This window comes from Pseudarthrobacter sp. AL07, assembly GCF_029960665.1.
GTDB lineage: Bacteria > Actinomycetota > Actinomycetes > Actinomycetales > Micrococcaceae > Arthrobacter.
Map to the genome: position 1 here is coordinate 1 of NZ_JASBRB010000007.1, position 55,959 is coordinate 55,959.

A 55,959-nucleotide genomic window follows, 5' to 3' on the forward strand; every position below is an offset into this window, starting at 1 on the left:
GACGGATTCACAGGCACAGCCCCCGTGATCGCCAACCCGCCCGCGAAGACCTTCAAGAACTAGTGCCCTAGCGGCCAGCTGGCCGTGACATCCGACGGCGGCACCCGGGTTCTGTAGACACGGAACCCAGGTGCCGCCGTCGTCACTTCCGCCGTCCTCTTGACGCCTGACCGGCGCAGGTCTAACGTCGGCAACATCCTGCTGTATCAATGGCGAACCCAGTTTAAGGAGCATCAGTTTCATGCCGGAATTCATGGATGTTCATCGCAATATGACCGGAATCACCCAGGAAGCACTTCGCGAGGCCCATAACGCCGATCTTGCCATCCAGAGCGAAGAGAAGGTTGACTTCAAATCTGCCTGGGCCGATCCCGAGTCGGGCCTGGTTTACTGCCTGTCCGAGGCTCCCTCAGCGGACGCTGTACGGCGAATCCATGAGCGCGCAGGCCACCCCGCCGACGAGGTACACCCCGTTCCGATCAAGGTCTGATCAGGCAGCAGACTCCGGCGGCGGCACCCGGGTTCTGTGGACACGGAACCCGCTGTTCCGCCGTCGTCGGTTTCCACTCTCCAAGGAGGACCCTGATGGACACTTCGGAAGCCAAAATTGTTGTCGGGGTGGACGGCTCCGATTCCTCGGTGCAGGCGCTGCGTTTCGCGGCACGGCTGGCGCCCGCTCTCGACGCCCGGATCCACGCGGTGGCTTGCTGGGACTTTCCGCAGATGTACGCCGGCTACGTTCCGCCGGACTTTGATGCCTTCGAAGCGGCCGCTGCCAAGACCCTGGCCGAGGCGCTTGGCAAAGCATTCGGGCCGGACCTTCCTGTGAACGCCAGCCAGGAGCTGGTCCGCGGCTCTGCGCCTGCCAAGCTGGTCGAAGCCGGCGCGGACGCCGCGATGCTGGTGGTCGGCCGCCGCGGGCACGGCGGAGTCATGGGTATGCATCTGGGATCTGTGAGCTCAGCATGCGTTTCTCACGCTGCCTGCCCGGTCCTCGTAGTGCATACGGACCCAAGCCACCGTCCCCACCGTCTCTGGAAAGGCTCCAAAGGCGAAAAAACGTCGAGGCTGTAGCCCCGGATCCGCCCGGGCGTAATGCAACGCTCCCGCAACCCCCTACACGAGGCGATCGCCTATGCTCAGCAGAGCGCTTCACACGCGACCTCTGTGAAAGTTCAACGACGAACCCCCGGGAGACACAGCATGACCAACTGGCGCATCAGGGATTTCCATTCAGCAGACCTGGACGGGATCCTGCACCTCTGGGAGTCGCTCAAAGACTCAGATGTGGAACCCGTCTACGCCCTCTCCGAAGTGTTGGCATCCTGCGAGAAGGACCACGCGGTAGTAGCCGTGCAGGGTGATCAGGTGGTGGGCGCCGCCGTCGGACGCGCCGCGCATGACCAGGGCTGGATCGTCTTCCTGGCCACGCTGCCGGAATACCGCGGGCGCGGGATCGGCACCTCGCTGCTCGCCGCCGTCGAAAACCGGATGGCCCCCCACGGCCTCAACAAGCTCTCCGCGCTGATGCCGGAAGCGGAAACCCGTGTGGAGGCCTTCCTCAGCCGCGGCTTCGCGCTCAAGAAGAACCTGCGCTATTTCGAGCGGACCATCCCCGTCCAGCGGCAGGAACTGGGGGCGCTGGGCCAGCTGGGCGGCCGGATCCTGGCCCGCGACCTGTGGGAGAACGTGGCCGGCATGCGCAAAGAAAAGGAACTCCTGGAGCGCCGGCTCGTCCTGCCCCTCGCGGAGGCCGACCTCGCGGATGAATACGGTGTGGTGCCGCCACGCGCCGTGGTGCTGTTCGGCCCTCCCGGGACCGGCAAGACCACGTTTGCGAAGGCCATCGCGTCCCGGCTCGAGTGGCCGTTCGTGGAGGTCTTCCCCTCCCGCCTCGCCTCGGACCCCAAGGGGCTCGCCGGGGCCCTGCGCGAAACGTTCCTCGAGATCGCGGAGCTGGAGCACTGCGTGGTGTTCATCGATGAGGTGGAGGAAATCGCCTCCCAGCGTTCGGGTGAACCGCCGTCGCCCCTGCAGGGCGTCACCAACGAGCTCCTGAAGATCATCCCGGCGTTCCGCGAACAACCCGGCCGCCTGCTCGTGTGCGCCACCAACTTCATCCGCGCCCTGGACACCGCCTTCCTGCGCCACGGCCGGTTCGACTACGTCATCCCCATCGGCCTCCCGGACCGCCAGGCCCGCGAAGCCATGTGGCAGCGCTTCATCCCGGCCACCGTGGTGGACGATGTGGACGTGGAGCTCCTGGTGGAACGGACCGAGGGCTTCTCCCCCGCGGACATCGAGTACGCCGCGCGCAGTGCCTCCCAGCGGGCGCTGGAAAAGGCCGTGTACGACGACGGCGGTGCGGCTTCGGCCGGTAACGTTTCAGTCCGCGAGGCGGTCCGGAAGGGGCCCTGCACGCAGGACTACCTCGACGCGATCGGCGATACCCGGACCACCGTGACCCAGGAAGTCCACGAGCTGTTCCTAGAGGACATCGACTCGCTGGGTCGGGTCTAAGCTAGGCAACGCGGGGTCAGGTACGGCCCATGTTGGGCCCTGGCATGGGCGCAAAGTGACCCCGCGTTGCCTAGGGAGCGTCGTCGTACGTCAGGTTCTCGTAATCCGTGTCGTCTTCGTCGTCGAGCCTGTCGTCCAACTCCTTCAGCAGCCAGGGATTAACCCGGGCAAGGATCTTCCGGACTTCCTCGACGTCGACGGCGGCATACAGCACGGGACGGGCGTCCCGGTACTTGGTGACGGGCGGCTTGTCCGGCCATTTCGCGGCGAGGGCCCTGACGCGTTCGGGCAGGGAATTGTGGGCGTTGTCCGCGATCTTCACCAGGGCCGCGTCGTGGTCCTCGGCAATGAAATGCATCCCGGCCTGATAGTCATCGGGATTATCATGCAGCCGGTTGGTGACCCGCTCGATGATGTCCGCTGCCCGCTCGGAAACGCCCATGTCCAGCAGCGCTTGCCGTGTGATGGGAGTGTCCTCGGCAATGTCATGAAGGTAACCGGCAATCCGGATATCGTCGTCGAAGTCAGCCAGCGCATCACCTACCGCAATCACATGGTCACGGTAAGGGCGCTTGAGCTTGTCCTTCTGCCGGTTGTGGGCCACCTCGGCCAGGACCTTCGCGGTCTCGACAGTGAATCCCGGTTGAGGGAGTTTGGCTTCAGTGAATTCGGGTTCCGACATGGCTTAAGCCTACGCGCCGGGCTGCAGGTGTCTGGTCGCGGGCCTAGTGGGGCCGCTCCACACCCACGGTTCCCGCGGCAGCCCTGACGGCCTGAACGTTGCGAGGGCCTGCTCCAGCGTCCCGGAAGGAAGCCCCAGGGACTGCAGGATGAGGTTCCGCACGTCAGCGGCCGAAACGCCCGCGCGGGAGAGGTCGCCCAGCGTCACGGCGCCATCGCGCTTGGCCAGCCGGGCGCCGTCGGAATTCACCACCATCGGCACGTGCGCATATTCCGGAATAGGAATATTCAACCGCAGTGCTAGATACGCCTGCCTGGGCGTGGAAGGCAGCAGGTCATCGCCCCGCACCACTTGGTCGATGCCCTGCGCGGCGTCGTCCACCACGACAGCCAGGTTGTAGGCGGTAACACCGTCGTTGCGGCGGAGGACAAAATCATCCACCACGCCGGTGAACTCCCCATGCAGCAGATCCTGCACGGGGTAGTCCGTTGTGCCGGCGCGAAGCCGGATGGCGGCCGGGCGTGTGGAGCGTTTGAACTCCAGCTCAGCAGGATCGAGGTCACGGCAGGTGCCCGGATAGGCGCCCTCCGGCGCGTGCGGCGCTGACGGCGCTTCCTGGATTTCACGGCGCGTGCAGAAGCATTCATAGGTGAGCCCTGCAGCAGTCAGCCGCCCGATCGCCTCGGCGTAGATGGCAGCCCGGTCCGCCTGGCGCACGACGGCGCCGTCCCACGTCACGCCCACGGCCTCCAGATCGCGGAGCTGCACTGCCTCCGCACCCGCCCGCGCCCGGTCAAGGTCCTCGACGCGAAGCAGGAAGTCGCGGCCAGTGGACCGGGCAAACAACCAGGCGAGCATCGCGGTGCGGAGGTTCCCAACATGGAGTTCACCGGACGGGCTGGGGGCAAAACGGCCGGCTGGGGTCATGGATCAACCCTAGTCCGGACAGCACAAGAGCCCCTCAGCTACCGATGACTTCGCAGGATCCGACGTCGGTGGCTCAGGGGCTCTTGCCGTGTGTGCAGAATGACCGTGGTGTGAACAAGTGTCAATCAGCGGCGTCCTCCTTGCGGGAGGCGGTGTCCAGTTGCCGGGTGGTGTGCCGGTGTTCCTGTAGCCTGCGGGATTCGGCGGTAGCCTTAGCCCTTGTTGCCACAATTTGAGCAGACGCCATACAGTTGGCACAACCGGCATGAATTTTGTTGGTCAGTCTGACCAATAGCAGCCACACGCCCCGACAGGAATTGATCAGATTGCAGCAACTGGACGCCACGGACAAACGGATCCTCCACGCCCTCGACGATGACCCCCGCGTCCCCATCATGGTCTTGGCCCAGCGGCTGGGCCTGGCCCGCGGGACCGTCCAGTCGCGCCTGGAGAGGATGTCGGCGTCGGGCGCCCTTCGTCCCAACAGCAGCCGCGTACTCCCCTCCGCCCTGGGCCGGGGTGTGGCGGCGGCCGTCAGCGCCGAACTGGACCAGAGCCACCTCAACGAAGCGATCGCTGCGCTCCGTATGATCCCCGAGGTCCTGGAATGCCATGCCCCCGCCGGCGACACCGACCTGCTGATCCGGGTGGTGGCCACCAGCCCGGACGACCTCTACCGCGTGTCCGAGGAGATCCGGCTCTGCCCCGGCATTGTCCGCACCTCCACCAGCATGTTCCTGCGCGAAGTCATCCCGTACCGGACCACCGGGCTGCTGCAGGACTGAATTCCGTCATTCCAGGCCCGCACTCAACTCCGCACGGGGAGCTCTCCCCATCGCCCGCGAGGACGCATCGCAGCTAGGCTGGCACGGGAATCCATTCAGGGAGAGACATGGCGGGGAACTTTTATGGCGGCGACGTGGCCCAGTTGCGGCAGCTCGCCAAAGAACTTGCAGGCGGCGCCAACAGGCTAAGCCTGCTCGGCCAGCAGCTCAGCAGGGCCGTCAGCACCGGCGCCTGGAAAGGGCAGGACGGCGAACGTTTCCGGAGTGACTGGACGTCGTCGCACTCATTGCTGCTGAAGTCCACAGCGGCAGGGCTGGAATCGGCCGCCAAGTCGGTGCTTGCCAACGCCGACGAGCAGGAAAAGGCCAGCAGCGGGGCGGGCTCCGGAAGCAGCGGAGCCGGGAGCAGCGGCAGCGGTTCGGGGGAAGATGCCGCCCGGGACTTGACTGACCGATTGAACGGCATGACTCCTGAAGAACGCCAGGAGTATCTCGGCAGCGACGAATTCAAGCAATGGTCCTTGGACAACCCTGAGGCCGCCAAAGCCGCCATGGATGCTGCCGCCGGCTCCGGCCTGATCGACAAGAACTCCGAAGAATACGCGGCTTTCCTCAACTCCTATTGGAACAACCAGGCCATGCTGGACATGGGGATCGACCCTTCCAGCTGGGACACGTCCAAGGGCACGGAACACAACTGGGAGACCATCAAAAAGGTCTACGACTTCTATGGCCAGGCCTATCTGTCCAACCCGGACCTGCAGTGGGCAGGCATGGCCAACATGATCGGCCCGTCCTTCGCGGGCGGCTTCAAGGACATGGCCATGTTGCGGGACCTCGGGCAGCAGATCGCGGAAAATCCGGCCTCGGACATCCCGCTCCCCATGCTCGACCAGATCGAACAGCTCGCCGGGATGACGGACGAGGAGATCCGCTATTACGAAACCAGCATGCTGGACATGAACAAGGAGATCTTCCTCGACCAGGCCCGCCAGCATGAGGCCTACATGAACGGCGGAATCGAAGAGATCAACCGACTGCAGGACTCCGGCGCCATTGATTCCAAAACTGCGGAGGCCTGGGCCAACATCGATTCCGGCGACCCCGGCCTCATCCAGGAAGGAAACACCTCCCTGCTGTACCGCGAACAGAACGAGATCATCGCGGACGACTACGACACCATGCGCAACCACCCTGGCGGGGAAGCTGTGACGTACTTGGTCACCCTTGCCGGCGAGCCGTCAATTCCCGGGGCTAAGAGCTACCCGGAGGTTTTCCCCTACAGCTTCAGCGTGGAGAGCCCCGGGCCGGAAAACGTGCCGTTCACCAACTGGGACAACCCCACCCAGTTCCGGACGGACTTCACTACCGGCTTCCCGGACGGGAACATCGCCAACGCCGACCAGCGCTGGGAACTCATCCGGCAGGACACGCTTCCGGCCTACCAGGGCCTCCTTGCGACCGATCCCGCACGGGCTGAGCAGATCATCGCCTCCGACTTCAACGACCGCGTGGACCAGTACAGGCCAACCAACAACATCCCCGGCATCATGGACCGCTTTGTGGATGGCTTCGGCGCGGAGGTGCACCAGTGATGTCCGCCTGTTCAACCGCGTCCTCGCGCCTGACGCGGCAGGCCGCCGCCGTACTTCTTGCACTGTCCGCTTGCCTCACGCTGGCCGGCTGCCAGATTGGCGGCACCACCACCGACCCGACCCCTCAAGGGAGCACCATGAGCACCTCGGAATTCTCCACACTCGACGCCGCCGGAGTGGCCGCTATCCGGGAGTCCAGGACCGCACGGCTGGATATGAGCTCTGGACGGCTGCAAAAGGCGGCCGTCCGGGTCACTGCAGACAGCTACGGGCCCGAAATCAATACCCGGGACTCGGGAAAAATCAAATTCACCATCGTTGCCCCAAGCGGCGAGATCAGTGGGGAAACGGACCGGATCCGATTCAACACCACCGACAAACGGCCGGACTTCAGCGAGGTCACGTATTTCCTCACGGCTGACTCGCCGAACGAGTATTTTAAGCTCATCCGGGACGGCGTGGAACGGTACGGTGTCGACGCCGACTCCGCGGAACGCTGGATCGCCGGTGCTGAGCGGGACCCGGAACGAAAGAGCGACTTTTCCATAACCTCCGGCACCTCCACGGGACTGGAGGTGAACTACGACCTCCGCTACGACGGCACCAAGGACACCCAAGTGATCATCGTCCATGTCAGTCCGGCGGCGTAGGCAGGACGGCGTGGGGCGGCCGGCGCGATGAGCGTGCGCTACACCGGCGGCCCTGCATTGGACTTCAGGTTCTTCATCACCAGCGTGGAGGTCAGTCGCTCAACCCCGGGCAGTGACGTGAGCTCGGCGTCGTAGAAGCGCTGGTAGCCGGGCAGGTCCTCAGCGATGACCTTCAGTAGGTAGTCCGGGGAGCCGAAGAGCCGCTGCGCCTCCACGATGTTCGGATTGTCCGCCACCCGGTTCTCAAAGATCTCCATGGTGGAACGGTCCACCTGGCGCAAAGTGACAAACACAATGGCCTCGAAACCCAGCCCGACGGCGGCGGGGTCGATGTCCGCTTTGTACCCGCGGATCACCCCCGACGTCTCGAGGTCCCGTAGCCTCCGGTGGCACGGCGCCACCGTGAGCCCGACCTTCGCGGCCAGGGCCGTGGCAGTTATCCGGCCATCCTCCTTGAGGTGGCGCAATATATTTCTATCGATATGGTCAATCACGCATATATCTTACCAATTTCGGCTCGAATCGAGCGAAAAGGGTAAGCACTTATGGACGGAAACTTCATAAGGTTTGTCCTGTACCTAATCGGACAGGAGCCCACCATGAATCCCCAGTTGTTTTTCGCCTTCGTACTGGTGGCGATCGCCCTCGCCTGTACCCCCGGCGTGGACTGGGCGTACTCCATCACGGCCGGTCTGCGGCAGCGCAGCTTTGTCCCGGCCGTGGCCGGACTTTGCGGTGGCTACGTCCTGCATACGCTGCTGATGGTGGCAGGTCTCGCCGCCCTGCTGTCCGGCCTGCCGGGCGTTCTGGGCTGGCTTACGGTGGCCGGGGCGTGCTACCTGCTGTGGTTGGGCATCAGCACCCTTCGCTCCTGGCGAGGCGCCTCCTTCAGTGCAGCAGACGCCGCCGGGAAGCCCGCCAACCAGCTGCGCACTTTCCTTCAGGGCATGGGCACCAGCGGCATCAACCCCAAGGGGCTGCTGTTCTATGTGGCGCTGGTGCCGCAGTTCGTCAGCCAGGAGGCCTCTCTCCCGGTCCCTGTCCAGTCCGGCCTGCTGGGCCTGACCTTTGTCCTGCTGGCCGGAACCGTCTACACCTTTGTGGCGCTGTTGGCCCGCAAACTCCTGCAGTCCCGGCCCGGCGCCGCGCGGACAGTCACTCTTGCCAGCGGTATCATCATGGTTGCTCTGGGGGTCGGGCTCCTCTCAGAGCAGCTGGTTCCCCTGGTTGCCGGTCTCACCGCTCAGGCGTAACGCCTATTTCCCGTCCAGGTTGTCCCATTCCTGCTCCCACAGCCGACGCTCGTCAACGTCCTTGCGGATGACTTCGAACGTCTCCAGCTCTGCTGGCCGGCCGCGGAGCCAGTCCCGCGGGTTGAGGGATTTGCGGCCGTTGTCCAGCACCAGCAGGGCGCGGTCGGTGAGGGCGTCGTTGCGGAGCACCGCGTCCGTTTTCCGGCGGCGGAGGACCTCTTTCAGGGCGTCGTGCGCTTGTGCGTGGGCGCCGAGCCGCCGCAACGCGCGCCCGCGGAGCAACAGGAGGGCCGCCGAAAGGTCGTCGGAGTTCAGTAGGCCCTCGGTCCAGATCACCACTTCCTTGTCGCGTCCCAGCGCGAATGCCAGCGCGCAGCGCGCCAGCGCTGTAGGCAACGACGGCGGCAGCCCGGCCACCGTCTGCAGCGCGGCTTCCAGCTGCCCCGTCTCCCGCAGGGAGTGCGACAGGGCCAGGAAGACCGATTCCTGGCTGAACAGCACGGGGACCTCGATGCGCTCGGCAACCTCCACCCGGGTGACCACCCGCGTGAGGTACGTGGCCGCGTACTGGTTGGCGTCGTCGTCGTTCCTGATCGACAGGCCCCGCTGGAGGAGTTCGGACCCGCGCAGGTAGCCGCCTTGCTGGTACGCCAGGAGGCCGGCCATCACGGAACATAGTCCGGACCAGCCCGGATATGCACGGCCCACGGCGATGAGCCGCTCCGGTTCCTTACTGCTGAAGATGGCATCGTGCACGGCCTTGGCCGCTTTTCCGGGCATCAGCTTGAGCCTGGGGACCTCGCCGTCCACGGCGATCAGCGCGGCGTCCCGGCCGCCCAGCACACCGTGGATCAGCCCGCCCACGCTGCCGGCGAGCTCCCGGACGGGGGTCTGCATGCGGGCACTCCCGAACGGCGTCAGGTCACGGGCGTCCCGGTAGATCGGTCCTCTGGAATCCCCCGCGGTCATCTCTCCATGCTACGTGGCAGACCTAGGTGCCCGAGCTATGTGGCAGCGGCGACCCAGATCCCGATCACCCAGGTGCTGGCCGCCAGGCACGCCAGCCCGAACTCCACCAGCATGCCCAGCCCGGTCGCTCTGAGGGCGGCCCAGCTGGTGGACGTTGCCGTGCCGAGGTTCCGGGTGCGGAGGACTTCACTGAGCAGCAGGCCGGCGGCGAAGCCCACGAAGAGCCCCACCACAGGGATGATGAACATGCCTGCCACACCCGCGGCCAGGCCGACTACCACGCTGCGGTTTGGGATGCTGTGCTGCCTGAGCTTCCGTCCGGTCAGTACGGCGCTGGCTGCCATGCCAGCAAGCACAAACACCATTCCCACCGCGAAGACCACCCAGCCCGTAGTCCCGGCGCCGCCCCAGATAGCCCACGCCAGCAGGCTGAGCCCGATCAGGAAGCTGCCGGGCAGGATGGGGATGATGGTGCCCGCCACCCCGACCAGGATCGCCAGGCCGCACAGGATGCTGACCGCGGTTTCGGAGTTCATGAGCCCCAGTGTAGGGCGGCGGGGCGGTCGGCCTCGCCGCTTAACGCCCGACGGCGGCGCGTCCCCCTTGCGCGGGGAGGCACCGCCGTCCGGCGTTGCGGCAGTGTGTGGCTGCGGTGGTTACTCGGCTTCCACGGCAGCGGCGACGGCCGCCGTCACTGCCGGGGCAACGCGCGGATCCAGCGGGCTGGGCACGATGTAGTCCACCGAGAGGTCAGCTTCCGCGAGCTCGGCAATGGCGCGGGCCGCGGCAAGCTTCATGGCGGGCGTGATCCGGCGGGCACCGGCGTCCAGCGCACCGCGGAAGATTCCGGGGAAGGCCAGGACGTTGTTGATCTGGTTGGGGAAGTCGCTGCGGCCGGTGGCAACGACGGCGGCGTACTTGACGGCCACCTCGGGCAGGACTTCGGGGTCCGGGTTGGAGAGGGCGAACACGATGGAAGCGGCGTTCATCAGCTTGAGGTGCGCCTCGTCCAGCTTCGAGGAGGAAACCCCGATGAACACGTCAGCACCGAGCAGCGCTTCGCCGGGGCCGCCCGTGACACTGCGGGGGTTGCTGCGCTCGGCCATCTGGGACTTCTTGCTCTGCGGGTCGGCGGCGATGTCGGCCCGCTCCCGGTTGATGACGCCCTTGGAGTCAAGCAGGACAACGTCCGTGACGCCGGCGGCGAGCAGGATTTCGGCGACGGCGATGCCGGCGGCTCCGGCGCCGGAAACCACTACGCGGAGGTCTGCGAGTTCGCGGCCGGTGACCTTGGCGGCGTTGGTCAGGGCGGCGAGGGCCACTACGGCGGTGCCGTGCTGGTCATCGTGCATGACCGGGCAGTCCAGGGCTTCGATGAGCTTTTCTTCCAGCTCGAAGCAACGCGGCGCCGAGATGTCCTCAAGATTGACCGCGCCGAAGCTCGGGCGGAGACGGACCAAGGTTTCCACGATCTCGTCAACGTCCGTGGTGTTCAGGACCAGGGGAATGGAATCGAGCTCACCGAAGGTCTTGAACAGGGCGGACTTGCCTTCCATCACGGGCAGTGAGGCGGCGGCCCCGATGTTGCCCAGGCCCAGCACCGCGGTGCCGTCGCTGACCACTACCACCAGGCGCTGCGCCCAGGTGAGGGTCTTGGCAAGTTCCGGGTTGTTATGGATGGCTCGGCTGACCTCGGCCACACCGGGGGTGTAGGCGATGGAAAGGTCGCGCTTGTTGGACAGCGGGACCGTGCTGGTCACCGAGAGCTTGCCGCCCTGGTGGGCCTCGAAGATCTCGGCCTCAGTCAGGGCAGTTGCAGCTGAATTGTCTGTAGGTGCGATTACGTCAATGGACACGTCGTTGTCTCCTGGTGCTAGCCGTGGGCGCACGGCGCGTAAGGGCTCAAGCGCAGGGAGGCTCAAGGTGGTCATGTTGGGCGCTTCGTGGACCCAATGATGGCGGGCCCGGTGTGAAGCCCTTGCAGATGCGCGGGTTGCCAGCCACTCCGGTCCTGCAATACTAAACAGTGCTCACGCCCCCGAAAGCGCATTGGGTGGTCCCAAGGCGTGCCAAATCGTTTAATCAGACGCTTTTGTGAGCCACGTCACCGAATAAAGACGTATTTATTGGTTCCGTGGTCTAGACCAGTTACGCGGATCGGTGGGCGGCGCGCGCCCCGGCAGCCACCGGAGCAAGCAGCGTGCAGGCCTTTTTGAGGTCCTCTTCGGCCTCAAAAAGCGAAAGCCGACGGTTGCGGACGGACTGGACCAGACCAGTGACAGTCAGCAGGAGCACCCGGGCCGCTACGGCGTCGTCGGAGGCGATGGCCACCGCCGTTTCGCTCAGCGCATCGATTTCATGCAGGAGTTCCGTGGTGTCCTTGTCCTTGAGGTAGACGCAGCGGCTCAGGCACTGCTCGACGGCCGGCTGCATCACCCGCATATGGAAGATTTCCATGACCACACCGGTGAGGGCCTTGCCGCCGAAGCTGGCCGCCGACGTACGGGCGCGGCCCTGGAGCTCGTCCAGCTGCTGGCGGTAGAGGGACAGCATCAAATGGTTGGCGGTGGGGAAATACCGGTAGACGGTTCCCAGCGGTACGCCGGACTTTTCCGAAATTTCCGCGAGGTCCACGGACTCCAGCCCCTTGCGGGCAAACCCTGCGGCGGCTTCAAGGACGCGCGTGTAGCGCAGCCGCTGGCGCGGCGTGGCGGGCCGGGCGGCCATGGACGGATGGGCTGAAAGTGTCTCGGGCATCAGAATTCCGGGGTTGTGTTCTTATGGTGCAGCGGCAGGGAGAGTCCTCATCCCCCGGGCGTGCAGTCCGCCTCAACTATACGGCACGGGCAAATGCCGAAATCAGTCGACCCCCTTGATTTTGACCACGAATACGGCTCCCAGCAGGCCGATGACGGCCGCCGTGATGAACAGCGTGAGGTACCCTCCGAAGTACGTCACGGCAAGGAATGCGAGGACGGGCGCGAACACCTGGGGCAGCGAGTTGGCGACGTTGATGACGCCCATATCCTTGCCACGATCGGCAGCCTGCGGCAGCACCTGCGTCAGCAGCGCGAAGTCGACAGCAAGGTAGGCGCCGAACCCCACGCCCAGGATGCCGGCTCCAATAAGGGCGCCGGTCCACACCGGGAAGAAGGCCATTGTCAGGCCCGCGACGGCAATGATGGCGGAGGACCCGATCACAAACGGCTTCCGCCGGCCCAGCCGGTCGCTCCACGGCCCCGCTATCACCGCGGTAATCATCACCATCACCGCGTAAATGCCGGTTAATGTCAGGACGCCCAGGGCCGGGTCCTCGTGCTTGAGGACGTCCCGGAGGAAAAAGAGCAGGTAGACGATGGTCATCTGGTTGCAGACGTTGACCAGGAAGCGGGTGAGCCAGGCCCAGGCGAAGTCCGGGTAGCGGGCCGGGCTGATCCAGAAGCCGCGCAGGAAGCTGCCCCACGAGAACGGCGGCCGGAGCTCCTTGGGCAGCGGCGGGTCATTCCGGTGGAACAGGTACGGCACCACGGAGAACAGCAGGGCGGCAGCGCACATGGTGTAGCCCACCATGAAATTTCCCGAGACCACGGCGCCGAAGACCGCGCCGAGGAGGATGCCCACGGTCTGGCCCATCGCCGCCAGGCCTCCCACGCCACCGCGCTGCGCCACCGGCACCCGGTCCGGGACGGCGGCGGTGATGGCAGCGTACGCAGCGTTGGCGCCCAACTGGACCAGGCACCAGAACAGGACCATCAGGGCTACAGCAGTGGCGCCGGACATCGCCAGCAGGGCGGCGGTGGCAAGGATGGCGCCCGCCAGGACCCAGGGCGCACGCCGGCCGAAGCCTGAGACCGTCCGGTCGGACAGTGCACCGAAAAGCGGATTGGCCACCAGCGACACCGCAGCGCCGCACCCTGTCACGAGGGACAGAATGGCTTCCTTGTTGGCTTCGTCGATGCCGATGGCCTGCTGGCCGATAAAGACGTTGATGGGGCCGAAGAAGGCGGCGTTAATACCCACGTTGACCAGCACCAGCCCGGTGACCCAGCGCGCGGTGACCTTCGTCGTCGGCTCGGCGAGCGCCGCCGTCGAGCTTTCCGGGCCCGCTCCGGGAACCGACGCAGCGCTGGGATCCGGCGCTGCGGGTGTGTCGGACAGGCTCATGCTGGTTCCCCCTGGAACGGTTGGTGATTCTGAAAATCAGACTATCGTGGGCTGCATCGCCCCGCTTGTCATACGGAGCGCGTCTTTTATCGCGCAGGACAGCGCGGAGCGCACCACAACACCAAACACCTGGAGATCCAATGACCGCATCTGCTGCAGGCAACACCACCAGCCCCGTCAACACCGCCGATCTGTACGACGAGCGCGGCGAGGAGCTGGCGTCCGTCTCACTCCAGTTCCAGTCCTTCGGCGGCCGTTCACACTTCAGCGGCCCGGTGCGGACCATCCGCTGCTTCCAGGACAACGCCCTGGTCAAGTCCACGCTGGCCACCCCCGGCAATGGCGCGGTGCTGGTGGTGGACGGCGGCGGTTCGCTGGGCACGGCCCTGATGGGGGACATGATCGCCGAGAGCGCCGTGGCGAACGGCTGGGCCGGCGTCGTCATTAACGGCGCCATCCGCGACCGCGAGGCGATCGCCCAACTGGATCTTGGCGTCAAGGCGCTGGGCAGCAACCCGCGCAAGAGCGCCAAGGCCGGCGCCGGAGAGGTTGACGTGGATCTAGTGCTCGACGGCGTGACGTTCCGTCCCGGCGTCACCGTCTGGTGCGATCCGGACGGCATCCTCGTGGAGCGCTGATTGGGTCCCCCGGCTGCGGGGGTGGGGCGGGCTTGAAAAGAAATATCTGGCAGCGGGAATGAAGCGGTGACTTATATAGTTACTGAAAGCAACTATCAAGCGTGATCCCTTTCTTTCCTGGAGAAGCCATGTCCAAAACAACCGCTGTGCGTGCCGCCGGCGAAACCCTGACACAGCGTCAGATCGTCACCGTGATGGTGGGGCTCATGCTGGGCATGTTCCTGGCATCGCTGGACCAGACCATTGTGTCCACTTCCATCTACACCATCGCCAACGACCTCGACGGGCTGTCCCTGCAGGCGTGGGCCACCACTGCCTACCTCATCACCTCTACCGTCAGCACGCCGCTGTACGGCAAGCTGAGCGATATTTTCGGCCGCCGTCCGCTGTACCTGATCGCCATCGTCATTTTCCTGGCCGGCTCGCTCTACGCCGGTTCAGTGCATTCCATGACGGAACTGGCCATCGCCCGCGGCGTCCAGGGTCTGGGCGCCGGCGGCCTGCTGGCCCTCGCGCTGACCATCATCGGGGACATCGTGTCCCTCAAGGACCGGGCCAAGTACCAGGGCTACTTTATGTCGGTGTTCGGCATCTCATCCGTGCTCGGCCCCGTAGTGGGCGGCGCGTTTGCAGGGTCCGCCAACATCCTCGGCTTTGACGGCTGGCGCTGGGTGTTCTTCATCAACCTGCCCATCGGCCTGGCAGCTCTGACCGTGGTGTTTATGTTCCTGCACCTGCCGGCCAAGCACGTGAAGCAGAAGATCGACTACTTCGGTGCAGCCGCCATCACGCTCGCCATCGTCCCGCTGCTGCTGGTGGCGGAACAGGGCCGCAGCTGGGGCTTTACGTCGCTGAACTCCTTCCTCTGCTATGGCCTCGGCGCTGTGGGCATCATCTGGTTCCTGCTGGCTGAAAAGCGCGCCGGGGACTACGCCCTGATCCCTCTCCGGCTCTTCAGGAACGCTACCTTCGGCCTGTCCTCGCTGCTGAACTTCATCATCGGCATCGGCATGTTCGGCGCCATCGCCATGCTGCCCATGTACCTGCAGCTGGTCAAGGGCCTCACACCCACCGAAGCCGGCCTGATGATGATCACCTTCACCCTGGGCATCCTGACCGGTTCCATCACGGCAGGCCGTACCATTTCGGCGTCGGGCACGTACCGGATCTTCCCGATCGTGGGTACGGGGATCCTCACCGCCGCCGCCCTGACCATGGGCCTGTCCCTGGGCGTGGACACGGGCTTGTGGGTTCCCGGCGTGATCGCCGTGTTCTTCGGCATGGGCCTGGGGTTCTGCATGCAGCCGCTCACCCTGGCCATGCAGGTCTCCGTCCCCCCAAAGGACATGGGCGTGGGCACGTCCTCCGCCGCGTTCTTCCGCTCCATGGGCGGTGCGGTGGGCACGGCCGTGTTCATCTCCATGCTGTTCAGCCTGGCCGCAAGCCGGATCGCCGACACCATGAAGTCAGCCGTGGCCAGCTCCGACTACCAGGCCGTGCTGCGCGACCCGGCCGTCGCGGCGGACCCGGCCAACGCCAAGCTCTACGAGTTCTTCCAGAACGGGGCATCGAACGAATCACTCAATGACACCAGCTGGCTGCACTCCGCCAACAGCGTGCTCACGCGGCCCATTACGGAAGGCTTCGCGTACGCGATCGACACCGTGATGATCACCGCGGCCGTTCTCACCGGGATCGCGTTCCTGATCAGCTTCGCCCTGCCGAACAAGAAGCTGACGGACCCGAAGGTGGCCAAGGAGTCCGTCCCGGCGCACTGACTGCCCTGTTCCGGAACACCCGACCCCCACACCCAGGGAGCAGCATGCCCACCGCCAAGGAGCAGACAACCGCCAAGATCCCGCAGCGGGTGATCTGGCTGGCCCTCGCAGGCGCGGTAGGCGGCTTCCTATTCGGCTTCGACTCCTCCGTGGTGAACGGTGCAGTGGATGCCATCAAGGATGAGTTCGCGCTCTCCGAGGCTGTCACCGGCTTCGCCGTGGCCATCGCCCTGCTGGGCTGCGCGGCGGGCGCGTTCCTGGCCGGAAAAGTTGCCGACCGCTACGGCCGCATCCCCGCCATGAAGCTCGGCGCGCTGCTGTTCCTGGTCAGCGCCATCGGAACCGGCGCTCCTGTCCGACGCACTCTTCGCCACCACCGCCGGCGGCGCGGACCAGCCGTTCTGGCTGGGCCTGGAGGCCTGGCGCTGGATGTTCCTCGCCGCAGCGGTTCCTGCCGTGGTCTACGGCTGGATCGCCTACACGCTCCCGGAATCCCCGCGGTTCCTGGTGTTCCAGGGCAAGGAAGACGAAGCCCGCAAGGTCTTCGACTCCATTGCCCCGTCCGGGGACACCGACCGGCACATCCGCGAGATCCAGGACGCCATCGAAGAAGACAAGCTGTCCGGCCAGAAAGGCTCGCTCCGCGGCAAGACTTTCGGCTTGCAGGCAGTGGTCTGGGTGGGCATCATCCTCTCCGTCCTGCAGCAGTTCGTCGGCATCAACGTGATCTTCTACTACTCCACCACGCTGTGGAAGGCCGTCGGTTTCGAGGAGAAGGACTCGCTCACCATCTCGGTGGCAACCTCCATCACCAACATCCTGGTCACGCTTGTGGCCATCGCCCTGGTGGACCGGATCGGCCGCCGCCCCATTCTCCTGGCCGGTTCCATCGGCATGGCGGTTTCACTGGGCACCATGGCGCTGGCGTTCTCCGCCGCCGTTGGCTCAGGCTCAGAGATCTCACTGCCGGGCGCCTGGGGTCCGGTGGCCCTCGTAGCGGCCAACATCTTTGTGGTCAGCTTCGGCGCGTCCTGGGGCCCGCTGGTCTGGGTCCTCCTTGGCGAGATCTTCCCGTCCCGGATCCGTGCCCGTGCCCTGGGCCTGGCCGCGGCCGCGCAGTGGGTGGCCAACTTTGCCATCACACTCAGCTTCCCGGTGATGGCCGCTGCGTCCCTGCCCTTGACCTACGCCATGTACGCACTGTTCGCGGCGGCGTCGTTCTTCTTTGTCATGTTCAAGGTGCCGGAGACCAACGGCATGTCCCTGGAACAGGCCGAGACGCTGTTTGTGCCCAAGGGTTCAAAGAGGGCATAACGCCCGGGGGTCAGAGAGTGAGCTTCATGCCCTCATGGCTGGCATCAAAGCCAAGCCGCTCGTAGAAGCGGTGGGCGGCCGTCCGCGTCTTGTGGGTGGTCAGCTGCATCAGCGTGCAGCCGCGGCGCCTGGATTCGTCAATCGCCCACCCCACCATCAGGTTTCCCAGGCCATGGCCACGAAGGCTGCCCGCCACGCGGACCGCCTCTATCTGCGAGCGCCAGGAGCCCTGCCGCGAGATGCCAGGCAGGAAACTCAGCTGGAAGGTGGCTGCCACGGGGCCGTTCGCTGCCCCAACCGGTACGTACTCACCCACCACGAGCAAGTGGCACGGGTCGGCGTCGATCGCTTCAAAAGCCCGCTCGTAGGGCGCCATGTCGAGGGCCAGTTCGCGGGCGGCGCCCAGGGAATCGTCCGCCAGCAGTGCCACGATGGCGGGCAGATCCGCGGACACGGCGCGCCTGAGGCGGAAGGTCTCGCCGTCGACGTCGGCAGTCAGCAAGGGGGTCAGAGCGCCGGGGTTTGTGGTCATCTCCCCAGCATTCCACAGCCACGTTTCTTGTGATCCACGCGGGCCCGTGCTTGGCTGGCCAACACGGAACAACAGTCATATGGGGGAAGGCCTGGAATGGATCAGCACACGGTCTCACGCTTACCGGCAACAACTCTGCGGACAGGAATTATTGTGGGCGCCGTCGGCGCCGTCTCGATCATCCTTGCACCGCAGATCATGCAGACCCTGCTGTTCGGGCCGGCCTACTCACAGGCGCTAAGCATGGTCCTGCAAATAGTCTTCCAGCTGGTCACGCTGTTTTTCCTGCCGTTTTCCGCCGCGTTGATAGCCGCCTCACTGGTCATGCGCTATATGGACGGTGTGCTTGCCCTGGCGACGAAGACGGACTCCTGATGCGCGCGGGTCACCAAAACAGGTAATGCACGACGCCGGCACTCAGGTGAGTGCCGGCGTCGTGATTGCGAGAGGGTTTCCGAAAAACCCGCCGGAAGTGAGAGAGCGTTTAGGCGGGCGCCTTGGCCCCTTCAGCCTGTCGTTCTTCCACCAGCGTGGACACGGCTGCGAACAGCGGGTGCTCCGGAGCAAGTCCAGTGATCCGGGCTGTGGCGTCTGCCGGCGTTGAGGACGCCAGGATCTGGGCGAGCTCGGTGGCCTCGGCGTCCGCGGGGTCGCTGAAGCGCAGGGCCGCGGCGATGGCACCCAGGAGCGCCTCGGGCACGATCCCGCGTTCGGCCAGTTCAGCCGCGGGGCCGATGAACCGTTCATGCCGGCTGAGCTTGCGCATCGGGGCGCGGCCCACCCGGTTCACGGTGTCCGGCAGGTGCGGGTTGGAGAACCGGACCAGGATCTTCTGGACGTAGGCTTCCTGCTCGTCATTGTTGAAGCCGTGCTTGGCCACGAGGAGCTGCTTGGTCTCCTCCAGGACGGCCCGGACGTCTTCCGCAACGTCCTGGTCCGCCATGGCGTCGGAGAGTTTCTCCAGGCCTGCCTCGAACCCAAAGTACGCTGCCGAGGCGTGCCCGGTGTTCACGGTAAAAAGCTTCCGCTCGATGTACGGCGAGAGCTCGTTCACAAACGTTGCGCCCGGGATAACCGGCGCAGCATCGCCGAATGCGGTCCTGTCGATGACCCACTCGTAGAACGTCTCCACGGTGACGTCCAGGCCCTGCCCCGGCTCCTGATTGGGCACAATCCGGTCCACGGCGGTGTTCGCAAACACCGCAAGGGAATCCAGGGGGCCGGCGGCGTCATCCCAGAGCGCGGCCACTTCGGCCCGCAGGATGTCCGTGGCGTTGATGGCGTTCTCGCAGGCCATGACCTGCAGCGGAGCCAGCCCGGCAGCCCGCGCCGCGATGCCCTTGGCGATGGCGGGTGCCACGAACTTCAGGATGTGCGGCCCCACGGCAGTGGTGACGATATCCGCCGTCGCGATTTCCCGCACCAGCTCCGCTTCCTGCGTGCCGGAGTTCAGCGCGCGGAAGTTGTCCACCGTCCGGACGGTGGGGTTCTCCCCAACCTCGTGGACGTTGTAGCTGTCCGCTGCCGCCAGCTGGACTATGAGCGCGTCCGCTACATCCGCGAACACCACCTCATAACCGGCCTGGTGCAGCAGCAGCCCCACAAAGCCGCGGCCGATGTTCCCGGCTCCGAAATGTACTGCCTTCACTATGCGTTCACCTTTCCGAACAATTCCAGGACTTCCTCAACGGACGTGGCCGCTTCCAGCTGGGCCACCTGGGCATTGTTGGTGAAGACCTTCGCGATGGAGGACAGGATGTGGAGGTGTTCGTTGTTGATGCCCGCCACGCCAACCACGAACTTGACCTGCTTGCCGTCCCAGTCGATGCCGTTAGGGTAGCGGATCACGGACACCGCTGACTTCAGGATGTGGTCCTTGGCGGCGTTGGTGCCATGCGGGATGGCCAGGAAGCTGCCCATGTAGGTGGACACGGATTCCTCGCGTTCGTGCATGGCCGCGAGGTAGCCCTCGTCCACGGCGCCGCGGGCCAGGAGGAGCTGCCCGGCTTCGTCGATCGCGGCATCGCGGGTGGTGGCGGTGCCGTTGAGGATGACACTGTCGGCCATCAGGATGTCCGACCGCGCCGCAGTCTCCGCAGCCTCGACTGGTGCCGTACCGCTGCCAACGGCCGGTACCGAGTCCACCGGGGCACTGGCGACGTGGGCCCCGTGGCCGGCAGCAGCACCGTCGTCGGGCGTTGCGCCTTCGGTGTTGTGCTCCTTGACCAGCTCCACAATCTCGTCATACCGCGGGCTGTTCATGAAGTTATCCACGGAGAAGTGCGCAGCACTGGAGGTGACGGGCTTGGCTCGCTCGGTCAGGTCCTGGTGGGTGATCACAACGTCGTAGGTGTCGCTGAGGTTGGCGATAGCGGCGTTGGTGACCTTGACGTCCGGGAACCCGGCCGCCTTGATCTTGTTCCGCAGCACGGATGCTCCCATGGCACTGGAGCCCATACCGGCGTCGCACGCGAAGACGATGTTCTTGATGGGGCCGGCGAGGACGGCCGTGCCCACCCCTGTACCAGCGCCGCCGCCGGTCAGCATGGATGAGACGGAGCTCTTTTTGCCCTTCATGGCTTCCATCTTGGATGTGGCGTCGCCCAGGTCCGCCTCGTCGCTGTGCTTTGTGGTTTTCAGGATCACCGAGGCGACCAGGAACGACACCGCGGTGGCGAGCAACACCGCGAGGATCACCCCTACGTAGCTGTCCCGGGACGTTTGGGCGAGCACGGCGATGATGGAGCCAGGCGCGGCCGGAGCAACGAGTCCGGAGCCGGTGACGGCCAAGGTGGCAATACCCGTCATGCCGCCAGCGATCGCGGCCAGGATCAGCAGCGGGCGCATCAGGACGTACGGGAAGTAGATTTCGTGGATGCCACCGAAGAAGTGGATGATCGCGGCGCCAGGGGCAGAGCCCTTGGCAAGGCCGCGGCCGAAGAACATGTACGCCAGCAGGATGCCAAGGCCCGGGCCGGGGTTCGCCTCGAGCAGGAAGAGGATGGACTTGCCCTGTTCAAGTGATTGCTGGATGCCCAGCGGAGTCAGCACGCCGTGGTTGATGGCGTTGTTCAGGAACAGCACCTTGGCAGGTTCAATGAAAATGCTGGTAAGCGGCAGGAGGCCGTTGTTGACCAGGAACTGGACCACGTTCCCGGCACCGGTGCTGAAAGCCTGGACCAGCGGCGAGATGCCGTAGAAGCCCAGCATCGCCAGCAGCGCGCCCCAGATACCGGCGGAGAAGTTGTTCACGAGCATTTCGAAGCCCGGGCGGATCTTGCCCTCCCACAGGAGGTCGATCTTCTTCATCGTCCAGCCGCCGAGGGGACCCATGATCATGGCGCCGATGAACATCGGGATGCCGGCGCCCACAATGACGCCCATGGTACCGATGGCGCCCACCACGCCGCCGCGGACGTCGTAGACCATTTTGCCGCCGGTGTAGCCGATCAGGAGTGGCAGCAGGTAGGTGATCATAGGTCCAACCAGGCCTACATAGGGAACTCCTTCGGCGTTGGTGCCGAAGCCGCCCAGGGCCGGGACCGGGATCCAGCCCTTCTCAATAAAGAGGGCTGTGATGAGCCCCCACGCGATGAACGCGCCAATGTTGGGCATAATCATGCCGGACAGGAACGTCCCGAACTTCTGGACGCCGACCCGCACGCTGGTGCGGGGCTTTGCAACTGTCTCTGTTGCCATGTGCTTTCCTAACCGTCATTCCTGCGGCTGTGCAGGCTGGATTCGATACTTACGACGACGTGCTGGTAGAGATCCGGTGGAGCCATTCGAGGAAAAGTTTGAGTTCCGAGCTGGAGAGCTGGTCGGAGTGCGATGCCTGAAGCGCGGCATTCAGGGCAATCGCTGCCACCACCACGGAGGACCTTGCGGAGTCTTCCGTGGCCGCCCCTTCGGCTTGTGCCGGGGACACGGCAAAGATCATGGCGTCCCGGGTCATGGTGGACAGTTCGAGGTTACGTTCGGCGGCGGGCTCCGCAATCAGCATGAGCGTCACCCCCACGTTGGCGGCCAGGATAGACCTGGCCGCTTCCCGCGGCTGGACATTTAGCTGGCCCGCTGCCGCAGCCTTGTTCAGCATTTCCTCCATCAGCGACTCGGCATCGGCGACGATGGCGGGGCGGCTTTCGGGGCGGAGATTGCCGAACATCACCAGGTACAGTTCCGGCTGCTTAAGTCCGAACTGGACGTGGTTGTCCCACATCCTCCGGATATCCTCCAATGGATTTCCGGACGGGGCGAAATCTCTTTCGCCCGCGACATACTCCTCAAAGCCTGCGGTGACAACGGCGTCGAAAAGGCCTTCCTTGTCACCGAAGTGGTGGTACAGGGTGGGCGCCGTTAACCCTGCCAGCTGCGTGATCTGACGGGTGGACACGGATGCTCCGGCGGATTTTGCCAGCAACTCGGCGGCTGCATGCAATAGCCGCATTTTGGGGGGAAGCTGGCCATCCAAACTCATAGCCGCTACCCTATCACCTATAGCATTGCTATATGAACTGAATCACATATAATTTTTTTCAGGCACGTTCCCGCACTCGCACATAGTGGTCGCGGCGGCCCCGGCATGGCGCCGGGAGATCCTAGGCGGGCCTGTCTACCGGCAGAGAATGAGGACCTTCAGTGCAGAACTTCCCAGGAGTTGGCGTCAGCCCCGGCCGCATCATCGGGACCATCCGGCAAATGCCCAAACCGATCAGCGAACCCCCCGCAGGCGAGCAGCTGGCCGGCGGTACCTCCGCCGAGGAGGCCACTGCCGCTCTCAAGGCAGCCTCGCAGGCCGTCCACGACGAACTTAAGGCCCGGGCCGCCCACGCATCCGGAGACGGCAAAGCAGTCCTGGAAGCCACGGCACTGATGGCCAAGGACACCATGCTGATAAAGGGTGCGGCCAAGCTCGTTGCCCGCGGACTCTCGAGCGAGCGCGCCATCTGGGAATCCGGTTCCTCCGTTGCTGAAATGCTGCACAACCTGGGCGGTTACATGGCCGAACGCGCCACCGACGTCCTGGATGTGCGCGCCCGGATCGTCGCCGAGCTGCGCGGCGTGCCCGCGCCCGGCATCCCTACCTCCAGCACGCCATTCATCCTCGTCGCCGAAGACCTGGCACCGGCGGACACCGCCACCCTGGACCCGAACAAAGTGCTGGCACTCGTTACAGCGGGCGGCGGCCCCCAGTCCCACACCGCCATCATCGCCCGTTCCCTTGGCCTGCCTGCCGTGGTGGCAGCCGTAGGCGTGGACGAACTCCCGGACGGCACGGACGTCTATGTTGACGGCGCGGCCGGAACCATCACGGCTGAGCCCGACGAATCACTGCGTGCCGCAGCGGAAGCATGGGCGGCCACGGCTTCCCTGCTGGCCGAATTCAGCGGCACGGGCACGACGGCGGACGGCCACCTGGTGCCGCTGCTCGCCAACGTTGGCGGCGGCAAGGACGCCGAGGCGGCCGCCAAGCTGGGCGCCCAGGGCGTGGGCCTTTTCCGCACCGAATTCTGCTTCCTCGAACGGGACTCCGAGCCCAGCGTTGAGGAACAGGCCGCCGCCTACAAAAGCGTTTTTGATGCGTTCCCAGGAAAGAAAGTGGTTCTGCGAACGCTCGACGCCGGCGCCGACAAGCCGCTTCCATTCCTGACCGACTCCACGGAGCCCAATCCGGCCTTGGGCGTCCGCGGCTACCGCACGGACTTCACCACACCGGGCGTGCTGGACCGCCAGCTGGAAGCGATCGCCCTGGCCGAGAAGCAGTCCGAAGCGGACGTGTGGGTCATGGCCCCCATGATCTCGACGGCGGAAGAGGCGGCCCGCTTCGCCTCAATGTGCGCCGACGCCGGCATCAAGACGCCCGGCGTGATGGTCGAAGTCCCCTCCGCCGCGCTCACCGCCGAGGCCATCCTGCGCGAGGTGGGCTTCGCAAGCCTGGGCACCAACGACCTCACCCAGTACGCCATGGCGGCCGACCGCCAGCTGGGCCCCCTGGCCAACCTCAACACGCCCTGGCAGCCGGCCGTGCTGCGTTTGGTGGGATTGACAGTGGAGGGCTCCCGCGCGGAAGGCCACAACAAGCCCGTGGGCGTATGCGGTGAGGCGGCCGCTGACCCGGCCCTCGCCGTCGTACTTACGGGGCTGGGCGTCAACACGCTGTCCATGACCGCGCGGTCCCTGGCCGCTGTCGCCGCGGTACTGAAGACCGTCACGCTGGCAGAGGCGCAGCAGCTGGCCAAGCTGGCCCTCTCCGCGCCCAGCGCCACCGAAGCCAAGGCCTGGGTACGGGAAAAGCTGCCCGTCCTCGAAGAGCTCGGCCTCTAAGCGCCTGCCGCTCCAGACAGCCAGCCAACCACCAAGAAGCACCCACCAGGAGGAACAATGCCAGAACGCATCGCCACCATCGCCAGCCGCTCCGGCCTGCACGCGCGCCCCGCCGCGCTGTTTGCTGAAGCCGCGGGGGACGTGGGAGTTGAAGTCACCATTGCCATGCAGGGCGACCCGGAGGACGACGCACTGGACGCTTCGAGCATCCTGTCGCTGATGACCCTGGGCGCCGCCAAGGGCGATGTTGTGGTGCTCCGGGCTGCAGGTGACGGCGCCGACGCGGCACTGGACTCGCTGGTCAAGCTCCTGGAAACGGACCTCGACGCCGAATAGGGGCCCAGCTGGAGATCGCGGCGGCCGCCGGTCCCGGCGCCGTGTGCTGGAAAACGTGGCCATGGCCCGGAATTTCCGACATGCTGCCCTGCGGGGCCTGGGAAGCCAGCCGCCGGCACCAGTGGCGGCCGGCCACCGGGTCCTGGCCGCCCCGCAGCACCAGCAGCGGTTGGCTGATTCCACGGATCCTGGTCTCAAGGGGATACTGCATCATCACCGGCAGCTCGGTGAGGTACCAGCGCGGGCCGGCCCGGAAATAGTCCGCGAAGACGATGGCATTCGCCGACGGGCTCTCGCTGAACATGGCGTCGCGGGTCAACGCCAGCGCCTGCCGCGCCACCGACGCTCGGCGGGGGTCCACCACCGGACCCATCAGCACCACCGCGTCCACGAGCTCCGGCTCCTGCAGGGCGAGTTCAGCGGCATGCTGGGTACCCATGGAATGCCCGATCACCACGCAGGACGTCACACCGGCCGTAGTCAGCGCTGCCCGCACGAACGCCGCATACTCCCCCACCGGAACCTGGCGCCGGGGCCTGGGCGCGTCGCCAAACCCTGGGAGGTCAAAGGAGTAGACGTCGGCTGTGAGGGCCAGCACCCGGTGCAGCCGCACGAAGTAGCGGTGGGAAACGCCGATCCCGTGGAGCAGAACATAGGTCGGCCGCTGCATATCGCTTGCCGGCGCCACGGAGCGGTACAGCCTGCCGGCCAGCCCGCCGGACTCAATGTCCTCGCCATCACTGAGTTTCATCCCGCGAGCTTACCGCCGCCGCCCGGAGGTGCAGGGTTAGGCTGATGGCATGGCACTGATAGCTCCCCGGATGACTGGCGGCCTGCCGGCCGACGACGCAGGAAAACTGCAGCGGGCTCTTGAGGGCGGCAACGACATTACCGTTTTTGTGGACGGCACGGTCCACCGGCTGACGCCTGAGGCAAGGGACGCCGTCGTAGATCTCCTTCGCCGGTTCAGCCGCGGCGAAGCGGTGACCGTCAGCAGCGTGGAGGAAATGCTCACCACCTCCCAGGCGGCCGAACTCGCCGGGATTTCCCACACGTATCTGCGCAACATGACCGATCGCGGCGAGATCCCCGTTGAATACCGCGGCACGCACCGCCGGATCAGGCTCGCGGCCATCATGGCCTGGCTGGACCGGCAGAAGAAGCTGGATCAGCAGGAGAAACCAGCGCAGGCCTAGCTCAGGGCTGGACCCGGTGTGGCTGGACCCGGGGTGGCTGGATCCGGGGTGGCTGGATCCGGGGTGGCCGCCTCCGCGCGTTAGATCCGCGGGCGCGACGCCCAGCGTCGCATTTTCAGTGCCGCATGGAGTTCCAGCCGGGACATCCCCCTCAGCGGGTCCACGCCCAGAAGCTGCCGGATACGGCCCAGCCGGTTGTAGATGCTGCTGCGGTGCAGGTGGAGTTTGGTGGCCACGTCCTGGACCGAACCGTCGTTGTCATAGATGAGCTCCAGAACGGGGAGCAGCTCATCGTTGCGGTCGTGGTCCTCCAGCATTCGCACATAAACAGACCCGGAGTCAGCCCAGGCGCCGGCTCCCCCACCCGCCGATGCCAGCAGCTGGTACACCCCGGTGGCACGGCAGTCCACCAGTTCGCCGAGCTGGGGGTCCACGGCTGCCGCCTGCGCCGCCAGCCGGGACTGCCCGTACGCCTCGGCAAGCTCCCGCGGCTTGGCAAAACCCTCGCTGATGCCAAGGATGATGCGGTGCACCGGCCGGCCCGAACGCTTGGCCAACTCCAGCTGGTAGTGGACCAGTACCTGGGCATGGTTGGCCCGGCCCACCGTCTCACGGAACAGCACCACCGAGTGGGTTTCCGTGCCGGCGCTGAACAGCGCCACGTCCACTCCAACCGTCGCCTGCAGCGCCGCCGACCGGTGGATCAGCATGGAGGCGATGGGGTCCGGACCGCCGGCCCAGCCATCGGCGTCTAGCACTGTGATCATCTGCCACGGCCCCTTGCCCTGGATTTCCTTCCACCCCGCCACGGCAGCCACCGCGTTGGCATCGCCTGAACAGGCTGCCAGGAACTCGCGTTCGCGGCCCCTCCTGAACTCGGACTCGGCCGTGTTGGACTCCAGCAGCAGGCCGGAGAGCCGCTCCACCTGCGGTGCCACGTCCGGCAACTGGGTGAGGATCGCCCTCGGATTTTCCTCAGCCGAGTCCTGCTGCACCCACAGGTAGCCGACACGGAATCCGCGCACCATCAAGGGAACACACACCCTGCCCAGCATCCCGAGCTCCTGGTTGGCGGGAATCGCTACCGGGCGGACCGCCGTGGCGATGCCGTGGGAAAGCTGCCAGGCGCTGACATCGGCCGGGACGCGCTTGCTCAACAGGAAGTTCACCCGGACCCGGTCCGCATGGGACTGGTTGGAGCTGTAAGCGAGCAGCAGTCCATCAAGGTCCTCCAGGGACAGTCCCCGCCCTAGCTTCTGCGCCACCTGCTCAACGAGTTGTTCCACGTCCTGCTGCATGGGGTAACACTACTGCTCCAGCCAGCATCCCGGCGAACGAACGGCAGGCGACACCTGACGTTCTCAAGCTGTACATATGTCGAGTAGTGAAACTAAAAAACCCCGAACTGACAAGGGGCCTGGAGGCCCCCAGTTTTGCTTTCCTGTCAGTTGGGTCACAACCGGATCTATTCTGGAATCACAACTTCCCCCGCAATTTCGGGCCTACCCGGTCTGAGAATATGGAGCCACAAATGATCATCGGTGTCCCCAAAGAGATCAAGAACAACGAATTCCGCGTCGCCATCACCGCTGCCGGCGTTCACGAGTTCCGCACCCACGGCCACACGGTCCTGGTGGAGCGCGGCGCCGGCCTGGGCTCAGGGATCACGGACGAGGAATACGCGATCGCCGGTGCCGAAATCGTGGCCGAGGCAGATGACGTCTGGGGCCGGGCCGACATGGTCATGAAGGTCAAAGAACCCATCAAGGCCGAGTACCACCGCTTCCGTAAGGGCATGATCCTCTTCACGTACCTCCACCTGGCCGCAGAGCCCGAACTCACGCAGGAACTCATTAACTCCGGCGTCACCGCGATCGCCTACGAGACCGTGCAGGAAGGCCGCACGCTGCCGTTGCTGGCCCCCATGTCCGAGGTTGCCGGCCGCCTTTCCGTGCAGGTAGGCGCCACGTCCCTGATGGCACCCGCCGGTGGCAAGGGCGTCCTGCTCGGCGGCGTACCGGGTGTCCGCCCGGCGAAGGTGGTTGTCCTCGGCGCCGGCGTGGCAGGCACCAACGCCGCCGCGATGGCCCTGGGCTTGGGCGCCGACGTGACCATCCTGGACATCAACATCAACCGCCTGCGCGAACTGGATGCCCAGTACCAGGGCCGACTCAAGACCGTGGCCTCCAACAAGTACGAGATCGAAAAGTCAGTGGTGGACGCAGACCTGGTGATCGGCTCCGTCCTGATCCCCGGTGCCAAGGCCCCCAAGCTCGTCACCAACGAACTCGTGGCCCGCATGAAGCCCGGCTCCGTGCTGGTGGACATTGCCGTGGACCAGGGCGGCTGCTTCGAGGACACCCACCCCACGACGCACCAGGAACCGACGTACAAGGTCCACAACACGATCTTCTACTGCGTCGCCAACATGCCCGGCGCCGTACCCAACACCTCCACCTACGCACTGACCAACGTCACCCTGCGCTACGCAGTGGCCCTGGCCAACCTGGGCGTCAAGGCCGCATTCGACCGCGACCCGGCCCTCGCCGCCGGCCTCAACATCGCCGGCGGCCACGTGGCACACCACTCCGTCTCCGAGGCACATAACCTGCCCCTCGTTTCGGACTGGCACGAACTGGTCTCTGCTTAGTCATCTTGGTTGCCGTTCCGACGTTCGGTGGTTGAGCTTGTCGAAACCCGGGTTTCGACAAGCTCAACCACCGGGTCGTTTAAGCCAGCTTCCTTGCTGCTTCTATTATCTTGAGGACCTCGACGGCGTCTGCCGGGTCCACCGGGTGGGGCAGGTTGGAGGAGGCACCGCCGTCGTCGATCTTGGCTGCCAGCAGCCGGTAGAACTCGGGGTAGGCGCCTCGTTCGGTGGGCAGCGGATCGAGGTGGCCGCCGCGGCCTAGGGATCCTGCCCATTCCGGCGCCTCAACCCCGTATTCGGGGTCCAGCGGGCCGCCGCCGGCAGCAATGAACGGCTCCTGCGGATCGATCCCGTGCTTGGTGAACCCGCCAGCGGATCCGAGGATGCGGAACCGCGGACCCGGCTGGGCGCAGAGCATGTTCATGCCCAGGTGGCTGGTCACCCCGGACTCGTGGTTGAGCACCAGGAACACGTCATCGTCCACCTTCTCGCGCGGACGCCGCGCCTGCAGTTCTGCGTAAGCCACGGTGGCGGGACCGAAGAGCAAAAGCGCCTGGTCGATAAGGTGCGTGCCAAGGTCGAACAGCACGCCGCCGCCGTCCGCTGCCGTGGCGCTGGCTTTCCAGGCCTTCGAGATGTCCGGGGACCAGCGTTCAAAGCTGGACTCAAAGCGGGTCACGCTCCCCAGGGCTTCGCCGGCCAGCAACTTCTGCACGGTCAAAAAATCGCCGTCCCAACGCCGGTTCTGGAAGACCGTGAGCACGCGGCACAGCCGATGCGCGAGGGCGATCAGCTCCTGCCCCTCGGCACTGCTGACGGCGAAAGGCTTGTCCACCACAACATCCAGCCCAGCCTCCAGCGCGGCCTTTGCCAACGGAAAGTGAGTGGCCGGCGGGGTCCCCAGCACCACAAGGTCAAAGTCACCGGCCAGCGCAAGCACCGCGTCGCCGTCGGGCACTGTTTTGACGCCCGGGTACCGCTGCGTCGCGGCAGCCTGCCTCCCGGCGTCGGACGTGGCGATAACGTCCAGCGAGTAGCGGGGATCTGCCGCGATGAGCGGCGCGTGGAAAACGCTGCCGGACAGGCCATAGCCGACGACGGCGGTGCGGATACGGCGTTCGGGTTCAGTCCAGGTCATAGGCAAAACCGTACCCCCACCCTCTCGCAGTTAATGTGCATTAAAGCCAAACGCTCTCTCACTTCCCGCAGACCTGCCGGAAGTGAGAGAGCGTTACAGTGGGTTACTTCTTGATCCAGCCCAGAGTGGACCAGTCCGGAACCTGGGAGAGGCTCTGGAAGAGGGACGGGCCGTAGTTGGCCAGGCCGGTGCGGACGAAGGAGATCTGCGGGCCGTTCATCACAACTCCCATGGAGAAGTACTTGGACATGTGTTCCTTTTCTACGTCCATGGCTGCCTTGTTGCGCTCGGCGTTGTCCTCGATGGAGGCGAGATCGGCAATTTTCTTGTCCAGCTCGGCATCGCCCAGGCCGTTTAGGTCGGTCTTGGAGTCGTAGTACTGCTTGACGGCGTCCGTGGCATCGGGGCCGACGGTGTAGCCGGAAACGCTAACATCGAAATCGCGTGCGCCCATGACCTTGCCGAAGTCGGCAGAGGCGCGCTGGTCAATGCCAACATCCATGCCGCCGGCCTGGAGCTGCTTCTGCAGGGTCTGGGTGAAGGCAAGGGTGGTGGGGTCGTCACCGAAGTTGCTGATCTTGAAGGCAGCGGGCTTGCCGTCCTTCTCCATGACGCCGGCGGCGTTGGCCTTGTAGCCGGCGTCGGTCAGGACCTTCTTGGCTGCATCCGGACCGGTCTCCTTTACGGGGTAGGTGTCCTGGTAGTACTCGGAGAATGGCAGCAACATCATGGAACCGGGGCTGGGCTCCTCCCAGTTCAGCCCGTTGAAGCGGACCTTGCGCAGGGCGTCGCGGTCGACGGCGGCAAACATGGCTTCACGGACGGCAACGTCAGTGATCTTCTTGGCATTGATGTTCATGCCGCCCGCGAAGAGACGCTGGCCGCGGCGGACCTCGGAGTCCTTGGTACCCTCCAGTTGCTTGTAGAGGGAGATGGTGTTGGCTGACATGGCGTCGATCTCGCCGTTCTTGAAAGCGGCGATCTGTGCGCTGGTCTCCAGCTGGCGGAAGACGACGTTTGCCAGGACCGGCTTGGTACCCCACCACTTGTCGTTGGGAACCAGCGTTACCGTCTTGGCTGCGGTGTCGTACTGGTCCAGCTTGAACGGTCCGGCCATCCACTCGGGGTGCATTTCGCCGTTGAAGCCCTCGTTGAAGAGTTCAGGCGTGTTCACAGCAGGGTGGATCAGGCCGAAGAAGAGGGCATCCAGCGGGTAGACCGGCTGGGAGGTCTTGACGATGACTTCCTTATCGCTGCTGCCGGCCTCCACGGACTCAACGAATTCGTAGGCTCCGGAGCTCACGATGTCGTAGCCGGCATCCGGGCTCTTGAGGATGTTCCAGGTGTTCTGGAAGGCCTTGACGTCGATCGGCGTGCCGTCGTTGTAGGTGGCCTTCGGGTTAACCTTGATGGTGACGGTCTGCTCGCCGTCCACCACCTTGCTCTCCACGGACTCGCAGAAGTCCTTGTTCGGTGTTGCCTTGCCGACGAAGTCGACCTTCCAGCAGCCGCCAATGCCGCCGCTGTTCACGGCCACCGGGTTCATGGGGATCTGCAGGGCGGAGTTGTCCGCACTGTTGCCATTGTTGGAGAACCCGTTGAAGTCCGGTCCGATGTTGCCGAGCGGCAGCGTGACCTTGCCGCCGGGCTCCAAGTCCGCGGCCGGCTTCTCGTTGATGCTGATGAGCTTGGCGAGGTCGCTGCCCGCCTCCTGCCCCTTAGCAGTTTCCGGTCCGGTGGGTGTGCCTCCACCGCCGCAGGCCGTCAGCGTCAGGGCTGCGGCAATGGCCGCGGCGCCGCCGATCTTGGTCAGATTCCTCATGGGTTTCCCTTCATAGGTGCGGGTGATGCTTGTGATGGGTCGAAAAAATCTAGGGTGCATGGGGTTCCGCTGTTTCGTGGACCACCAGCATGTGCTCGTCGAGTTCGCCGTCGGGGAAGAAGCAGGCGAACTGCTGGTCCGGCACGGGCACCGGACCGGTCTCCACAACCTGCACCGCCCGCGAAGGCTGCACGGGTCCCAGGGGCGGCTCCAGGGTCAGGCACTGCTCCTGCTTCGCAGCGGGAAGCGCCGCGAAGACGGGGCAGCGGGTGGCGAAATTGCAGCCCTTCGGCGCATCCAACGGGGACGGCAGGTCCCCCTGGAGGATGATCCGCTCCCGGGTGCGCTCGAACTGCGGGTCGGGGACAGGGATCGCGGACAGCAGTGCGCGGGTATACGGGTGGCGGGGGTTATCGAAGACCCGGTCAACTTCACCGATCTCGACGATCTTGCCCAGGTACATGACAGCCACCCGGTTGGAGATGTGGCGGACCACGGAGAGGTCGTGGGCCACCATCAGGTAGCTGAGCCCCAGCTCGGCGCGGAGCTTATCCAGTAGGTTGATCACGCCTGCCTGGACCGAGACGTCCAGCGCGGACACCGGCTCGTCCAGGACCACCAGTTTGGGGTTCACGGCCAGGGCCCGGGCGATGCCGACGCGCTGCCGCTGGCCGCCGGAGAACTGGTTGGGGAACCGGTTGACGTGGTCCGGCTGCAGGCCCACCAGTTTCATCAGTTCCATGATGCGTTTTTTGATGTCCGGCTTGCTGAGTCCGGCGTTCTGCAGCGGCTCGGCCAGGACCTCGTAGACGGTGAAACGGGGGTCGAGGGCGCCGGTGGGATCCTGGAAAACCATCTGCATTTCCCTGCGCATGGCGCTTTTGGTCCTGGCGTCGGCGGCCTGCTTGTTGCTGATGCCGCCGATGAGCACCTCGCCGTCCTGGTCCTTATGGAACTCCATGATTTCGAGCAGGGTGGTGGTTTTACCCGACCCGGACTCTCCCACGATGGAGAAGCATTCGCCTTCGCGGATGTCGAAGCTCAGGCCGTCCACGGCCTTCACGGTGCCGATGCGCCGCTTGAGCAGGGCGCCCTTGGTCAGGGGAAAGTGCTTGCGGACATCCTTGAGTTCCAGCACTGTTGCGCGTTCCGCGCGGGGCATGAGGTCAAAGCGGGAGGCAGGGACCGGCGGGGCGGAAAAGATGTCGTGGACATCCACGTCCGCGCCAAGGGAGCCGGATTTGATGCACGCCGCCTGGTGGTAGTTAGCTCCCGGAACCGGGTTCAAGGAGGGTTCGCCGTCGAGGCAGGCGTCGGTCACCAGCGGGCACCGCGGCGCGAAGGAGCAGCCGGTGGGGGTGTGGAGGAGGTTCGGCGGGATGCCGTCGATGGGGACCAGCGAGGATTTCTCCGCGACGTCCACGCGCGGGACCGCCCCGAGCAGGCCCATCGTGTAGGGCATCCGGGGATCGTAGTAGATGTCATCCACGCTGCCGGTTTCCACCGGCTTGCCGGCGTACATCACCATGATGTCGTCGGCGATGCCCGCCACCACGCCCAGATCGTGCGTGATCATCACGACGGCGGCGCCCGTTTCCTCCTGCGCCTTATGCAGCACCTCAAGCACCTGGGCCTGGATGGTGACGTCCAGTGCCGTCGTCGGCTCATCCGCGATCAGTACGCGCGGGTCGTTGGCGATGGCGATGGCGATCATCACGCGCTGGCGCATGCCGCCGGAGAACTCATGCGGAAAGGCCCGGAGCCTGTTCCGGGGGCTGGGAATGCCCACCATCGCCAGGAGCTCGACGGCGCGGGTTTCCTTCGCCGCTTTGCTCATGCCCGGGTTGTGGATGGTGAGGGCCTCGGTGATCTGGGTGCCCACCGTGTACACCGGGGTGAGGGAGGACAGCGGGTCCTGGAACACCATGGCGATGTCGTTGCCGCGGTAGGCGCACATTGCCTTGTCGCTCAGGCCCAGGAGTTCCTTGCCTTTGAGCCTGACGGAACCGGAGATCTGGGCCGTGGTGGGCAGCAGGCCCATGATGGCCAGCGACGTCACCGACTTGCCGGACCCGGACTCCCCCACGATTCCCAGGGTTTTGCCGGGCATCAGGTCGAAGTTGACGCCCCGAACGGCATGCACAGCCCCGTTTTCGGAGTTGAAGCTGACGTTCAGGTCCCTGACGGACAGGACAGCGTCCGACGGCGAGTGGAGACCGGCGATGTGGAGCCGCTCGGCGGCTGTGGGGGCCGGGTCAGCCGGCTCAAGGAAGGTGCTCATTTGCTCTTCTTCTCTGCGCTGTTCTTCTTGGCCCGGCCAACCGAACTGGAGCTCGGGTCAAAGGCGTCACGCAGGCCATCGTTCATCATGGCCAGGGACCCCGTGAGCAGGAACATCACGGTGAGCGGGACCCAGAACATCCAGGGGAAGGTCTGGACCTGGGACGTGGCGCCGCCAATCAGCACGCCGAGGCTCACATCCGGCACCTTGATGCCGATGCCGATGAAGGAGAAAGCCACTTCGGCCAGGATGGCCCCGGTGACGCCGCGGGTGATGTCCAGGACCAGCAGCGATCCGATGTTGGGGACCAGGTGCCGCCACACGATGCGCGGCGGCGGGACGCCCATGTACTGGGCCGCCTTGACGAAATCCCGCTGCATCAGCGACATGGACATCGAGCGGATAAGCCGCGCGGTCCCCATCCAGCTGAACACCAGGAGCACGATGATCAGCAGGAGCCAGCTGGGGAGGTTCTTCTTCAGGCCGTCCCCTCCGCCGCTGGTGGCTACGGCCACCACCAGCAGGGCGGGCATCATGATGAGCGCCTCCAGGACGAAGAGCATCACCTTGTCCACTTTTCCGCCAAAATAGGCCATGGTGCAGCCGTAGACCGCCGCAACCAGGACGGACACGAGGCCCACCACCAGGCCGATCAGGATGGAGATCCGGGTGCCTTCGACAGTCATGGCGTAAAGGTCGATGCCGGCCTGCGACGTGCCCAGGAAGTGCTCAGCGGACGGCGGCATGCCGATGCTGAAGGGATCGAGGGTCTCCTTGTCCCAAGGCGTAAAGAACCCTCCCACGAAGGAGAAGAGGGTCAGGCCCAGGAAGATCGCCAGCCCGGCGACGGCCGTCTTGTTCCGCATAAAACGGCGGAAAATGATGGTGGACTTGGCAATCACCACATCGGCGCTTTCGAGATGCGCGTCCTGCGCGACCGCCGCCGGATCAATGGCATTGAGGTTGGTCATGGCTACTGCACCCTCACTCTCGGGTCCACAAGCGTGGTGGCGAAGTCGGCGAGAATGGCGCCCAGGGCGAAGATGATCGAGCCGTAGGCGAGGGTGGCCGTGGCAGCGTTAACGTCCTGCAGCGAGATAGCGTCAATGCTCCAGGAGCCCACGCCGGGCCAGGCGAAGATCTTCTCCGCGAAAAAGCCGCCCGCGAAGATGGCCGGGATGGTGAACGCGATGCTTTGGGCGACCGGGATGAACGAAACCCGAAGCGCGTGCCGGGAAATGGCCTGGTTCCGCGTCAGCCCCTTGGCGCGCGCCGTCCGGACGAAGTCCGCATTGACGTTATCAAGCAGGTACTGGCGCTGCGCGATCTGGTACGAACCCCAGCCGACCAGGGTGATGGCGATGGTCGGAACCGAATAATGACCCACCATGTCCACAAACTGGGCCCACCCGGGCTGTATGCCCGGCGTGGAGATGCCGGTCACGAAGAAGATACGCTCCCCGACGGTTTCGTTGATGTTGATGGCACCGAGCTGCACCAGGAAGTAAGCAATGGGGGCGGGCACGATGTACGCGAGGTAGCTGTAGGAGGTAATCACCCGGTCCTGGAACTTGTACTGCCGGGCCGCCGAGTACACCCCGAGGGCGACGCCGATGACAAGGGTCAGGACGATGGATGCCAGGAAGAGCCGGGTGGAGATCCAGACGCGGTCCCCGAATTCAGCGTTGATGAATGCGCCGTTGGGGCTGCGTCCCCAGTCCCAGCGGGTCACGATCCCGGTGAGCCACTCCACGTAGCGCTCCCATGGGCTGAGGTCCGGGTCCAGGCCTTTCAGGCGCATGGAATTGGCTACTTGCTCGGGTGTGGGCCGGGGAATCCGTTCCTGTTCGAGGAGCGCCGGCTTGAGCGAACTGACCGCCAGGAAATAGCCGGCAGACGTGGTCAGGAAAATCATGAAGACGTAGGTGATGCCGCGCTTGGCGAGGTACCTGATCATTTGGCAGCTACTTCAGGATCTCTTTGCCACCTGGACTATGGACGAACACTCCAAGGGGTTACCTTGGGCTGGCAACGGAGTTCCTGCCTTCACTGCATCCACGTTCCAGATCCTTCCGATTTCCCCGGCCCGCAACGGGTCTCGCCGCCACCGGGTTTCCACCAGCGTGTAGCCGGTTTACCGCGACCAGCTCAGATTAAGTCCGGGTGGACTATGTTGCGGGTCACATTCCACAGGAAACTACCACAGAGTAGCGTCTGGAATGCGGGCACCTGCTCGGAATCCGTGCCCGCAGTATCAGATTGTTATGAATAATTCAGTGGAATTGATGTGACTGGACGATTCGACAGAGTTAGGCGTAGCTTACCGCCCGCCGACCACGCGAGTGACAAGGTCCCGCCAGGAATCGGTCAACCGTTCAGGCGCCAGGCCCCGGGAGCGGACGGCGCGCAGGAGCCGGTCCGGATCCAGCGTGGCGGCCAGGGAGATGGCCATCAGCAACGGGTCCGCGTCCCACCGTTCTTACCCTTGTTGGCAGCCTCCGCGCCGAGTCCACCAACCAGAAGCTGGCCGAAGCCATCCAGCTGAACGCTTGCGAGCCGGTTGACGTGGTCATCCACGAAAGCCTGGGCAATATCCGGTTCTACAACGAGGACATCGACGTTGATGGCCAGGTTCCCGCAGCAGCCGCCGCCCTCCGCGCGGCCGCCAACGAAGCGGACATCCTTCTCCTGGTGACCCCGGAACACAACGGCACGGTGCCCGCATCGCTGAAGAACGCCATCGACTGGCTGTCCCGCCCCTTCGGTGCCGGCGCCCTCTCCGGCAAGCCCACCGCCGTCGTTGGTACCGCATTTGGCCAGTTCGGTGGCGTGTGGGCCCAGGACGAAGCCCGCAAGGCAGTGGGCATTGCCGGCGCTCAGGTGCTTGAGGACGTCAAGCTCGCGGTCCCCGGCTCCATGGTCCGCTTCGCCGAGCTGCACCCGAAGGACGACGCCGAGGTAGTCGAGCAGATCAAGGGCGTCTTCGACGCACTCGCCGCCGCCCAGCCGGCAGCGTAAGGCAGCCGCACGCAGCGGCCAGAAACAACCAAATGCCCCGGCCACCGCAAGGCGTCCGGGGCATTTGTTATCTCGCCGTGAGCAGGAACGGGACCAGCCACTGCGCAGGTAACCAAGTCTTGTTCCAACCGGTACCCTGCCGGCATTTCCAGGGCGGAGGGACCGCCGTAACGTTAAATGCACGGAAAGCATTGGGGACGGGAACGCGGTGCAGAGATGGCAGGCAGGCAGAGCGCCGGAAAGCTGATGGCGACAGCGGCAGCACTCTCGCTTCCCCTGTGGCTGGGAGGCTGCGCCCCCGCTTCGAACCCGCGTACGGGCAGCAGCGCCCCGTCCGGTGCAACCACGCTTGAACGCCCTGACCGCGCCCAGCAGCCCCTGGTTCCAGTTCCGCAGCCGCAGGCGCCCCCGCCAGCCACCGGCGCGCCCGCCGAGCCCACCGGCCCGTCCTCAGGCCTGCCCCCCGGGCTTTCCGGCCAAGCGTCAGGCGGGGTTACCGGAATACCGGAGCGGAGCCCGGGCACCGGTCCAGCGGCCGGAACGGCTTCGCCCGGGACTGCCACGCCCGGCGGCGGTGCGGCACCCGGCGGCGGTGCGGCACCCGGCGCATCTAAGGCGGGAAGCCCATCGCCGGCCCTGGAGCCCCTGGCGCCGCCCTCGGCCGTGCCGGCCCCTGGCCTGTCCGCCGAATTCCAGACGGTGACCGCCTACTACGTACTGCTGGACGACGGCGGGGCCGGAGGTGTGCGCTTTGGCTGCAACGACAGCCTGGCAGGCGTCCGCCGTACCATGGCCGGAGCTGCGGAACCTTTGGCCAATGCCATGCGCGCCCTGCTTGACGGAGCCGCAGAACCGATGCCCGGGCTGTACAACTCCCTGTCCGGCTCAACCCTGACGTTCCTGTCCGGCACTTTCGACGGTACGTCTGTGACGGTCTACCTGTCCGGCTCGTTCCGTCCAGCGGGGGTGTGCGACATCCCGCGCATCGAGGCCCAGCTCACACAGACTGCCGTTGCATCGGTGGGCGCAATCCGCGCCGACGTTTACGTCAACGGCGTGGGGCTCGCCGATGCATTGCGCCTCAACTAGGCCAATTGATCAACATATGTTGCCTGATCAGCAACTATCGGCTGTATCCTGAGAATGTGACCCACGAAACACTTGATGCCGACGCAGTGCAGCTGCCGGCCGAAGCCATTGATGCCATCGAGCGCGCGGCCACGTCCGCCCACCGCGCCGCCCATCCCCACGAGGCGCTGTTTTCGGAGCGCGCAGCCAACATTAAGCAATCGGCGGTCCGGGACGTTTTTGACATCTCGATGCGCCCCGGGCTGGTGTCCCTTGCCGGGGGTAGCCCTTACCTGCAATCCCTTCCGCTGGAGCGGCTGGCCGCCACGGCTGCAAGCATCATCGCCGATGAGGGGCTCACCGCCCTGCAGTACGGCGGCGGGCAGGGCACCGAAGAACTGCGCACCCAGGTCTGCGAGGTAATGGCGGCCGAAGGAATCCTGGATGCGCTCCCGCAGAACGTGGTGATCACCGCAGGGTCCCAGTCGGCCCAGGATGTCGCCGTCAAGGTCTTCTGCAACCCGGGGGACGTGGTGCTGGTGGAGAATCCCACCTATGTGGGCGCCCTCAACACGTTTGAGGCCTACCAGGTGGAGGTGGCCACGGTGGAGATGGACGACGACGGCCTGGTGCCTGAGCTGCTGGAGGCCAGGATCGCCGCGCTCCAGACAGCCGGGAAGAACATCAAGTTCCTCTACACGATCCCCAACTTTAACAATCCCTCGGGGATCACCCTTGGGGAGGAGCGCCGTCAGCGGGTTGTTGATATATGCCGGAACGCGAATATTTTGGTGCTGGAAGACAACCCCTATGGGCTCCTCCGGTACGAGGGGAAACCACTGGAACCGCTCCGCGCCGCCAACCCCGACGATGTCATCTACATGGGATCATTCTCCAAGATCTTTGCCCCTGGCCTGCGCATCGGCTGGGCGTTAGTCCCGGAGCACCTTCAGCGGCGCTACTACCTGGCATCCGAATCTGTGACGCTGTGCCCGCCGACGCTGAACCAAATGCTGGTGTCCGCCTACCTTAGGGACTATGACTGGAAGGGCCAGATCGAGACCTACCGGGAACTGTACGCCGAGCGATGCACTGCCATGCTCGCGGCCCTGGACGAACACATGCCCGCCGGCACCAGCTGGACCAGCCCGGAAGGCGGCTTCTTCGTCTGGGTCACACTGCCGGAAGGCGTGGACACCTATCCCCTGCTGCAGAAGGCGATCGACGCCGGTGTCGTCTTTATCCCCGGGGCTGCCTTCGCCCCGTCTGATGCGCCGTCCAACAAGCTGCGGCTGGCGTTCAGCGCCGTTCCGCCCGACGCCATCAAGGAAGGCGTCCGCCGTTTGGCACCGGTACTGCGGGAAGCCCTTGCCGCGCTGTAACGTTGGCCGGACTGAGTGTGGCCAAGAGTGAAACTGAACGAGGAGTACAAAGCATGAGCGGAATTATTGTTGTTGGCGTCGACGGCAGTGGCACCGCCAAGAAGGCCGCCGAATCGGCCCGGGATCTCGCCGCCGCCGTGGGCGCCTCGCTTCACGTCGTCTCAGCCTTCGACAGCGACCGTACCGAAATCTTCGGCTCAGGCAGCGACCAGTGGATCGTTTCCGACGCCGACGGTGCCCAGCATGTTGCCAAGACAGTGGCCGAGTCCCTGGCCGGTTCCATTAAGGTGACCTACTCGGCCGCCCGCGGCAAGCCTGCCGAAGCGCTCATCAAGGAATCCGAGCGCCTGGGCGCCACGATGATTGTGGTGGGCAACCGGCGGATGCGCGGCATCGGCCGGGTTCTTGGAAGCGTGGCCAACAGCGTGGCCCACAATGCCACGTGCGACGTCTACATCGCCAACACCTACGACGCCGACTAACTGACAACGGGACACCATGGATTGGCCGCGCCGCGCGACGGTGCATGGTGTCCGTTCTCACCCCGTAAACGCCGGCTTCAACACCCGGCAGGCGATAAAATGGAAGGGCCCTCAACGGAGCGGACAACCACTCTCCACTCCAGCCTAAGGGGCCCCCTTGCTTACTCTTCAGCGCCGCCAACTTGTTGGCCACGACATCCTCCTGGCCCGCCACGGCAACCACATTTGCTCCATGCGGGTAGACCGCGTCAACGGCCGCGTCATTGCCCTGCTGGATGACGGTACCCTGGACAGTGCACCCAACCTCATCTCGCCGGGACTGCGCCTGCCGGAGACCCTCGAGAGCGTGCTGCGCAGCGACTGGAAATTCTTCGCGGCCGTCTCAGGCGTTGCTCTGGTTCTTGGCGGCCTGATGCTCGCCATATCCGCTGCCTTGGCTGGCGCCCTGGCGAGAAGTCCCGAGATGGTCGAGATGGTGACGGCCTACTCCGCCTACCGTTACTGACACCAGGCTCTGCTAGAGGAGCCAGCCGCGCAAAAGCCACCAAAAGCCCGCCATCACCAAGCCGCCAAAAAGGGAACCGGCTACAACCTGCGCCAGGGTATGTGCGCGGAGCACCACCCGCGACCAACCGATGGCGGGAACCAGCAGGAGCAACGGCAGCCAGACCGGACCCAGCATCAGGACAGAAATAACCGCCGCCGACGACACCGCCGCTGCGTGGCCGCTAATCTTCCAAAAGGGGCTCACGGCCGCCAAGACAATGATGCCGGCGATGATGGCCAGCACCATGACCACCACGCTTCGCGGGGCATTGGCGGCCTGCAGCACCAGCAGACCGGCGGCAACAAACCCTAGCGCCATCAGCAGCACGGGCGCGCGCTGTTTGCGGTTGCTGACGTGATGGTCCGTGACCTTGCCCAGCTTTACGAGCCCGAGGAGCACGAGCAGCGGCAGCACGCACACAAACAACGCAGCCAAGGCTCCATACCCGATGGTGCCGGGGAATCCGGCCTCGACCACGGGGCTGATAAGCAGCTGAAGCGTCACCACCACCGGCGGTTGGAACACCTCTGTCAGCCACCTGGCTGTCCGGTTTCTGGTCCGAATGCCAGCCTGGTTCACGGTATCGATGCTCGTGGTCCCGGCAGCCCTAGTCCAGCAGGAGCGCCGGCTCCTCAAGGATCGCGGCAACGTCGGCCATAAAGCGGGCGGACAAGTCGCCGTCCACCACGCGGTGGTCAAACGAGCCGCCGAGCGTGGTGATCCAGCGCGGAATGACCTCGCCGTCCAGGACCCAGGGCTTCTGCTTGATGGTTCCAAAAGCCACAATTGCCACTTCACCAGGGTTGATGATCGGCGTTCCCGTATCGATCCCCAGCGCGCCGATGTTGGTGATTGTGAGCGTTCCGCCCTGCATTTCGGCGGGCTGTGTTTTGCCGGCCCGGGCCGTGGTGGCCAGGTTGTTCAGCGCCAGCGCCAATTCCTTGAGGGACAGGTCCTGCGCGTCCTTGATGTTGGGAACCATCAGCCCGCGCGGGGTGGCGGCGGCGATGCCCAGATTCAGGTAGTGCTTGACCTGGATCTCGGCGGCGTCGGTCCCGTCCACGTTGTCCACCCAAGTGGCGTTCACGCTGGGGTTCCTGGCTGCGGCCCAAATGACGGCCTTGGCAAGGATCAGCAGCGGCGACACCCTGATTCCCTCAAAGTCGCGTGACGCCTTCAGTCGCTTGACGAATTCCATGGTGCGGCTGGCATCAACATCAACAAAGATGCTCACGTGGGGTGCCGAGAAAGCCGACTCCACCATCGCCTTGGCCGTCGCCTTCCGGACGCCCTTGACCGGAATTCGTTCAACCCGCTGGTCCTGCGGCTTGCCGGCCTTGCCCCAGAAGCCCTCGGCTTGATCCAGCTCCGCATCGCGCTGGGACTGGTAGCTGACCAGGTCCTCGCGCGTGACTTCACCGCGGGAGCCGGTGGCCACCACATCGGCGAGATCGATCCCCAGATCCCGGGCGATCTTGCGGACGGGAGGCTTGGCCAGGACGCGGTTGACGAGGCCCGTGATGGTTCCGCTGAGCGTGGGACGGTGATCGACCATTCCGGTGTTCGTGCCTGGCGAAATCCGGGCGGGAGGGCCCGTCCGGGTCTCGACAGGCTCGGCCACCGGATTTTCGTCCGCACGCTCGACCACAGGGACCGGGGCTGATCCGGTCTGGGCGGCCGGTGCCGACTTCCGGGGACGGCGCTTGACGGCGTCGGCCTTGGGGCCTGATCCCACCAGCGGACCGCCGGCCAAGGCACTGCCCGACGTGCCGCCGTCGTCCGGAAGCTTGCCGTATAAGGGCTGGACCGGAGTGGCGGGGGCTGGGACGTCAGCTGGCGTCGGGTCGCCGGAAACGGCGTCCGAGACGCTGATAATGGCGGTTCCGACGTCGATGGTCACGCCCTCGGGGACCAGCAGCTCGGTGACGGTGCCGGCGAGGGGGGATGGCAGCTCAACGAGCGACTTGGCGGTCTCGATCTCGCACAGGACGTCGTTGATGGCGACGGTGTCCCCCGGTTTGACCTTCCAGGAGACGATTTCCGCCTCGGTAAGGCCTTCGCCCACGTCGGGCAGGTTGAACTTGTTCAGAGTCATGGTGTCCTCTTTCGAGCCAAGCGTGAGCGGGAAGCGTGAGCGGGAAGCGTGAGAGCGGGGGAAGGCGCCTGCGCCTAGTAGGCCAGGGAGCGTTCCAGCGCCTCGAGGATGCGGTCGATGTCGGGGAGGTAGTCTTCCTCGACCTTCGCCACCGGGTACGGCATATGGAAGCCGCCCACCCGGATCACGGGAGCCTCCAGTGAGTGGAATACCCGTTCGCTGATCCGGGCTGCGATCTCGCCGCCGATGCCGCCGAACGTGGGCGCCTCATGCGCCACAACAAGCCGCCCGGTCTTCTTCGCGGACGCCGTGACGGTGTCGAAGTCGATCGGCGAAATGGAGCGCAGGTCGATGACCTCGATGCTGTGACCGTCCTCGGCAGCGGCGTCGGCGGCGGCAAGGGCCACCGGCACGAGCGGTCCGTAGGCCACCACTGTGGCGTCCGTGCCCTCGCGGAGCACATGGGCTTTAAAGGGATCGGCAGACGCGCCCGGAGAATCCGAGTCGACCTCGCCTTTGAGCCAGTAGCGGCGCTTCGGTTCGAAGACGATCACAGGGTCCTGGCATTCCACTGCCTGCCGGGTCATCCAGTAGGCGTCGTGGGCGTTGGACGGTGTGATGATGCGCAGGCCTGCGGTGTGGGCGAACAGCGCCTCCGGTGATTCCGAATGGTGCTCAATGGAGCCGATACCGCCCCCGTACGGGATCCGGACAACGACGGGAACGGTGAGGCTGCCGTTGCTGCGGGCGTGCATCTTGGCCAGCTGGGTGGTGATCTGGTTGAAGCCGGGGAACACAAACCCGTCGAACTGGATCTCGCAGACGGGCAGGTAGCCGCGCAAGGCGAGGCCGATGGCCGTGCCGATGATGCCGGACTCCGCAAGCGGTGTGTCCACCACGCGGTCCGCGCCGAACTCCGCGAGAAGGCCGTCGGTGACGCGGTAGACGCCACCCAGGGCCCCGATGTCCTCGCCCATAAGCAGGGCACGCGGGTTGTTGTCCAAGGTGGCGCGCAGGCCCTCATTAATGGCCTTGGCTATGGTCATGGTGGTCATCAGCGGGCCACTCCTGTCGCTGCGTCATCCGGGTCCGGGCTGCTGGGTTCAGCGCTGTGCTCCGGCGTCTCAGCGAAGCCTGCGCTGTACTCTTCAAACCAGGCCAATTCCTCGGCCACCAGCGGGTGGGCCTCGACATAGGTATTGGCGAACGCCGTCCGGATGTCCGGGGTCTCGAGGTCGTACGTGGTCTTGCGGACGTAGGCGGCGAGTTCGTCGCCGTCGGCCTTGACCTGGTCAAAGAAGGCGTCATCTGCCAGCTTCTGGGCCCGGAGATACTTTTCCAGGCGGTCCAGCGGATCTTTGGCCCGCCACAGGGTTTCCTCGGCGGATTCCCGGTACTTAGTGGGGTCATCAGCAGTGGTATGCGCACCGACGCGGTAGGTAAAGGCCTCGATCAGCACCGGGCCTTTACCCTCGCGGGCATGTTCGAGCGCCCACTCGGTCACTGCGTGGACGGCGATCGCATCGTTGCCGTCAACCCGGATGCCCGGGAAACCGTAACCTTTGGCGCGGTTGGACAGCGGTATGCGTGTCTGCACCGAGCTGGGAACGGAGATGGCCCAGTGGTTGTTCTGGCAGAAGAACACCACCGGAGCGTTGTAGGAGGCGGCGAACACCATGGATTCGTGGACGTCGCCCTCGGAACTGGCACCGTCACCGAAGTAAACCATCACCGCTGCCTTGGGCTCGACCGGCCGGTCCGCAGCTGCATCCGCGGCGACTGCAGCTGCCGCGAGCTTCTGGTCCCGCTGGATCCCCATGGCGTAGCCGACGGCGTGCGGCGTCTGCGCGGCCAGGACCAGGGTGTAGAGATGGAAGTTGGTGTCCTTCGGGTTCCAGCCGCCGTTTGAGACGCCGCGGAACTGGCGCAAGAGTTCGGCGAGGTCAACATTGCGGGTCAGTGCCACGCCGTGCTCACGGTAGGTGGGGAAGATGTAGTCCTGCGGCTGGCTGGCCCGGCCGGAGCCGATCTGCGCAGCCTCCTGGCCGGTCAGCGGGACCCACAGGGCCAGCTGGCCTTGGCGCTGGAGCGCGGTAGCCTCCACATCAAAGCGGCGGATCTTGGCCATGTCAGCGTAGAAGCCACGCAGCTTTTCACCGTCCAGCCGATCTGCATAGGCCGAAAAGACCGGGTCCGTCCCCAAGGTCCCGTCAGGCGCCAGCAGCTGCACCATAGGCTCGGCCGGGCTGCCCAGTTGGGCCTCGGCTTCAGCCTCGAGCTGGTCGTCTGCCGCTGTCTGATCGAACTCGGTGGAGGGCAGATGTGTGGCGCCCATACCGTCTCCTTGCTTGCCGCATGCGGATGCATTGCAATGTCGCTGGGATATATGCCCCTGGAGGAATGCATTCCCCTGTTGGCATATATATTGGCTTACTGGTCCTTACTTTATCTTCAGTAGGTACCGCTCCTGATGCATGTTAAGCGCTAGGAACGTCGCGGCGCATTTGTATAGTTTGCACAGAGCTCGAGGAACCGAGTGTTGGCCTCTGCCTCGCCGATGCTGACCCGCACGCCTTCACTGGCGAAGGCCCGCACCGAAAGCGCCTGTGTGCCCGCCAGTTCAGCAAATTCCGAGCTGTTCTCGCCGAGGTTCAGCCAGATGAAGTTGCCCTCCGCCTCGGGCACGAACCAGCCGAGCTCACGCAGTCCGCTGGTTACGCGGGTCCGTTCGTTCACGATGCTTTGTACCCTTTCTACAACCAGCGGGTAATTCTGCAACGAGACGATGGCTGCTTTTTCAGCGATCTGTGACACTGAAAAGGGTGTGGCCGCGACGCGCAGGTACTGGGTCAGCCCGGGGTTGGAGATGCTGTACCCCACGCGAAGGCCCGCCAATCCGTGTGCCTTGGAGAACGTCCGAAGCACCACAACATTCGGGTATTTTCGGTACATTGCGATGCCGTCCACGGCATCGTTGGCGCGGACGAACTCCTGGTACGCCTCATCGATAACCACCACAACGTCGGACGGGACCGCCTGGATGAACCGCTCCGTCTCGGGAGTGGTCAGGACAGGCCCCGTAGGGTTGTTTGGGGTGCAAAGCAGGATGACCCTGGTGCGGACGGTCACGGCTGCAGCCATGGCGTCAAGGTTGTGGCGTCCGTCCGCCGTCAGCGGGATGCGGACGCTTTCCGCGCCCACCAGGCCAACGCTGATGGGATACGCCTCGAAAGACCGCCACGCATAAATCACTTCGTCCGCCTTGCCGTCGTCGTTCTGGCCGGCGAATGTGGACAGCAACTGGTTCAGGGCACCGAGGCTTCCGGCTCCCGTAACAATGTCCTCGGCCGGTACCGCCAGGAACTCGGCGAGCGCAGCACGAAGTTTGCTGCTGACGGGGTCGGGGTAGCGGTTGAAGTCCGTCTGGTTGGAAATCGCCTCCAGCACCTCCGGAAGAGGGGGCAGGGGGTTTTCGTTGGAGGAGAGCTTGTAGCTGGCCAGCCCGTCCACGGCGATGGGAGGCATTCCTGCGGCGTAGCGGGGAAGCCGGCCAACCACGGGGCGCGGCCGGATTTCGCCAGGCAACATCTCTGATGAAGTCATGCAAACTAGCCTACTTCGCCTGAACGGCAGGGGTTGGGCGGGCGCACAGGTGGGGCTCAGGGGCAGTGTGACAGCATGGGCGTATGCGCTCTTCTATTGTTCGAGTCCTCATCAACGGGCTGGCCCTCTGGATTGCCAGCTGGATACTGCCGGGCCTGGATATCTCTACATCGGCGACCACCGCGGCGGTAGCCAACACGGGCGTAACGCAGGGCACGGAGACCGTCGGCATCATCCTCGCGTACCTGTTCATCGGTTTGATCTTCGGTGTGGTGAACGCGTTTGTCCGCCCTCTGGTCAGCCTCCTGTCCTTGCCCATCACCATCCTGACGCTGGGCCTTTTCACCATCGTCATCAACGCCGCCATGCTGTATCTGACGTCATGGCTCAGCAGTTACACGCCGGTGCATTTCACCATCGACTCGTTCTTCTGGACGGCAGTCCTCGCAGCCATCATCATCACGCTCATTTCGCTGGTTGCGAACCGGGTTCCGGGCGGCCGCCGGCGCTAGCCCTGCGGATCACCGCGCCCGGCCGATCTCAGAGGGCCGCGGTGGGGGATCGGGCGTGGGCTTCGTTACAGGTTCGGGTGGGTTCGAACGGGTCAGCGCGAAGCGGGTGGCAGTTGCCGTGCCGCCTGCCCCCAGGACGCCGCTCAGGACGGCGGTTGACGCCATGAGTGAAGGGTCCTCGCTCACTGCAACCTGCCGGGCGCCTGCCTGGTAGCTGCTGAGCCGATGGCCCGGGCCGATGCCGAATTCACCGCCTTCGGGCGTGGTGACGGGACTGTTGAGGGTCACCGTGACCCGGTTTCTGGCGTCCGGGTTCGGTGTGCCGTCAGCTCCGGGCACCCAATCCTGCCTATGCTCCAGATGGAGTGCAGTTACGCCGGCCTCCGGAACGATGCCTCCTACGGGAGACCCTGCAGTGAGCACATATTCCATGTCGTACTGGTTGAGGAACCCTCCGTCGGCCGCAAGGTTCATGGCATGTATTCCACCTTGGCTGTAGCCCACCGCCACGATAGGCGCCCCTCTTTCCGCGCCTGCATCCTGCAGGGCCCGCAACACCGCCGCATTGATTTCTGCGGAGCTATGGCCCAGGCCTTCCACGATGCCGGCTTCATCGAACGGATTCACGCCGCCAATTTCACCTCCGGCCTGCGTTCCGGGAATGACCACCACATAGGCCTTTTGTCCCCCGTTATCCACTTCGACGACTTCGATGTAGCCTTCACCGCGTTCATCGATGGTCTGCGCCCGAGCCAACAACGCAGCCGGAGAGCCGTCGAATTCAATGGGCAGCGTCTCCTTCTTTTCCAGCGTCACCGATCGCGGCTGAAGGATTCGGTTTGAACGCCCGGACACACCGGCGAGCAAAGGAACGGCGGCCGCAATATGCCTGCCCGCCGCCAGGTCTGCCGCGAGCGCTACCCAAAAGCGCTCCGGGGAGACTGCCAGCAAGGCAGCCATGGCCAAAGGGCCTGCGACGAGCTCCGTGACTTCCCTGTTGGGAACGAAGCCCAACCCGAGATCCCCCGCCTGCCGACCGAGAGTTTCCGTGCTGGTCAGGCCGGCGCCCATGCCGCGCGCGAAACCCGCCCAGGCTTCAGCCGTTTCGTAGTCCCGCTTGCTGGCGCGCACCTGGTTACTGATTCTCTCCAGCTCCGCGCGCACGGCCTGGACGCTCCACTGCGCCTCGCCGACGCCAATCAGGGCCGCCGTCCCGGTGGTTCGCGCTTCATCCTGGTACGGACACAGGTCTTCCCAGATGCGGCGCACCTCCACTTCCACGGCAGCCAGCTCCCCTGCAGCGGCGTCAAGCTTCTCCGCGCCGCCCATGAGCTCCTCCAACTGAAAACTGATGCCGCCAACGCCGCCCCTGATTTCCATTCCGCCGTCCACGGCAGGTCCTATCAAGTGGATTGGTCCGCCGCTCCCGGACGGGGTTACCTCGGCCATCAGTACCGCCCCGCAGGGTTGCCGGCGGAAGCTCCCACCGCCTGCGCGTGGCGTCGCACCGAAGACAACGCGTCCTCAAGCCGCACGCGCGCCCTTCCGAGCGCCGTCTCCTGCAGGGCTACCGAATTCCGGTATGCCTGCCCCGCAGGCGACTGCCAGTCCAGGAGCTGGATCTCGCGAAAGCCGCCAAGGACCTTTTCCACCCTCCCCAAGCAAAGATCAACCCGGGCCGCCAACTGCTGAACCTCATAACCGCGGGACATGCATGCCGCCATGTCGGCTGCCGTCACGTCACTGCCCATGCCCGATCCCCCCTTCCGGCCACCCGTACGAATATCTGATCCGTCAACGCCAAGTCCCGAACCCCGACGCTACGCAACGCCGCCCGCACGACGGAAGCACCGCCGTCGGCTATGTGGACAAGTCACGCCGTTGTGCACATCAGACGGACGGCTTAAGCGGCAGTGAAGAGTTCATGAAAGAATCAGCACATGCCTGAAACTGCCGCCACAGCTGATACCCGCACGCCCTCCGGACGCCTGGCCCTCGCCGCGTCACCGGACCAGATCGCCCTGGGGCCGCTGGACGGCCGTTACCAGTCCGCCGTCGCGCCCCTCGTTGACTACCTGTCCGAGGCAGCCCTGAACCGTGACCGCGTGGCCGTGGAAGTCGAGTGGCTCATCCACCTGACCAGCAACAATGTCCTTCCCGGCGCAGGCCAGCTCACCGCGGAACAGCAGGAAGAGCTCCGCGCGATCGTCACCGAATTCAACTCCGCCTCGGTGTCCGAGCTCGCCGAAATCGAAGCCGTCACCGTCCATGACGTGAAGGCTGTAGAGTACTACATCGGCCGCCGACTGCCCGCCATCGGCATCGAGAACCTGACCGCCATGGTCCACTTCGGCTGCACGTCCGAGGACATCAACAACCTCTCCTACGCCCTGGGCGTCAAGGGTGCTGTGGAGGACGTGTGGCTGCCCGCCGCACGCGCCCTCGTTGCCCAGATCAGCAAGATGGCCGAGGTCAACCGCGCAGTCCCCATGCTGTCCCGCACGCACGGCCAGCCGGCCACGCCCACCACCCTGGGCAAGGAACTGGCAGTCATTGCGCACCGCCTGACCCGCCAGCTGGATCGGATCGCCAAGACCGAATACCTGGGCAAGATCAACGGCGCCACCGGGACATACGCAGCCCATGTGGCTTCTGTCCCCGGCGCCGACTGGCAGCAGGTGGCCAAGTCCTTCGTCGAGGGCCTGGACTTGTCCTGGAACCCGCTGACCACGCAGATCGAAAGCCACGACTGGCAGGCCGAGCTATACGCCGATGTGGCCCGGTTCAACCGGATCCTGCACAACGTCTGCACGGACGTGTGGAGCTACATCTCCATTGGCTACTTCGCCCAGATCCCCGTGGCCGGCGCCACCGGATCCTCCACCATGCCGCACAAGGTCAACCCCATCCGGTTCGAGAACGCCGAGGCCAACCTGGAAATCTCCTCCGGCCTCCTGGACGTGCTCGGCTCAACACTGGTGACCTCCCGCTGGCAGCGCGACCTCACCGACTCCTCCAGCCAGCGCAACATCGGCGTGGCGTTCGGCCACTCCCTCCTGGCGATCTCCAACGTGGCCAAGGGCCTGGACCGCCTCGACGTTGCCGAAGACGTTCTCGCCGAAGACCTGGACACCAACTGGGAAGTCCTGGGCGAGGCCATCCAGATGGTCATGCGCGCCGAGGCGATCGCCGGCGTCGAAGGCATGGAAAACCCGTACGAGCGGCTCAAGGACCTCACCCGCGGCCAGCGTGTGGATGCCGCCCGCATGCAGGAATTCGTTCAGAGCCTGGGACTATCCCCCGAGGCAGAGGCCAGGCTGCTCGCCCTCACCCCGGGCAAGTACACCGGCATCGCGGACCAGCTGGTGGACCACCTCAGTTAAGCCGGCTCGCTCGGCCATGAACCTACGACGGCGGCGCCGGGTCCTTTGAGGGCCCGGCCCCTTCCTTTCGTTAAGCTTGCCGAACCTGTTGCCGACGCCGGAATGCCCCGCCGGATGCGAAACTGGAGTCATGAAGCTGCTGCTCATCCGCCACGGACAGACCCCCGGCAACGTACTCGGCCAGCTGGACACTGCCCACCCAGGGCCCGGGCTGACCGGACTGGGCGAACGCCAAGCAGAGGCCATGGCACGGTCCCTGGCCAACGAGCAGATAGGCGCCCTGTACACATCAACGCTTCTGCGGACCCAGATCACGGCCGGCCCACTGTCCCGGCTCCACGGACTCGAGGTTGAAATCCTGGATGGTCTGCACGAAATCGAGGCAGGGGCCCTGGAGAAACTGACCGACCACGAGTCGCACATGCGGTACATGGGTACGGTGTTTGCGTGGGCAGCCGGTGACCTGGACCGCAGGATGCCTGCCGGCCCGAACGGCCACGACTTTTTCGAACGATTCGACAACGCCATCGACCGGATTGCCGAGCGCGCGACCAGCAATGGGGGCGCCGCCGTCGCGGCCGTCGTGAGTCACGGCGCCGCCATCCGCACCTGGACAGGTCTCCGCGCCGCCGGCGCCGACCATGAGTTCGCTGCCCGGCATGTCCTGTCCAACACCGGCATCGTGGCCCTGGAAGGGAACCCCGGGGCCGGCTGGAAGCTGATCCATTGGGACGGGAGCCCGGTGGGCGGCCTCGCCCTTGCGGATCCGACCGCCGAGGACCCCACCGGTACCCAGAGGTAGCAGGCAAGTTCTCCATCCCCTTACGCGCAGGAAACACCACGGTAACCACGGGCTCTTAGGATTATCAGGCATCACCCTTCGGCGAAACGAGGCAGTCATGCAGACCAATCCGCGGCTCAACATCCGTTCGGTCACCTGGTCCAACCCCGTGGGCGCCGATCTGCGCAGGGCCCAGCAGGCGGAACTGGACGCCCGCTTCGGTACCCCTGACCACGAACCGGGGACCCCGCCGTCGGGCGCCGACTGCGCCGTGTTCCTGGTGGCGTACGACAAAGGCTCGGGACAGCCCGTGGGCTGCGGCGGACTCCGGCTTTTGGACGGCTCTACTGCCGAAATCAAGCGGCTTTACGTGCTCCCGTATACGCGGGGATCGGGCGTGGCCAGCTCCATCCTGGCGGCCCTCGAAGCAGAGGCGCATAAGCAGGGCATCACGCGCATCAAGGCCGAAGCGGGTTCAGCGCAGCCGGACGGCCGGAACTTCTACGAGAGCTCCGGCTTCGACTCCGTCCCCAGCTTTGGCGCATACGTGGGAGTGGAGCACTCGTACTGCTACGCCAAGTCGATTGACTCGCACAGTGCCGCCCACACTGCCATGGCGTGAGCCAAATCCGGGCGGAGGTCCGTTACACAACAACAGCCACCGCGTAACGTGCGCCGCGGCACGCTAACCTCGCCATATGGAATCCACTGACATCACCTTCCGCACCCGCAAATGGATCCGGCCGGAGGACCTGAACGCCAACGGAACCCTTTTTGGCGGAAGCCTGCTGAAATGGATTGATGAGGAAGCCGCGATCTACGCCATCCTCCAGCTTGGCAACGGCCGCGCCGTCACGAAGTACATCTCGGAGATCAACTTCGTGAGCTCCGCCGTGCAGGGCGACCTGGTGGAGATGGGCCTGGCGGCAACGCGCTTCGGCCGGACATCCTTGACCATGCGCGCCGAAGTCCGCAACATGATCACGCGCCAGAGCATCCTCACCATCGAAGAGATCGTCTTCGTGAACCTCAGCCCGGCCGGCAAGCCGGAGCCACACGGCTACACCGAAATCACCTATGAGCGGGACCGGATTCCCACTCATCACCTGACTGAAACGCTCATTCAGGACTGACGACGGCGGGACGCGCCTTACGCCGGCCGGCCCCGCGTCACGTCACCACCATGGGCCTCTGGGTCGTACGGCATAGGATCGATAGCCGGACCCCTTGAAAGGACTCTCTTGGCCAAGCTCTACTTCCGCTACGGCGCCATGAACTCCGGCAAGTCCACCGGGCTCCTGCAGGCCGCTTTCAACTACGAGGAGCGCGGACAGCGCGTCCTGCTGGCCAAGCCTGGCGTGGATACCAAGGGCGATACGGACATTGTGTCCCGGCTGGGCATGACACGGTCCGCGGACTTCCTGCTGTCCGCCACCACCCCCGTGCGCGAACTCTTCGCCGCCCATGCGGCCGGCGATGACCCGGATGCGCTGCTGGAGCACGTGGACCAGAAGCCCGTGGCCTGTCTTCTGGTGGACGAGGCCCAGTTCCTGACGCCGGACCAGGTGGATGACCTGTTCCGCATCGCCGTCCTGGACAACGTCCCGGTACTTGCCTACGGCATCAGGACCGATTTTTTGACTCACGCCTTCCCGGGATCACGCCGGCTTCTGGAGGTGGCCCACACGCTGGAAGAGCTCAAGACCATTTGCCGGTGCGGGCGCAAGGCCATCTTCAACACCCGGCGGGTTGGCAACAAGGTGGTGTTCGACGGCGATCAGGTGGCCATCGACGGCCAGGACGTCTGGTACGAATCCCTGTGCGGGTCCTGCTACCTCGAGGAGTCTGGCGGCCGGCTGGGTTCCTGAGGCCTGGCGCCGCGCCCGGCAACCCTCCCGCCTCCGGATTACATCCGGCTCAGCTCTCACTCGGCGAACCCGGTACCTGCGGCACCCGCCGCCGGAGGACAGGCGCCAGCACCACGGCGATCCCGACGGCGGCACCGATCACCGTCTCGACGATCCCGAAGCCACGTAGATGGCCACGGAACAGCCGCCGGTCACTACCAGGGTGAGAAGCTGAATAAACACTCCCACCGCACAGCGGAGGGCCAGCCGGTGGTCCTTGTTTGCGGGAGCGATGCTGAAAATCCCAGCGAGGATCTTCACGTGCTGATGGCGCCTTCCTGCAGTCCAACCGGTACATCACTGGCGCCCGCGCTGACGTCCACATTGATCTTACGGCAGCCTGTTCCCACGATCGGAACTGCAGGGCAACGCCGCCGAAACACCACCCTGTGATCCTTGAGGCATGAAGCCCACCGCAAGGAAGCCTGCCCCTAGGAAGCCTCCCGCGGCTGATTTGAGCTGTGAAGTCTGCGGCCTGATGCCGGAACCGACCAAGACCCGCCTGACCTTGGCCAACGTGGCCGTTATGCTCCCGATCGAACTGCTGGTCCATGCCCTCGTGGTGGAAACTCACCTGCCGTATTTTGCCAAGGTCCTGGTCCTCACGTTCACTGCCACCGTGCTGGTGATCTGGGTGGCGGAGCCCTCAGCCGCCCGGATCCTCCGCGGCTGGCTGCACGCGCCGACCCTCCGGCACCACAGGAAGCTGAGCAGCGCACCGGCGTTGTGGCGGACGCGAACGGTGCTCCAGGACCATCCGGGTTCGCTGCAGAAAATCACCCAGGCGCTGGCCCGACTGGACACCAACATCCTCAGCATCCACGTCCACCCGGTTGCCGGCGGCGTGCTGGACGAGTTTGTGCTCTCGGCGCCGGGGACCCTCAGTGAACGGCACCTGCTGGAGGCACTGCACGACGGCGGCGGCTCGCGGTCGCGGGTCTGGCCCACCACCGCATTGGCCATGGCGGACGGCCAGACGAAGGCGCTGAGCCTGGCGGCCCGGATCGCCGATGCCCCTGACGAGCTGCCGCTGGCCGTCGCCGAGCTGCTTCGTGCCCGCATCCTTACGCCTGCGGAGGCGGTCCTGGAAAAGGACGACGCCGGCACCCGCCTGAAGATCCCCACGGCCTGGCACGGACCCATCACGTTCGCCCGTCCCGGCGAACCGTTCACACCCGCCGAGTCAGCCCGCGCGCACCGGCTCGCCGAGCTCGCCGAAATTTTGGCCCACCGACCTGACGCCAGCTGACAGCACTAGCACCCGGCACTGGGCCGCCGCCGTCGGACCTGACCCGGCATGCGGAAGGTCTAACAACACTTCTCCATGCCGCGGCGCAGCCAGTCACAATCCGTTTTTTAAGGCCCGCACCGGCGCAATTGAAGAAAAGCCTTGACAGTGGCGCGGGTCACTTCTATCTTTAATTTTGGGATCCCAAAACGGGATCCCAAAAGATGCAAGACATTTTCCGGCGCTTCCCAACGCGCAATCCGGAGCCACACTCTTCTATCACCCGCCCACCCGCGGGCCATACTTTCCATAATCCCGGATCTCTCCGTTCCCCATCCGCAACTTCCCCGTGAAGGAGAAACTGTGTCTATTCCGAATACCAAAACAGCAAGCGCTGACGGCACCTCGAACCCCGAGACCAGCAGCCAACAGCCAAAGGACGGCGTGCAACGTCGCACCAACGTCCGCTGGAAAATGTTCCTGCTCCTGCTGGTCCTCGTGGCCGTCAATTACATCGACCGGGGGTCCATCTCGGTGGCCCTCCCGATCATCCAGAAAGAATTCAATCTCGCCCCAGAGCTCGTGGGGCTCCTACTCTCCGCCTTCTTCTGGACCTACGCGCTGATGCAGGTGCCGGTAGGCCTGCTGATCGACAAGTTCGGTCCCCGCAAGGTCATGACGGCATCCTGCGTCGGATGGGGTGCGGCCACGGCCGCCTCCGGCTTCGCCGGCGGCTTCCTCAGCATGTTCATTGCCCGGATGGGTATCGGCGTTACGGAAGCCGGCGTTATGCCGGCCGGCGGCAAGCTGAACGCCATCTGGATGCACAAATCCGAACGTGGCCGCGGTGCCACCATCCTCGACGCCGGGGCCCCCCTTGGTGCCGGCCTGGGCGGCATCCTCATTGCCGGCCTGATCGCCTCGACTGGCAGTTGGCGCCTCGCGTTCATCATCGCCGGCGCCGCCACCGTCCTGATGGGCCTTGCCGTGTGGTGGTACGTCCGGGACAACCCGCGGCAGCACCCCGGGGTCAACGAAGCCGAGGCGGAATACCTTGAGGCCTCCCACGCGGCCGAGGACGCCGAAGCCGCACTCGACGGCAGCAAAGGAAAGCGCGCGCTGCTGCCCTACCTGCGATTCCGGTCTTTCTGGGCAATGTGCTTCGGCTGGCTGGGTTTCAACGGCGTGTTCTACGGCCTGCTCACCTGGGGCCCGCTCTACCTCGCACAGGCCAAGGGCTTTGACCTCAAGACCATCGGCTGGTCCACCTTCGTGATCTTCGGGGCCGGATTCGTCGGGGAAATCCTGGGCGGCACCATCGCCGACAAATGGCGCAACTCCGGAGCTTCGGCCAACCTCGTTATGCGGACCCTCCTCGGTATCTCCAGCATCGTGGTAATCGGCGGCCTCATCGGAGTGACCATCGTTGCCGATTCGACAACCGCTGTGGTCCTCCTGTCCGTGGTCATGTTCTTCCTCCGCTGGGTGGGCCTGTTCTGGAGCATCCCCTCCATCTTGGGCGGCCGGACGAACGCCGGTGTCCTGGGCGGCGCCATGAACTTCAGCGGTAACATCGCCGGTTTCGTCACTCCGATAGCCGTGGGCCTGATCGTCGGGGCGACCGGCTCCTACACGTGGGCTTTGCTGTACTTCGTGGGATCCGCAATCATCATGGGCGCCGCTGTCCTGACGTTGAACTACAACAAGCGGCTTCCCGTCTAGGCCAACTGTAGGACAACCGTCCACGCCGGCCCGCCCTAAGCTAGGCCACAGCATCATCTTCCGGCCACCGGGAGCGTAACGCCACCAAAGAATCCGAATGGAGCACCATGCTTACCGCCGCAGAGACCCAGGACAAGGAACGCCCCCTCCGCGAGACTGTCCGGGACACCCTCCGCACCAGGATCTTTGAAGGGCATTACGCTCCCGGCACACGGCTGGTGGAGCGTGACCTGGCAGCCGAGTTCAATGTCTCCCGGCTGCCGGTCCGCGAGGCGCTCCGGATGCTGCGCCAAGAGGGCCTCCTCAGCGACCGGGGAGCCCGCGGAGCCGAGGTCAGCTCACTCAGCCCCAAGGACGTGGAGGATCTCTTCGACGTCCGGCAGTCACTGGAAGTGCTGGCCTGCCGGCTTGCCGCCGTCCGCGCAACACCGGAGGACCTGGGCTACCTTGACGGCCTGCTGGAGGAGGCCGAACGCTGCCTCGCCAAGGGCGCCGTCATGGAAGCCCACCGGGCCAACAGCGAATTCCACGACGCCATCACCCGGATCGCGGACAACGGCTTCCTCAAATCCGCACTGGAACCACTGCAGGGCCGCATGCACTGGCTGTTCCGGCACGTCAGCGACCTGCCCGAACTGATCCAGGAACACCGGGAATTGTCCGGCGCCATTGCCAGC

At 65.1% G+C, this 55,959-nt stretch carries 55 protein-coding genes and 2 pseudogenes (1 of these 57 only partly in view); 29 read left to right on the forward strand and 28 right to left on the reverse strand.

What is annotated here, in order from left to right:
- The first annotated feature begins 253 nt into the window (after positions 1 to 253).
- From QK290_RS08465 to QK290_RS08475, 3 genes are all read left to right on the forward strand, one after another.
- Positions 254 to 490: an SCO4226 family nickel-binding protein gene (locus tag QK290_RS08465; protein ID WP_282330363.1), complete on the forward strand. Its 237-nt coding sequence runs from the start codon at positions 254 to 256 to the stop codon at positions 488 to 490.
- 95 nt (positions 491 to 585) lie between these two features.
- Positions 586 to 1,074 (forward strand): universal stress protein, encoded by a 489-nt coding sequence (locus QK290_RS08470; protein WP_282330242.1) that lies wholly within the window; start codon positions 586 to 588, stop codon positions 1,072 to 1,074.
- Positions 1,075 to 1,203: 129 nt separating this feature from the next.
- Positions 1,204 to 2,520, forward strand: coding sequence for a GNAT family N-acetyltransferase (locus QK290_RS08475; protein ID WP_282330243.1), 1,317 nt, complete (start codon positions 1,204 to 1,206; stop codon positions 2,518 to 2,520).
- Positions 2,521 to 2,590: 70 nt separating this feature from the next.
- Here the strand turns inward: QK290_RS08475 and QK290_RS08480 are convergent, their stop codons facing one another.
- Positions 2,591 to 3,202, reverse strand: a complete 612-nt coding sequence (locus tag QK290_RS08480) for a bifunctional (p)ppGpp synthetase/guanosine-3',5'-bis(diphosphate) 3'-pyrophosphohydrolase (protein WP_185261923.1) — start codon at positions 3,200 to 3,202, stop codon at positions 2,591 to 2,593.
- 9 nt (positions 3,203 to 3,211) lie between these two features.
- Positions 3,212 to 4,129, reverse strand: coding sequence for a tRNA glutamyl-Q(34) synthetase GluQRS (gluQRS, locus tag QK290_RS08485; protein WP_282330244.1), 918 nt, complete (start codon positions 4,127 to 4,129; stop codon positions 3,212 to 3,214).
- A 326-nt stretch (positions 4,130 to 4,455) separates the two neighbouring features.
- Between gluQRS and QK290_RS08490 the strand changes: the two genes are divergently transcribed.
- From QK290_RS08490 to QK290_RS08500, 3 genes are all read left to right on the forward strand, one after another.
- On the forward strand, positions 4,456 to 4,914 hold the full coding sequence (locus QK290_RS08490; protein WP_282330245.1) for an Lrp/AsnC family transcriptional regulator: 459 nt from the start codon (positions 4,456 to 4,458) through the stop codon (positions 4,912 to 4,914).
- A 107-nt stretch (positions 4,915 to 5,021) separates the two neighbouring features.
- Complete coding sequence (locus tag QK290_RS08495) at positions 5,022 to 6,509, forward strand: WXG100 family type VII secretion target (RefSeq protein WP_282330246.1); 1,488 nt, start codon at positions 5,022 to 5,024, stop codon at positions 6,507 to 6,509.
- A 137-nt stretch (positions 6,510 to 6,646) separates the two neighbouring features.
- On the forward strand, positions 6,647 to 7,159 hold the full coding sequence (locus QK290_RS08500; RefSeq protein WP_348994659.1) for a hypothetical protein: 513 nt from the start codon (positions 6,647 to 6,649) through the stop codon (positions 7,157 to 7,159).
- Positions 7,160 to 7,197: 38 nt separating this feature from the next.
- Here QK290_RS08500 and QK290_RS08505 read toward each other — a convergent pair whose 3' ends face one another.
- The gene (locus QK290_RS08505) at positions 7,198 to 7,653 is read right to left on the reverse strand and encodes an Lrp/AsnC family transcriptional regulator (RefSeq protein WP_282330248.1); all 456 of its coding nucleotides are present in this window, start codon (positions 7,651 to 7,653) and stop codon (positions 7,198 to 7,200) included.
- A gap of 105 nt (positions 7,654 to 7,758) precedes the next feature.
- On the opposite strand from QK290_RS08505, the gene QK290_RS08510 reads away from it, so the two are divergent.
- Positions 7,759 to 8,412 (forward strand): LysE family translocator, encoded by a 654-nt coding sequence (locus QK290_RS08510; protein ID WP_282330249.1) that lies wholly within the window; start codon positions 7,759 to 7,761, stop codon positions 8,410 to 8,412.
- Positions 8,413 to 8,415: 3 nt separating this feature from the next.
- On the opposite strand, the gene QK290_RS08515 is transcribed toward QK290_RS08510, so the two are convergent.
- From QK290_RS08515 to QK290_RS08535, 5 genes are all read right to left on the reverse strand, one after another.
- Positions 8,416 to 9,381, reverse strand: coding sequence for a hypothetical protein (locus QK290_RS08515; protein WP_282330250.1), 966 nt, complete (start codon positions 9,379 to 9,381; stop codon positions 8,416 to 8,418).
- Between the two features lie 35 nt (positions 9,382 to 9,416).
- Complete coding sequence (locus tag QK290_RS08520) at positions 9,417 to 9,917, reverse strand: DUF456 domain-containing protein (RefSeq protein ID WP_282330251.1); 501 nt, start codon at positions 9,915 to 9,917, stop codon at positions 9,417 to 9,419.
- A 120-nt stretch (positions 9,918 to 10,037) separates the two neighbouring features.
- Positions 10,038 to 11,237 (reverse strand): NADP-dependent malic enzyme, encoded by a 1,200-nt coding sequence (locus QK290_RS08525; protein ID WP_282330252.1) that lies wholly within the window; start codon positions 11,235 to 11,237, stop codon positions 10,038 to 10,040.
- Positions 11,238 to 11,529: 292 nt separating this feature from the next.
- Positions 11,530 to 12,138, reverse strand: coding sequence for a TetR/AcrR family transcriptional regulator (locus tag QK290_RS08530; RefSeq protein ID WP_282330253.1), 609 nt, complete (start codon positions 12,136 to 12,138; stop codon positions 11,530 to 11,532).
- A gap of 102 nt (positions 12,139 to 12,240) precedes the next feature.
- A complete protein-coding gene (locus QK290_RS08535; protein WP_282330254.1) occupies positions 12,241 to 13,545 on the reverse strand; it encodes an MFS transporter in 1,305 nt (434 codons plus the stop codon).
- Positions 13,546 to 13,685: 140 nt separating this feature from the next.
- On the opposite strand from QK290_RS08535, the gene rraA reads away from it, so the two are divergent.
- From rraA to QK290_RS08550, 3 genes and pseudogenes are all read left to right on the forward strand, one after another.
- Positions 13,686 to 14,183 carry a ribonuclease E activity regulator RraA gene (gene rraA, locus QK290_RS08540; protein WP_282330255.1) on the forward strand — a complete coding sequence of 166 codons (498 nt, stop codon included), beginning with the start codon at positions 13,686 to 13,688 and terminating at the stop codon, positions 14,181 to 14,183.
- A 128-nt stretch (positions 14,184 to 14,311) separates the two neighbouring features.
- Positions 14,312 to 15,961 (forward strand): MDR family MFS transporter, encoded by a 1,650-nt coding sequence (locus tag QK290_RS08545; protein WP_282330256.1) that lies wholly within the window; start codon positions 14,312 to 14,314, stop codon positions 15,959 to 15,961.
- A gap of 44 nt (positions 15,962 to 16,005) precedes the next feature.
- Positions 16,006 to 17,275 (forward strand): annotated as a pseudogene (locus tag QK290_RS08550) (MFS transporter).
- Between the two features lie 10 nt (positions 17,276 to 17,285).
- Here the strand turns inward: QK290_RS08550 and QK290_RS08555 are convergent.
- Positions 17,286 to 17,807, reverse strand: a complete 522-nt coding sequence (locus QK290_RS08555; RefSeq protein WP_282330257.1) for a GNAT family N-acetyltransferase — start codon at positions 17,805 to 17,807, stop codon at positions 17,286 to 17,288.
- A 96-nt stretch (positions 17,808 to 17,903) separates the two neighbouring features.
- Between QK290_RS08555 and QK290_RS08560 the strand changes: the two genes are divergently transcribed.
- Positions 17,904 to 18,182, forward strand: a complete 279-nt coding sequence (locus QK290_RS08560; protein WP_282330258.1) for a hypothetical protein — start codon at positions 17,904 to 17,906, stop codon at positions 18,180 to 18,182.
- Between the two features lie 109 nt (positions 18,183 to 18,291).
- Here QK290_RS08560 and QK290_RS08565 read toward each other — a convergent pair whose 3' ends face one another.
- The 3 genes from QK290_RS08565 to QK290_RS08575 are packed head-to-tail and all read right to left on the reverse strand — an operon-like array spanning position 18,292 to position 22,284.
- On the reverse strand, positions 18,292 to 19,455 hold the full coding sequence (locus QK290_RS08565; RefSeq protein WP_282330259.1) for a mannitol-1-phosphate 5-dehydrogenase: 1,164 nt from the start codon (positions 19,453 to 19,455) through the stop codon (positions 18,292 to 18,294).
- The gene (locus QK290_RS08570; RefSeq protein ID WP_282330260.1) at positions 19,455 to 21,506 is read right to left on the reverse strand and encodes a PTS mannitol transporter subunit IICBA; all 2,052 of its coding nucleotides are present in this window, start codon (positions 21,504 to 21,506) and stop codon (positions 19,455 to 19,457) included. The genes QK290_RS08565 and QK290_RS08570 overlap by 1 nt, the downstream gene beginning before the upstream one ends.
- A gap of 49 nt (positions 21,507 to 21,555) precedes the next feature.
- On the reverse strand, positions 21,556 to 22,284 hold the full coding sequence (locus QK290_RS08575) for a TetR/AcrR family transcriptional regulator (RefSeq protein WP_282330262.1): 729 nt from the start codon (positions 22,282 to 22,284) through the stop codon (positions 21,556 to 21,558).
- 161 nt (positions 22,285 to 22,445) lie between these two features.
- Here QK290_RS08575 and ptsP point away from each other — a divergent pair, with 161 nt between their 5' ends.
- Both ptsP and QK290_RS08585 read left to right on the forward strand, forming a co-directional pair.
- Complete coding sequence (gene ptsP / locus QK290_RS08580; RefSeq protein ID WP_282330263.1) at positions 22,446 to 24,131, forward strand: phosphoenolpyruvate--protein phosphotransferase; 1,686 nt, start codon at positions 22,446 to 22,448, stop codon at positions 24,129 to 24,131.
- Positions 24,132 to 24,188: 57 nt separating this feature from the next.
- Positions 24,189 to 24,467: an HPr family phosphocarrier protein gene (locus tag QK290_RS08585; RefSeq protein ID WP_282330264.1), complete on the forward strand. Its 279-nt coding sequence runs from the start codon at positions 24,189 to 24,191 to the stop codon at positions 24,465 to 24,467.
- Here the strand turns inward: QK290_RS08585 and QK290_RS08590 are convergent.
- A complete protein-coding gene (locus tag QK290_RS08590; protein WP_282330265.1) occupies positions 24,433 to 25,218 on the reverse strand; it encodes an alpha/beta hydrolase in 786 nt (261 codons plus the stop codon). The genes QK290_RS08585 and QK290_RS08590 overlap by 35 nt on opposite strands.
- A 49-nt stretch (positions 25,219 to 25,267) precedes the next feature.
- Between QK290_RS08590 and QK290_RS08595 the strand changes: the two genes are divergently transcribed.
- Positions 25,268 to 25,663, forward strand: coding sequence for a helix-turn-helix domain-containing protein (locus QK290_RS08595; protein WP_282330266.1), 396 nt, complete (start codon positions 25,268 to 25,270; stop codon positions 25,661 to 25,663).
- 80 nt (positions 25,664 to 25,743) lie between these two features.
- Here QK290_RS08595 and QK290_RS08600 read toward each other — a convergent pair whose 3' ends face one another.
- Positions 25,744 to 26,961, reverse strand: a complete 1,218-nt coding sequence (locus QK290_RS08600; protein ID WP_282330267.1) for a PucR family transcriptional regulator — start codon at positions 26,959 to 26,961, stop codon at positions 25,744 to 25,746.
- A 233-nt stretch (positions 26,962 to 27,194) separates the two neighbouring features.
- Between QK290_RS08600 and ald the strand changes: the two genes are divergently transcribed.
- The gene (gene ald, locus QK290_RS08605) at positions 27,195 to 28,313 is read left to right on the forward strand and encodes an alanine dehydrogenase (protein ID WP_282330268.1); all 1,119 of its coding nucleotides are present in this window, start codon (positions 27,195 to 27,197) and stop codon (positions 28,311 to 28,313) included.
- A gap of 79 nt (positions 28,314 to 28,392) precedes the next feature.
- On the opposite strand, the gene QK290_RS08610 is transcribed toward ald, so the two are convergent.
- From QK290_RS08610 to QK290_RS08635, 6 genes are all read right to left on the reverse strand, one after another.
- The gene (locus tag QK290_RS08610; RefSeq protein ID WP_282330269.1) at positions 28,393 to 29,451 is read right to left on the reverse strand and encodes a Gfo/Idh/MocA family oxidoreductase; all 1,059 of its coding nucleotides are present in this window, start codon (positions 29,449 to 29,451) and stop codon (positions 28,393 to 28,395) included.
- Between the two features lie 103 nt (positions 29,452 to 29,554).
- Positions 29,555 to 31,273 carry an ABC transporter family substrate-binding protein gene (locus QK290_RS08615; RefSeq protein WP_282330270.1) on the reverse strand — a complete coding sequence of 573 codons (1,719 nt, stop codon included), beginning with the start codon at positions 31,271 to 31,273 and terminating at the stop codon, positions 29,555 to 29,557.
- 49 nt (positions 31,274 to 31,322) lie between these two features.
- The gene (locus tag QK290_RS08620) at positions 31,323 to 33,554 is read right to left on the reverse strand and encodes an ABC transporter ATP-binding protein (RefSeq protein ID WP_282330271.1); all 2,232 of its coding nucleotides are present in this window, start codon (positions 33,552 to 33,554) and stop codon (positions 31,323 to 31,325) included.
- A complete protein-coding gene (locus QK290_RS08625; protein WP_282330272.1) occupies positions 33,551 to 34,525 on the reverse strand; it encodes an ABC transporter permease in 975 nt (324 codons plus the stop codon). The genes QK290_RS08620 and QK290_RS08625 overlap by 4 nt, the downstream gene beginning before the upstream one ends.
- Before the next feature lie 2 nt (positions 34,526 to 34,527).
- Positions 34,528 to 35,511, reverse strand: coding sequence for an ABC transporter permease (locus QK290_RS08630; RefSeq protein WP_282330273.1), 984 nt, complete (start codon positions 35,509 to 35,511; stop codon positions 34,528 to 34,530).
- A 363-nt stretch (positions 35,512 to 35,874) separates the two neighbouring features.
- Positions 35,875 to 36,006 (reverse strand): hypothetical protein, encoded by a 132-nt coding sequence (locus QK290_RS08635; RefSeq protein WP_282330274.1) that lies wholly within the window; start codon positions 36,004 to 36,006, stop codon positions 35,875 to 35,877.
- 20 nt (positions 36,007 to 36,026) lie between these two features.
- On the opposite strand from QK290_RS08635, the pseudogene QK290_RS08640 reads away from it, so the two are divergent.
- From QK290_RS08640 to QK290_RS08660, 5 genes and pseudogenes are all read left to right on the forward strand, one after another.
- Positions 36,027 to 36,572 (forward strand): annotated as a pseudogene (locus QK290_RS08640) (NADPH-dependent FMN reductase); the annotation flags it as partial.
- Positions 36,573 to 36,788: 216 nt separating this feature from the next.
- The gene (locus tag QK290_RS08645; protein ID WP_282330275.1) at positions 36,789 to 37,661 is read left to right on the forward strand and encodes a hypothetical protein; all 873 of its coding nucleotides are present in this window, start codon (positions 36,789 to 36,791) and stop codon (positions 37,659 to 37,661) included.
- 56 nt (positions 37,662 to 37,717) lie between these two features.
- Positions 37,718 to 39,022 carry a PLP-dependent aminotransferase family protein gene (locus QK290_RS08650; RefSeq protein WP_282330276.1) on the forward strand — a complete coding sequence of 435 codons (1,305 nt, stop codon included), beginning with the start codon at positions 37,718 to 37,720 and terminating at the stop codon, positions 39,020 to 39,022.
- 53 nt (positions 39,023 to 39,075) lie between these two features.
- Positions 39,076 to 39,504: a universal stress protein gene (locus QK290_RS08655; protein WP_282330277.1), complete on the forward strand. Its 429-nt coding sequence runs from the start codon at positions 39,076 to 39,078 to the stop codon at positions 39,502 to 39,504.
- Between the two features lie 157 nt (positions 39,505 to 39,661).
- Positions 39,662 to 40,009, forward strand: a complete 348-nt coding sequence (locus tag QK290_RS08660) for a hypothetical protein (protein ID WP_282330278.1) — start codon at positions 39,662 to 39,664, stop codon at positions 40,007 to 40,009.
- 12 nt (positions 40,010 to 40,021) lie between these two features.
- Here QK290_RS08660 and QK290_RS08665 read toward each other — a convergent pair whose 3' ends face one another.
- The 5 genes from QK290_RS08665 to QK290_RS08685 form a co-directional block, all read right to left on the reverse strand.
- Positions 40,022 to 40,630, reverse strand: coding sequence for a phosphatase PAP2 family protein (locus tag QK290_RS08665; protein WP_282330279.1), 609 nt, complete (start codon positions 40,628 to 40,630; stop codon positions 40,022 to 40,024).
- Between the two features lie 28 nt (positions 40,631 to 40,658).
- Complete coding sequence (locus QK290_RS08670) at positions 40,659 to 42,146, reverse strand: dihydrolipoamide acetyltransferase family protein (RefSeq protein WP_282330280.1); 1,488 nt, start codon at positions 42,144 to 42,146, stop codon at positions 40,659 to 40,661.
- Positions 42,147 to 42,220: 74 nt separating this feature from the next.
- Positions 42,221 to 43,201 carry an alpha-ketoacid dehydrogenase subunit beta gene (locus QK290_RS08675; protein WP_282330281.1) on the reverse strand — a complete coding sequence of 327 codons (981 nt, stop codon included), beginning with the start codon at positions 43,199 to 43,201 and terminating at the stop codon, positions 42,221 to 42,223.
- Positions 43,201 to 44,481, reverse strand: a complete 1,281-nt coding sequence (locus QK290_RS08680) for a thiamine pyrophosphate-dependent dehydrogenase E1 component subunit alpha (RefSeq protein ID WP_282330282.1) — start codon at positions 44,479 to 44,481, stop codon at positions 43,201 to 43,203. The genes QK290_RS08675 and QK290_RS08680 overlap by 1 nt, the downstream gene beginning before the upstream one ends.
- A 149-nt stretch (positions 44,482 to 44,630) precedes the next feature.
- Positions 44,631 to 45,749 carry a histidinol-phosphate transaminase gene (locus QK290_RS08685; RefSeq protein ID WP_282330283.1) on the reverse strand — a complete coding sequence of 373 codons (1,119 nt, stop codon included), beginning with the start codon at positions 45,747 to 45,749 and terminating at the stop codon, positions 44,631 to 44,633.
- An 83-nt stretch (positions 45,750 to 45,832) separates the two neighbouring features.
- On the opposite strand from QK290_RS08685, the gene QK290_RS08690 reads away from it, so the two are divergent.
- Entirely contained in the window at positions 45,833 to 46,261 is a 429-nt protein-coding gene (locus tag QK290_RS08690; protein WP_282330284.1) for a phage holin family protein, read from the forward strand.
- 9 nt (positions 46,262 to 46,270) lie between these two features.
- On the opposite strand, the gene QK290_RS08695 is transcribed toward QK290_RS08690, so the two are convergent.
- Both QK290_RS08695 and QK290_RS08700 read right to left on the reverse strand, forming a co-directional pair.
- Positions 46,271 to 47,653: a hypothetical protein gene (locus QK290_RS08695; RefSeq protein WP_282330285.1), complete on the reverse strand. Its 1,383-nt coding sequence runs from the start codon at positions 47,651 to 47,653 to the stop codon at positions 46,271 to 46,273.
- Between the two features lie 56 nt (positions 47,654 to 47,709).
- Positions 47,710 to 48,012, reverse strand: a complete 303-nt coding sequence (locus QK290_RS08700; RefSeq protein WP_282330286.1) for a hypothetical protein — start codon at positions 48,010 to 48,012, stop codon at positions 47,710 to 47,712.
- Between the two features lie 189 nt (positions 48,013 to 48,201).
- On the opposite strand from QK290_RS08700, the gene purB reads away from it, so the two are divergent.
- From purB to QK290_RS08725, 5 genes are all read left to right on the forward strand, one after another.
- Positions 48,202 to 49,644 (forward strand): adenylosuccinate lyase, encoded by a 1,443-nt coding sequence (gene purB, locus QK290_RS08705; RefSeq protein ID WP_282330287.1) that lies wholly within the window; start codon positions 48,202 to 48,204, stop codon positions 49,642 to 49,644.
- A 130-nt stretch (positions 49,645 to 49,774) separates the two neighbouring features.
- Positions 49,775 to 50,446 carry a histidine phosphatase family protein gene (locus QK290_RS08710; RefSeq protein WP_282330288.1) on the forward strand — a complete coding sequence of 224 codons (672 nt, stop codon included), beginning with the start codon at positions 49,775 to 49,777 and terminating at the stop codon, positions 50,444 to 50,446.
- A 97-nt stretch (positions 50,447 to 50,543) separates the two neighbouring features.
- Complete coding sequence (locus tag QK290_RS08715; RefSeq protein WP_282330289.1) at positions 50,544 to 51,047, forward strand: GNAT family N-acetyltransferase; 504 nt, start codon at positions 50,544 to 50,546, stop codon at positions 51,045 to 51,047.
- Positions 51,048 to 51,123: 76 nt separating this feature from the next.
- Positions 51,124 to 51,558 carry a hotdog domain-containing protein gene (locus tag QK290_RS08720; protein ID WP_282330290.1) on the forward strand — a complete coding sequence of 145 codons (435 nt, stop codon included), beginning with the start codon at positions 51,124 to 51,126 and terminating at the stop codon, positions 51,556 to 51,558.
- Between the two features lie 108 nt (positions 51,559 to 51,666).
- A complete protein-coding gene (locus QK290_RS08725) occupies positions 51,667 to 52,293 on the forward strand; it encodes a thymidine kinase (protein ID WP_282330291.1) in 627 nt (208 codons plus the stop codon).
- Between the two features lie 138 nt (positions 52,294 to 52,431).
- Here the strand turns inward: QK290_RS08725 and QK290_RS08730 are convergent, their stop codons facing one another.
- Positions 52,432 to 52,593 carry a hypothetical protein gene (locus tag QK290_RS08730; protein ID WP_282330292.1) on the reverse strand — a complete coding sequence of 54 codons (162 nt, stop codon included), beginning with the start codon at positions 52,591 to 52,593 and terminating at the stop codon, positions 52,432 to 52,434.
- Between the two features lie 142 nt (positions 52,594 to 52,735).
- Here QK290_RS08730 and QK290_RS08735 point away from each other — a divergent pair, with 142 nt between their 5' ends.
- The 3 genes from QK290_RS08735 to QK290_RS08745 all read left to right on the forward strand — a co-directional run.
- Positions 52,736 to 53,581, forward strand: a complete 846-nt coding sequence (locus QK290_RS08735; RefSeq protein WP_282330293.1) for an ACT domain-containing protein — start codon at positions 52,736 to 52,738, stop codon at positions 53,579 to 53,581.
- A 342-nt stretch (positions 53,582 to 53,923) separates the two neighbouring features.
- On the forward strand, positions 53,924 to 55,282 hold the full coding sequence (locus tag QK290_RS08740) for an MFS transporter (protein WP_282330294.1): 1,359 nt from the start codon (positions 53,924 to 53,926) through the stop codon (positions 55,280 to 55,282).
- A 107-nt stretch (positions 55,283 to 55,389) separates the two neighbouring features.
- A protein-coding gene (locus QK290_RS08745; RefSeq protein WP_282330295.1) for a GntR family transcriptional regulator crosses the window boundary here: on the forward strand, positions 55,390 to 55,959 show its 5' portion. The gene runs 114 nt beyond the window's last position; only the first 570 of its 684 coding nucleotides appear in the window; it begins with the start codon at positions 55,390 to 55,392; its stop codon lies beyond the right edge, outside the window.

Bases quoted from the DNA above. Each gene is read 5' to 3' on its own strand.
- QK290_RS08465 (WP_282330363.1), top strand. From the start codon at position 254: ATGGATGTTCATCGCAATATGACCGGAATCACCCAGGAAGCACTTCGC.
- QK290_RS08470 (WP_282330242.1), top strand. From the start codon at position 586: ATGGACACTTCGGAAGCCAAAATTGTTGTCGGGGTGGACGGCTCCGAT.
- QK290_RS08475 (WP_282330243.1), top strand. From the start codon at position 1,204: ATGACCAACTGGCGCATCAGGGATTTCCATTCAGCAGACCTGGACGGG.
- QK290_RS08480 (WP_185261923.1), bottom strand. From the start codon at position 3,202: ATGTCGGAACCCGAATTCACTGAAGCCAAACTCCCTCAACCGGGATTC.
- gluQRS (WP_282330244.1), bottom strand. From the start codon at position 4,129: ATGACCCCAGCCGGCCGTTTTGCCCCCAGCCCGTCCGGTGAACTCCAT.
- QK290_RS08495 (WP_282330246.1), top strand. From the start codon at position 5,022: ATGGCGGGGAACTTTTATGGCGGCGACGTGGCCCAGTTGCGGCAGCTC.
- QK290_RS08500 (WP_348994659.1), top strand. From the start codon at position 6,647: ATGAGCACCTCGGAATTCTCCACACTCGACGCCGCCGGAGTGGCCGCT.
- QK290_RS08510 (WP_282330249.1), top strand. From the start codon at position 7,759: ATGAATCCCCAGTTGTTTTTCGCCTTCGTACTGGTGGCGATCGCCCTC.
- QK290_RS08515 (WP_282330250.1), bottom strand. From the start codon at position 9,381: ATGACCGCGGGGGATTCCAGAGGACCGATCTACCGGGACGCCCGTGAC.
- QK290_RS08520 (WP_282330251.1), bottom strand. From the start codon at position 9,917: ATGAACTCCGAAACCGCGGTCAGCATCCTGTGCGGCCTGGCGATCCTG.
- QK290_RS08530 (WP_282330253.1), bottom strand. From the start codon at position 12,138: ATGCCCGAGACACTTTCAGCCCATCCGTCCATGGCCGCCCGGCCCGCC.
- QK290_RS08535 (WP_282330254.1), bottom strand. From the start codon at position 13,545: ATGAGCCTGTCCGACACACCCGCAGCGCCGGATCCCAGCGCTGCGTCG.
- rraA (WP_282330255.1), top strand. From the start codon at position 13,686: ATGACCGCATCTGCTGCAGGCAACACCACCAGCCCCGTCAACACCGCC.
- QK290_RS08545 (WP_282330256.1), top strand. From the start codon at position 14,312: ATGTCCAAAACAACCGCTGTGCGTGCCGCCGGCGAAACCCTGACACAG.
- QK290_RS08555 (WP_282330257.1), bottom strand. From the start codon at position 17,807: ATGACCACAAACCCCGGCGCTCTGACCCCCTTGCTGACTGCCGACGTC.
- QK290_RS08560 (WP_282330258.1), top strand. From the start codon at position 17,904: ATGGATCAGCACACGGTCTCACGCTTACCGGCAACAACTCTGCGGACA.
- QK290_RS08570 (WP_282330260.1), bottom strand. From the start codon at position 21,506: ATGGCAACAGAGACAGTTGCAAAGCCCCGCACCAGCGTGCGGGTCGGC.
- QK290_RS08575 (WP_282330262.1), bottom strand. From the start codon at position 22,284: ATGAGTTTGGATGGCCAGCTTCCCCCCAAAATGCGGCTATTGCATGCA.
- QK290_RS08585 (WP_282330264.1), top strand. From the start codon at position 24,189: ATGCCAGAACGCATCGCCACCATCGCCAGCCGCTCCGGCCTGCACGCG.
- QK290_RS08590 (WP_282330265.1), bottom strand. From the start codon at position 25,218: ATGAAACTCAGTGATGGCGAGGACATTGAGTCCGGCGGGCTGGCCGGC.
- QK290_RS08595 (WP_282330266.1), top strand. From the start codon at position 25,268: ATGGCACTGATAGCTCCCCGGATGACTGGCGGCCTGCCGGCCGACGAC.
- QK290_RS08600 (WP_282330267.1), bottom strand. From the start codon at position 26,961: ATGCAGCAGGACGTGGAACAACTCGTTGAGCAGGTGGCGCAGAAGCTA.
- ald (WP_282330268.1), top strand. From the start codon at position 27,195: ATGATCATCGGTGTCCCCAAAGAGATCAAGAACAACGAATTCCGCGTC.
- QK290_RS08610 (WP_282330269.1), bottom strand. From the start codon at position 29,451: ATGACCTGGACTGAACCCGAACGCCGTATCCGCACCGCCGTCGTCGGC.
- QK290_RS08615 (WP_282330270.1), bottom strand. From the start codon at position 31,273: ATGAGGAATCTGACCAAGATCGGCGGCGCCGCGGCCATTGCCGCAGCC.
- QK290_RS08620 (WP_282330271.1), bottom strand. From the start codon at position 33,554: ATGAGCACCTTCCTTGAGCCGGCTGACCCGGCCCCCACAGCCGCCGAG.
- QK290_RS08625 (WP_282330272.1), bottom strand. From the start codon at position 34,525: ATGACCAACCTCAATGCCATTGATCCGGCGGCGGTCGCGCAGGACGCG.
- QK290_RS08630 (WP_282330273.1), bottom strand. From the start codon at position 35,511: ATGATCAGGTACCTCGCCAAGCGCGGCATCACCTACGTCTTCATGATT.
- QK290_RS08635 (WP_282330274.1), bottom strand. From the start codon at position 36,006: ATGGCCATCTCCCTGGCCGCCACGCTGGATCCGGACCGGCTCCTGCGC.
- QK290_RS08645 (WP_282330275.1), top strand. From the start codon at position 36,789: ATGGCAGGCAGGCAGAGCGCCGGAAAGCTGATGGCGACAGCGGCAGCA.
- QK290_RS08655 (WP_282330277.1), top strand. From the start codon at position 39,076: ATGAGCGGAATTATTGTTGTTGGCGTCGACGGCAGTGGCACCGCCAAG.
- QK290_RS08670 (WP_282330280.1), bottom strand. From the start codon at position 42,146: ATGACTCTGAACAAGTTCAACCTGCCCGACGTGGGCGAAGGCCTTACC.
- QK290_RS08675 (WP_282330281.1), bottom strand. From the start codon at position 43,201: ATGACCACCATGACCATAGCCAAGGCCATTAATGAGGGCCTGCGCGCC.
- QK290_RS08680 (WP_282330282.1), bottom strand. From the start codon at position 44,481: ATGGGCGCCACACATCTGCCCTCCACCGAGTTCGATCAGACAGCGGCA.
- QK290_RS08685 (WP_282330283.1), bottom strand. From the start codon at position 45,749: ATGACTTCATCAGAGATGTTGCCTGGCGAAATCCGGCCGCGCCCCGTG.
- QK290_RS08690 (WP_282330284.1), top strand. From the start codon at position 45,833: ATGCGCTCTTCTATTGTTCGAGTCCTCATCAACGGGCTGGCCCTCTGG.
- QK290_RS08700 (WP_282330286.1), bottom strand. From the start codon at position 48,012: ATGGGCAGTGACGTGACGGCAGCCGACATGGCGGCATGCATGTCCCGC.
- purB (WP_282330287.1), top strand. From the start codon at position 48,202: ATGCCTGAAACTGCCGCCACAGCTGATACCCGCACGCCCTCCGGACGC.
- QK290_RS08710 (WP_282330288.1), top strand. From the start codon at position 49,775: ATGAAGCTGCTGCTCATCCGCCACGGACAGACCCCCGGCAACGTACTC.
- QK290_RS08715 (WP_282330289.1), top strand. From the start codon at position 50,544: ATGCAGACCAATCCGCGGCTCAACATCCGTTCGGTCACCTGGTCCAAC.
- QK290_RS08720 (WP_282330290.1), top strand. From the start codon at position 51,124: ATGGAATCCACTGACATCACCTTCCGCACCCGCAAATGGATCCGGCCG.
- QK290_RS08735 (WP_282330293.1), top strand. From the start codon at position 52,736: ATGAAGCCCACCGCAAGGAAGCCTGCCCCTAGGAAGCCTCCCGCGGCT.